At 41.0% G+C, this 57,671-nt stretch carries 50 protein-coding genes and 1 riboswitch (1 of these 51 only partly in view); of the genes, 41 read left to right on the top strand and 9 right to left on the bottom strand.

The features are described 5' to 3' along the window. The 14 genes from ABVF09_RS14565 to ABVF09_RS14500 form a co-directional block, all read left to right on the top strand. Positions 1 to 49 carry the end of a thiazolylpeptide-type bacteriocin gene (locus ABVF09_RS14565; RefSeq protein WP_371069511.1) on the top strand. It extends 116 nt beyond the left edge of the window, so the window shows 49 of its 165 coding nt (coding positions 117-165); its start codon lies off the left edge, out of view; its stop codon occupies positions 47 to 49. Positions 50 to 135: 86 nt separating this feature from the next. Then, positions 136 to 2,565, top strand: coding sequence for a hypothetical protein (locus tag ABVF09_RS14560; protein WP_371069510.1), 2,430 nt, complete (start codon positions 136 to 138; stop codon positions 2,563 to 2,565). 30 nt (positions 2,566 to 2,595) lie between these two features. Further along, on the top strand, positions 2,596 to 3,642 hold the full coding sequence (locus ABVF09_RS14555) for a hypothetical protein (RefSeq protein WP_371069509.1): 1,047 nt from the start codon (positions 2,596 to 2,598) through the stop codon (positions 3,640 to 3,642). A gap of 5 nt (positions 3,643 to 3,647) precedes the next feature. Beyond that, positions 3,648 to 5,504 carry a YcaO-like family protein gene (locus ABVF09_RS14550; RefSeq protein WP_371069508.1) on the top strand — a complete coding sequence of 619 codons (1,857 nt, stop codon included), beginning with the start codon at positions 3,648 to 3,650 and terminating at the stop codon, positions 5,502 to 5,504. A gap of 29 nt (positions 5,505 to 5,533) precedes the next feature. Further along, on the top strand, positions 5,534 to 8,131 hold the full coding sequence (locus ABVF09_RS14545) for a lantibiotic dehydratase (RefSeq protein ID WP_371069507.1): 2,598 nt from the start codon (positions 5,534 to 5,536) through the stop codon (positions 8,129 to 8,131). Next, complete coding sequence (locus tag ABVF09_RS14540) at positions 8,097 to 9,161, top strand: hypothetical protein (protein WP_371069506.1); 1,065 nt, start codon at positions 8,097 to 8,099, stop codon at positions 9,159 to 9,161. Before ABVF09_RS14545 ends, ABVF09_RS14540 begins: the two co-directional genes overlap by 35 nt. Before the next feature lie 10 nt (positions 9,162 to 9,171). Next, positions 9,172 to 10,443 (top strand): hypothetical protein, encoded by a 1,272-nt coding sequence (locus ABVF09_RS14535; RefSeq protein ID WP_371069505.1) that lies wholly within the window; start codon positions 9,172 to 9,174, stop codon positions 10,441 to 10,443. 9 nt (positions 10,444 to 10,452) lie between these two features. Next, positions 10,453 to 12,375 (top strand): TOMM precursor leader peptide-binding protein, encoded by a 1,923-nt coding sequence (locus ABVF09_RS14530; RefSeq protein ID WP_371069504.1) that lies wholly within the window; start codon positions 10,453 to 10,455, stop codon positions 12,373 to 12,375. A gap of 10 nt (positions 12,376 to 12,385) precedes the next feature. Further along, complete coding sequence (locus ABVF09_RS14525; RefSeq protein ID WP_371069503.1) at positions 12,386 to 13,294, top strand: thiopeptide-type bacteriocin biosynthesis protein; 909 nt, start codon at positions 12,386 to 12,388, stop codon at positions 13,292 to 13,294. Then, a complete protein-coding gene (locus tag ABVF09_RS14520) occupies positions 13,275 to 14,129 on the top strand; it encodes a SagB family peptide dehydrogenase (protein ID WP_371069502.1) in 855 nt (284 codons plus the stop codon). Before ABVF09_RS14525 ends, ABVF09_RS14520 begins: the two co-directional genes overlap by 20 nt. Before the next feature lie 18 nt (positions 14,130 to 14,147). Continuing rightward, on the top strand, positions 14,148 to 14,993 hold the full coding sequence (locus tag ABVF09_RS14515; RefSeq protein WP_371069501.1) for a hypothetical protein: 846 nt from the start codon (positions 14,148 to 14,150) through the stop codon (positions 14,991 to 14,993). Continuing rightward, on the top strand, positions 14,974 to 15,816 hold the full coding sequence (locus tag ABVF09_RS14510; protein ID WP_371069500.1) for an ABC transporter ATP-binding protein: 843 nt from the start codon (positions 14,974 to 14,976) through the stop codon (positions 15,814 to 15,816). Before ABVF09_RS14515 ends, ABVF09_RS14510 begins: the two co-directional genes overlap by 20 nt. Positions 15,817 to 15,856: 40 nt before the next feature. Then, a complete protein-coding gene (locus ABVF09_RS14505; RefSeq protein ID WP_371069499.1) occupies positions 15,857 to 16,591 on the top strand; it encodes an ABC transporter permease in 735 nt (244 codons plus the stop codon). Further along, positions 16,592 to 17,737: a M20 metallopeptidase family protein gene (locus ABVF09_RS14500; RefSeq protein WP_371069498.1), complete on the top strand. Its 1,146-nt coding sequence runs from the start codon at positions 16,592 to 16,594 to the stop codon at positions 17,735 to 17,737. Between the two features lie 163 nt (positions 17,738 to 17,900). On the opposite strand, the gene ABVF09_RS14495 is transcribed toward ABVF09_RS14500, so the two are convergent. Both ABVF09_RS14495 and ABVF09_RS14490 read right to left on the bottom strand, forming a co-directional pair. After that, positions 17,901 to 18,635 (bottom strand): ABC transporter permease, encoded by a 735-nt coding sequence (locus ABVF09_RS14495; RefSeq protein ID WP_371069497.1) that lies wholly within the window; start codon positions 18,633 to 18,635, stop codon positions 17,901 to 17,903. A 1-nt stretch (position 18,636) separates the two neighbouring features. Then, entirely contained in the window at positions 18,637 to 19,539 is a 903-nt protein-coding gene (locus tag ABVF09_RS14490) for an ABC transporter ATP-binding protein (RefSeq protein WP_371069496.1), read from the bottom strand. Positions 19,540 to 19,973: 434 nt separating this feature from the next. On the opposite strand from ABVF09_RS14490, the gene ABVF09_RS14485 reads away from it, so the two are divergent. Together ABVF09_RS14485 and ABVF09_RS14480 are read left to right on the top strand one after the other, a co-directional pair. Further along, entirely contained in the window at positions 19,974 to 20,324 is a 351-nt protein-coding gene (locus ABVF09_RS14485) for a PadR family transcriptional regulator (protein ID WP_371069495.1), read from the top strand. Next, on the top strand, positions 20,311 to 21,324 hold the full coding sequence (locus ABVF09_RS14480; protein WP_371069494.1) for an HAAS signaling domain-containing protein: 1,014 nt from the start codon (positions 20,311 to 20,313) through the stop codon (positions 21,322 to 21,324). Before ABVF09_RS14485 ends, ABVF09_RS14480 begins: the two co-directional genes overlap by 14 nt. Before the next feature lie 221 nt (positions 21,325 to 21,545). Here ABVF09_RS14480 and ABVF09_RS14475 read toward each other — a convergent pair whose 3' ends face one another. Next, positions 21,546 to 22,175, bottom strand: coding sequence for a hypothetical protein (locus ABVF09_RS14475; RefSeq protein WP_371069493.1), 630 nt, complete (start codon positions 22,173 to 22,175; stop codon positions 21,546 to 21,548). A 386-nt stretch (positions 22,176 to 22,561) separates the two neighbouring features. Here ABVF09_RS14475 and ppsA point away from each other — a divergent pair, with 386 nt between their 5' ends. The 6 genes from ppsA (at position 22,562) to ABVF09_RS14445 (ending at position 29,279) form a co-directional block, all read left to right on the top strand. Next, a complete protein-coding gene (gene ppsA / locus ABVF09_RS14470; RefSeq protein ID WP_371069492.1) occupies positions 22,562 to 24,916 on the top strand; it encodes a phosphoenolpyruvate synthase in 2,355 nt (784 codons plus the stop codon). Between the two features lie 340 nt (positions 24,917 to 25,256). After that, a riboswitch (TPP riboswitch) is annotated at positions 25,257 to 25,359 on the top strand. Between the two features lie 141 nt (positions 25,360 to 25,500). Continuing rightward, entirely contained in the window at positions 25,501 to 26,121 is a 621-nt protein-coding gene (tenI, locus tag ABVF09_RS14465; protein WP_371069491.1) for a thiazole tautomerase TenI, read from the top strand. Between the two features lie 29 nt (positions 26,122 to 26,150). Beyond that, positions 26,151 to 27,275, top strand: coding sequence for a glycine oxidase ThiO (thiO, locus tag ABVF09_RS14460; protein ID WP_371069490.1), 1,125 nt, complete (start codon positions 26,151 to 26,153; stop codon positions 27,273 to 27,275). 15 nt (positions 27,276 to 27,290) lie between these two features. Next, positions 27,291 to 27,494 (top strand): sulfur carrier protein ThiS, encoded by a 204-nt coding sequence (gene thiS, locus ABVF09_RS14455; protein WP_026569392.1) that lies wholly within the window; start codon positions 27,291 to 27,293, stop codon positions 27,492 to 27,494. Between the two features lie 2 nt (positions 27,495 to 27,496). After that, complete coding sequence (locus tag ABVF09_RS14450) at positions 27,497 to 28,267, top strand: thiazole synthase (RefSeq protein ID WP_371069519.1); 771 nt, start codon at positions 27,497 to 27,499, stop codon at positions 28,265 to 28,267. Beyond that, positions 28,260 to 29,279, top strand: a complete 1,020-nt coding sequence (locus ABVF09_RS14445; protein ID WP_371069489.1) for a thiazole biosynthesis adenylyltransferase ThiF — start codon at positions 28,260 to 28,262, stop codon at positions 29,277 to 29,279. Before ABVF09_RS14450 ends, ABVF09_RS14445 begins: the two co-directional genes overlap by 8 nt. A 315-nt stretch (positions 29,280 to 29,594) precedes the next feature. Here ABVF09_RS14445 and ABVF09_RS14440 read toward each other — a convergent pair whose 3' ends face one another. Both ABVF09_RS14440 and ABVF09_RS14435 read right to left on the bottom strand, forming a co-directional pair. Further along, positions 29,595 to 30,107 carry a PadR family transcriptional regulator gene (locus ABVF09_RS14440; RefSeq protein ID WP_371069488.1) on the bottom strand — a complete coding sequence of 171 codons (513 nt, stop codon included), beginning with the start codon at positions 30,105 to 30,107 and terminating at the stop codon, positions 29,595 to 29,597. 42 nt (positions 30,108 to 30,149) lie between these two features. Continuing rightward, on the bottom strand, positions 30,150 to 30,992 hold the full coding sequence (locus ABVF09_RS14435) for a sialate O-acetylesterase (protein WP_371069487.1): 843 nt from the start codon (positions 30,990 to 30,992) through the stop codon (positions 30,150 to 30,152). Positions 30,993 to 31,253: 261 nt separating this feature from the next. Between ABVF09_RS14435 and ABVF09_RS14430 the strand changes: the two genes are divergently transcribed. The 7 genes from ABVF09_RS14430 to copZ all read left to right on the top strand — a co-directional run bounded on the left by ABVF09_RS14430 (position 31,254) and on the right by copZ (position 40,844). After that, positions 31,254 to 32,864, top strand: a complete 1,611-nt coding sequence (locus ABVF09_RS14430; RefSeq protein WP_371069486.1) for an FMN-binding glutamate synthase family protein — start codon at positions 31,254 to 31,256, stop codon at positions 32,862 to 32,864. 18 nt (positions 32,865 to 32,882) lie between these two features. Continuing rightward, complete coding sequence (locus tag ABVF09_RS14425) at positions 32,883 to 34,514, top strand: acetolactate synthase large subunit (RefSeq protein WP_371069485.1); 1,632 nt, start codon at positions 32,883 to 32,885, stop codon at positions 34,512 to 34,514. A gap of 18 nt (positions 34,515 to 34,532) precedes the next feature. Then, a complete protein-coding gene (locus ABVF09_RS14420) occupies positions 34,533 to 35,975 on the top strand; it encodes an aldehyde dehydrogenase family protein (RefSeq protein ID WP_371069484.1) in 1,443 nt (480 codons plus the stop codon). 142 nt (positions 35,976 to 36,117) lie between these two features. After that, complete coding sequence (locus ABVF09_RS14415; RefSeq protein ID WP_371069483.1) at positions 36,118 to 37,776, top strand: catalase; 1,659 nt, start codon at positions 36,118 to 36,120, stop codon at positions 37,774 to 37,776. 177 nt (positions 37,777 to 37,953) lie between these two features. Continuing rightward, positions 37,954 to 38,205, top strand: coding sequence for a metal-sensing transcriptional repressor (locus ABVF09_RS14410; RefSeq protein ID WP_051382257.1), 252 nt, complete (start codon positions 37,954 to 37,956; stop codon positions 38,203 to 38,205). Positions 38,206 to 38,218: 13 nt separating this feature from the next. Next, a complete protein-coding gene (locus ABVF09_RS14405; RefSeq protein WP_371069482.1) occupies positions 38,219 to 40,603 on the top strand; it encodes a heavy metal translocating P-type ATPase in 2,385 nt (794 codons plus the stop codon). Between the two features lie 34 nt (positions 40,604 to 40,637). Next, positions 40,638 to 40,844 (top strand): copper chaperone CopZ, encoded by a 207-nt coding sequence (gene copZ / locus ABVF09_RS14400; RefSeq protein WP_026569405.1) that lies wholly within the window; start codon positions 40,638 to 40,640, stop codon positions 40,842 to 40,844. A 69-nt stretch (positions 40,845 to 40,913) separates the two neighbouring features. Here the strand turns inward: copZ and ABVF09_RS14395 are convergent, their stop codons facing one another. Further along, the gene (locus tag ABVF09_RS14395; protein WP_153465403.1) at positions 40,914 to 41,675 is read right to left on the bottom strand and encodes an MBL fold metallo-hydrolase; all 762 of its coding nucleotides are present in this window, start codon (positions 41,673 to 41,675) and stop codon (positions 40,914 to 40,916) included. Positions 41,676 to 41,791: 116 nt separating this feature from the next. Here ABVF09_RS14395 and ABVF09_RS14390 point away from each other — a divergent pair, with 116 nt between their 5' ends. Further along, positions 41,792 to 42,202 (top strand): Lrp/AsnC family transcriptional regulator, encoded by a 411-nt coding sequence (locus tag ABVF09_RS14390; RefSeq protein WP_371069481.1) that lies wholly within the window; start codon positions 41,792 to 41,794, stop codon positions 42,200 to 42,202. 182 nt (positions 42,203 to 42,384) lie between these two features. Here ABVF09_RS14390 and ABVF09_RS14385 read toward each other — a convergent pair whose 3' ends face one another. Beyond that, complete coding sequence (locus ABVF09_RS14385; RefSeq protein ID WP_371069480.1) at positions 42,385 to 42,948, bottom strand: TetR/AcrR family transcriptional regulator; 564 nt, start codon at positions 42,946 to 42,948, stop codon at positions 42,385 to 42,387. A gap of 250 nt (positions 42,949 to 43,198) precedes the next feature. On the opposite strand from ABVF09_RS14385, the gene ABVF09_RS14380 reads away from it, so the two are divergent. After that, the gene (locus tag ABVF09_RS14380; protein WP_371069518.1) at positions 43,199 to 45,199 is read left to right on the top strand and encodes an efflux RND transporter permease subunit; all 2,001 of its coding nucleotides are present in this window, start codon (positions 43,199 to 43,201) and stop codon (positions 45,197 to 45,199) included. A gap of 2 nt (positions 45,200 to 45,201) precedes the next feature. Then, positions 45,202 to 47,022 carry a coiled-coil domain-containing protein gene (locus tag ABVF09_RS14375; RefSeq protein WP_371069479.1) on the top strand — a complete coding sequence of 607 codons (1,821 nt, stop codon included), beginning with the start codon at positions 45,202 to 45,204 and terminating at the stop codon, positions 47,020 to 47,022. A gap of 120 nt (positions 47,023 to 47,142) precedes the next feature. Here ABVF09_RS14375 and ABVF09_RS14370 read toward each other — a convergent pair whose 3' ends face one another. Then, positions 47,143 to 48,042, bottom strand: coding sequence for a M23 family metallopeptidase (locus ABVF09_RS14370; protein ID WP_371069478.1), 900 nt, complete (start codon positions 48,040 to 48,042; stop codon positions 47,143 to 47,145). A gap of 202 nt (positions 48,043 to 48,244) precedes the next feature. Between ABVF09_RS14370 and ABVF09_RS14365 the strand changes: the two genes are divergently transcribed. The 5 genes from ABVF09_RS14365 to ABVF09_RS14345 all read left to right on the top strand — a co-directional run bounded on the left by ABVF09_RS14365 (position 48,245) and on the right by ABVF09_RS14345 (position 53,222). Beyond that, on the top strand, positions 48,245 to 48,949 hold the full coding sequence (locus ABVF09_RS14365) for a response regulator transcription factor (protein ID WP_026569417.1): 705 nt from the start codon (positions 48,245 to 48,247) through the stop codon (positions 48,947 to 48,949). Beyond that, a complete protein-coding gene (locus ABVF09_RS14360) occupies positions 48,946 to 49,947 on the top strand; it encodes a sensor histidine kinase (protein ID WP_026569418.1) in 1,002 nt (333 codons plus the stop codon). Before ABVF09_RS14365 ends, ABVF09_RS14360 begins: the two co-directional genes overlap by 4 nt. A gap of 81 nt (positions 49,948 to 50,028) precedes the next feature. Then, entirely contained in the window at positions 50,029 to 50,793 is a 765-nt protein-coding gene (locus ABVF09_RS14355; protein ID WP_026569419.1) for an ABC transporter ATP-binding protein, read from the top strand. Next, complete coding sequence (locus ABVF09_RS14350; protein WP_371069477.1) at positions 50,768 to 52,672, top strand: FtsX-like permease family protein; 1,905 nt, start codon at positions 50,768 to 50,770, stop codon at positions 52,670 to 52,672. The genes ABVF09_RS14355 and ABVF09_RS14350 overlap by 26 nt, the downstream gene beginning before the upstream one ends. A gap of 220 nt (positions 52,673 to 52,892) precedes the next feature. Beyond that, positions 52,893 to 53,222: a hypothetical protein gene (locus ABVF09_RS14345; RefSeq protein ID WP_153465415.1), complete on the top strand. Its 330-nt coding sequence runs from the start codon at positions 52,893 to 52,895 to the stop codon at positions 53,220 to 53,222. An 804-nt stretch (positions 53,223 to 54,026) separates the two neighbouring features. Here the strand turns inward: ABVF09_RS14345 and ABVF09_RS14340 are convergent. Further along, the gene (locus ABVF09_RS14340; RefSeq protein WP_371069476.1) at positions 54,027 to 55,097 is read right to left on the bottom strand and encodes an aldo/keto reductase; all 1,071 of its coding nucleotides are present in this window, start codon (positions 55,095 to 55,097) and stop codon (positions 54,027 to 54,029) included. 210 nt (positions 55,098 to 55,307) lie between these two features. Here ABVF09_RS14340 and ABVF09_RS14335 point away from each other — a divergent pair, with 210 nt between their 5' ends. From ABVF09_RS14335 to ABVF09_RS14320, 4 genes are all read left to right on the top strand, one after another. Continuing rightward, a complete protein-coding gene (locus ABVF09_RS14335; protein WP_371069475.1) occupies positions 55,308 to 55,751 on the top strand; it encodes a hypothetical protein in 444 nt (147 codons plus the stop codon). A 117-nt stretch (positions 55,752 to 55,868) separates the two neighbouring features. After that, positions 55,869 to 56,039, top strand: coding sequence for a hypothetical protein (locus ABVF09_RS14330; protein ID WP_026569422.1), 171 nt, complete (start codon positions 55,869 to 55,871; stop codon positions 56,037 to 56,039). A 140-nt stretch (positions 56,040 to 56,179) separates the two neighbouring features. Continuing rightward, positions 56,180 to 56,803, top strand: a complete 624-nt coding sequence (locus ABVF09_RS14325) for a spore coat protein (protein ID WP_026569423.1) — start codon at positions 56,180 to 56,182, stop codon at positions 56,801 to 56,803. 123 nt (positions 56,804 to 56,926) lie between these two features. Beyond that, entirely contained in the window at positions 56,927 to 57,637 is a 711-nt protein-coding gene (locus ABVF09_RS14320) for a 5-formyltetrahydrofolate cyclo-ligase (RefSeq protein WP_153465419.1), read from the top strand. Positions 57,638 to 57,671 lie beyond the last annotated feature (34 nt).

Genomic DNA, 57,671 nt, shown 5'->3' with positions numbered 1-57,671 from the left:
AACATGTGGATCTTCTTCTTGTTCATCCACATCATCTAGCTGTGCATAATCAGCATTTTGAATAAAAATTGGAAAAATAGGGGTAATCAGTTTGACTATCCCTATTTTTCTCTAACAAGGAGTACAGATGGAAAGGTGAACGGTATGGATGTATCTCCTATCGTAAGAAAGAATCACGTTGCAAGTAATGAAGTAATCCAATTAAAAAGCGAATTTTATCAAGCGTTTGTCCATTATAGAAAAGAGCGACAAAGGTTAAAACAGCAAGAAGAAGAGGCTCATCAAAAACTTTCAAAGTTAATAGATGAGGATGAGCACTTGAGGATAACGTACATCTATTTGAAAAGAATGATTAATAAAACGAAACTGGATCCACGAAAGATTCCTAAATTCGAATTCCTCCCTAATGAGTTGAAAAATTACTTTTTTGACCTTCTTATTACTCGTAAGGAAGTCAAAAAGTATGAAGTACAAATAGAGCACTTGTTTAATCAGGAAATAGAGAATGGTAATAAAATGATGATCAATCTTGTTAAACAGAATCAAACTATTCAAAACGCACTGATGCTGACAAATCATAAAATGCATCAAAAGATAAATTCATCGTCTAATGCAAAAACAATGGATAAAGTGTGGAAGGTGCTAGGTAGATCCTATGCAAAAACTGCTCCTTTATCAACTTTTACTTCTTTATCTTTTATTGATACAAAAGAAGAAAAAAGAAGAATAGAGTTAAATCAATCCATTCTATTAAAACTATTCTACTGTGTCTTAGAACTTGATGAGGTATTGGTTCAAAGTTCTTTTATGGTTGACTTTGAAATCACAAATGATGGCATTTTGGTTGAAAGCTTTTTAGAGGATATCGATAAGAATAGTAGTTTTATTGGAAATCAATCCCGAAAGTTTTTATTGTCATCGAAGTCATTGCTAGAAATAGAACCGGGAAAGGTGCTATCAACAAAGGACTTAATAGTCGAGCTAGGAATTACTAATAACGAATTGACCCTGATTCGAAAGCTCGTACGTTACGGTTATCTTAAACATACTGCCCATGACAAGGATCCTTCTATAGAGGATTTGATCAAATTTTTAGTTCAATGCGATGGAGGGAACTCCGATTGTCTAAAAGAAATCATTTGGATATTAGAAGCTATAAAACAAGATTTGGAATCTTTTATGGATAACCACATGGTGATAAGTGAACGTGAGCAATTATTATTGCGAATAGAAAGTCGAATAAAAAAAGCATTTGAACTGACAGGTCGTAACATTGATTTACATTCGACTTCGCTGGTTTCGGAAAATTATTATGTGCCTGCTGATCCGCACCAGTTTGCATTGCCTGACAGAGTTCAAAAAGATATTGAAACGTACAAAGAAATTCTTGCCATTTTTGATCATCGGCTTTTATTTCAATTATCGATTCGTTATAAGTTGTTTCGAAGTAATAATAGCATCCTTTTTAACGATATAAAGCCGGAACTTGTCAAGTTTGCAAATGCATTTGAGGAACAGGCACTTCTTAAAGATTTTAGCAATAGTATTTTCACTGAGTCTCCATTAGGCAGGGTACTGAATCAATTAAAGCGGGAGTATTACAAGGTTATTTCTGAAACATTGTCTGGAGAAGATGTCACTTTGGATTTGAAACTAATTGATGAAATTGCAAGAGTGTTAAAAGAAAACGGAGTAAAGCGCCGCTGCTATGATACTTTCTTAGTCCAACAGGTAACAAAAGAGAAGTATATAGTTAATCATATAAAATCGAGTTACTTGGGAAATTATTTTCGGCATATCAAAAAGGAAAGCCAGAAGCAACTATATCAAAAATTAAAAAACAGGTTAACAAGAGTCGGAGAAGACATTGCTACATTCTCTCCTTCATACGGCTTTAATCCAAATATCATTCCAATAAAAGGAGATTATGAGCTGGTAGATAAAAAGAGCCTGCTTCCCAACCAAATTAATATCGGAGCATGTAACATTTATTGGAGCCAACAAGAAAATAGATTTATCTTCTACAATGAAAAACATAAGAGATTTATCCCTATATACTTAGGAAGTTTGGCTTCTTATCATCTTTCCGAAGACTTCAAACTAGTTACTTACCTTGGACAGTCTGCATTTTTGTCCGGAATGACGATTGAATATGATGGGATACGTATGGAGAAACCTTTTGTGCAGATTGGAAAAATCGAGTTTGGATCTTTAACGTTGCAAAGGAGAAAGTATATTATACATAGCTGTCTTTTGGAGAGAATTGGTCCAAATTTAAAAGGATTTCAGCAAATGATGGAAGTGATGGAGCGCTATCAGATTCCAAAAGTTTCTTTTGTACGGATATTTCTCATACAACACGAAAAACTCAGCATCATTTATGGAGAAAAGGGGTTACACAAGCCTCTTTTTTTAGACATAACAGAGCCTGTTTTTTTCAATCGGATATTAAAACATATTCAGAAACAAATAAAAAAATATAAAGAGGTCGCCGTAGTTTTCGAAGAGGCACTCCCAAACCCGTATCATCAAGAGTATATGACGGAAATTTCGATTGATGTTTAATATGGAGAACTCCCAATAAGAGGGATGGGGATGAATATGGGCAATTATAAAATAATCAAAGGTGAAAATGGTGTAAAGGTATTGAACGGTAACAAAATGATTGAGTTGAAAAATATTGATTATCAGCATATCAAGTCCCTATGCGAGCAAAAAAATATCCATATACACAATCAATTTTTTGCTAGTTTAAGTCAAAAAATGCATTTAGAAGTGAAGACAGCTCAACTTAAAACAGTATATTCACTTGGCAATCAAACATTATTTGTGTCTAATTACTGTGAGAGGTGTTTAGCTTTACTGTTCCCTATCTCCACATTAGTACATCATAAGTTGCCTTCATATTTAGAAAGCCAACTATTTAGAGAGAATAAACAAGTTATAATGGATAAATTTGGAATAGTTAGTATCAAATCCTTGATGAATATTTCCCATGTTTCCTGTTGTCCGGTCGATAAAAAAGAAGTGGAGGAGATTTTACCAGAAGGAAAAATAAATGAACGGAATTTACGAGATTCTATTCTATCCAATGCTGTTTCAAGGTTAGCCTTCAAACATGATAAAGGAGTTTGGAAAATAGAGGCTAATATCTTTGGAAAAAATCAACTTTTTTTGGGGGTTAGCAAACAATCTGTAGTAGAAAAGTTATATGTGTATATTTTATGTCGTTACTATCATTATAGTGAGTATGGAATTGGGTTTACTCCTAAATCGGCATATTTAAACTTGCGGAGAAAATCTTTATTGAATCATTTCGAAGGGAATGAAAAACAATTAGTGAATATTGGTCATCTGCTTCGGGAAATAGGCATTTCTTATCCGATCAGCAAGGCATCTTTCATCCATATAGATGATAAACGATTACCTTTCTCTGTACTTAAATTAGTAGTAAAGGATCGTTCGTATAATGGGATTGGTTTCAGCTTGGAAGAGTGTTTGGTGGATATAGTGGAACAAGTAGAAAGTGGAAGGGCTGCGATACAGAATAAAGAATTAGACGAGAATCGAAATAAGACCTTGTACCGCTATAGGGATGCCTTAAGTGATAAATATCAATTTATCATATTGGGAGAAGGTTGATAGATGTGAAGGAAAGAAATAGCTTAATAGAAACGATTCGAAATCAGAAGTCTTCCATTCTATATTATTCCCCATCAATTGGGTATATCCATTGTTTTATCACTTATGCTGGCAATAAAGCACGAACATTCAATCCATTAACTAGCACGAAAATATTTGTCTATATTTATGTGGATTATAATAAAGTGACACTAGGGCCGGTCTTTCAACAGGGTCAAGTTGGCTGTCCAAAATGTTTTGAGGAACGAAGAAAGCTCAATCGGCGCTATTATCATATTAATGATGAGGAAAGTATAACCATCATAAATGATGTCGACTTGCTCCCATTAGATGTGATTCCAGAATTATTGGATAACCTATGTAGAAGATATGCGCAGTCTTCATCTCTAGATTATTATGTAATAGAAGAAAATAGAAATACTCGTCTATTAACGTATTGGCCGCTACACCCCTGTGAGCATTGCCTTATTGATGGAGAAGAGAGTTATCGGGATGTAGATAAAATCAAGGAAGCTCTGTCAGAAAATCTTTATTATCCAAATGGCTCAGCCTATCGCCTGGATTATAATGGTGAAGATTTAGATAGAGTATTTGATTATCGCAATACGGATTCTGGGTTTTTCTTGTTTCAAGATTTTGATGGGGAAACGCTTTTTTCCGTTTCTTCCTATTTTCCGATTAATCATTCAGATTCTCTTATAGCTGGAACTGGTACAGGAAATAATTTGAGAGATAGTGTGCGTACTTCTATATTTGAAGGGCTTGAAAGATATGCTGGTATGCAACCCCGCGGAAGAGGACAAGAACGGATATTGAATAGTTTTGAAGCATTAAGAAAACAGAAAAAGACAATCGATCCAACGGTATTTCTAGAGAATGTAATCGGAAAAAATACGGATATTGAACAATACAGCCCATATAAAAAAATATTTTGGGTTCCAGCATTTTCCGTCAAAGATAAAACAACTGTGTACCTTCCCGAATCTTTGGCTTATTACAAATATAGCCCTGGGGATGAAGGACATGCTAATAAGATATATAAAGGAAACTCAAATGGAAATGCAGTTGGTTCCCACTTATTGGACGCAATATATTACTCCTGTCTGGAGTTAATGGAAAGGGATGCGTTTTTAAATCATTGGTATTTGCAGCATACTCCGAAAAGGATAGATATTTCTTCAATTAATGATGTTGAAATCAATAGAATGGTGAAACAATTATTAACTATGCAATATGATGTAGCTATCTTTGATATAACTATGGAACTTGAAATTCCGATAGTATGGGTTTTTTGTAAAGGAAAATCAAGTGAGAAAATAGCAACGTACTCAACCGCCGGAGCCCACCATAATCCTTTGAAGGCAATAACCTCTGCTTTGGTGGAGATGGTGCATGCAATAGAATATTATGACGCTAATTCGAAAATGATTAAAGAAAGCGCCTTCTCGATAAAAGAAAAAGGTGTTCAAGAATTAACGGATCACCCAATACTATATTCATTAGAAACAGAAAGATATTTATTTGATTTTTTAGATGGTGACCAAAAGGGATATTCTCTTACAGAACTTTATTCAATGAACCAACCAAATAGCAATGATTTAATAAATTTCAGTCAAATTGTGCAAGATTTATTAAATCATTTATCCAAGCAATTTGGGGATGTTTATATCGTTCGGCAAACCCCGAAAGGCTATGAACAACTACAACTGGAGATAGTAAAAGTTCTTATCCCAAACATTCAACAGTTATGGTTTGGGGAAGAAAATAGAGAGATTTCAGAGGTAAGAATTAATCAGGTAAGAGAATTTTGGGGTTATTCCACAGAAGCTGAGTTAAACAAAGCTCCACACCCCTTTCCATAGAACTATTATTATGAATGGAGGTATAAATTATGAAAGTTTCTCCATTATATGTTTATAGGGAAACTACTTTTCCGACAAATTTAATGGCTCCATTTTTCACTAATCTTGCCGAACGATGGCTCGAGATAGATGAAAAAGAGAGGAGACTGAGAGGGGAGGTTAAACTTGCGACCCAGCGTTTGGAAAAAGAAATCAAACAAGTTCAGTCTGATAAGACACGGAAATCAATGATTAACTTTAAAAGATCTTTTTTTAACTTGCGAAAAAAGGCTTTTAAGGAATATGAAGCATTGCAATCTATTTTTACAGAAGAAAGGAGAAAGGAAATAGAGTATGTTTTAAGGCAGCACAAAATGCTAGAGTTAGAAAAGCAGCAATTAGAAGATCAATTCGACGAGAACTATCAAAATGAAAGAGAAACTCTTCAGGATATTTATAAATCTGAGCTGGATTTGCGCAATGGGGTTATGTTCATGAATAATGCCATTGAAAAAAAGGTAGAAAAGTATATCTCCACTCCCATCCATGAGCATACAACGAATTTACGTAAATTAGACTATGTATTATTGAATTTCTTAATGCGTGCGACATTAAAAACCAGTCCTTTTGCCAATCTTACACATTCAGGAATCGGGGAATTTAATCAAAAAGAGATTTCATATGATACTAAGGTTTTATATCCTAGAGTGAATGATTATCTAATGTTGAGAGTGTTCGATGAAATATGTAAGGATGAGGCTATTCTTCCCAAACTAAGCTATACAGTAAACAAGACGTTAATCCATAAAGACGGGAAGTTTTACATTACAGTCTTGCAAAACGCAGATAACACCATGTTGTACAAAACGAAGCAGAATTTATTTATCTTAGATGCTAAGCCTATCTTTCAACAAGTATTTGAAAGAATACAAGAAGAAGGTGCGCTTTCATACTTAGAGATAATCTCCTTATTTGAATCTAAAGGGGTCCCCGATTCAGCTGCTGAAAAGGTTGTTAAATCATTTATTCAAAAAGGCGTATTGGAAAGAACGATTCACTTAAATGAACAATCCGAGCAACTATTGCAAGATGTACTTTCGTTCTTAGAAGAACATGGGATTCATCAAGAAAAGCAAATTTTACTGAAGGAAATCCATGAAAAGCTGACCTACCTTGAGAATGGTACCCTTGACTATGCGATTATCCGTAAAGTATATCGGTTAATCAACCAACTATTGGAATCCTATTCTATCGAATTAGAGGATAAGAAGAACTTACTATATCTCGACTATATTAACAAACAGCGGGATTATCAGTCCTTAACCGAGCAAGGCAACTTATTTGCCAATCTACATAGGTATCAATGGTTAGTAATGGCGTTAGATCCAATGGTTAAGATTCAATACGCTATCGCCAACTTTTTTCTTGAAAAATATGGAGATGAATTTATTCCCGAAAATGAAAGGGAAATTTCGCAAGTATTACGGGATATCGCTCAGGTCATCTTTTTCGACAACGATTTAATTATGAGCATGTATGGAAAATTTGATTGGCAAAAGGAATATTCCGATCAAAAAACCCATGGGTTACACGAAACCTCCCAATCATTTGTTGATTATATGTGGAGACATATAGGAGACGAAGTAATAGTCTTAGAAGATTCTGTTCTCGAAAAAGCAACAAATGATATCAGACAAATTACAGGTGAAAAATTAATCTCACACTCCTTCTTTATTCAACATTCAGGTTCCCAACATGTTATCAATCATACTTATAAGGGATATTCAACGTTTTTTGCTCGTTTTCTAAAATACTTTGGAGAACTAGGTGCAGAGTTTGAGCAATATATTAATGAATATTTCAATGAGAACGGCATCACTGATATTCCAAACACGTTTGGTTTTAATGCGAATGTACGTAAACAACTTACCTCTAAGTCGTTTACATTGCCGATAGGTGCAACAGATAGTCCTGGTAAATCAATCGATTGGCAGGAAATAGGTTTTCGTTATAACGAGAATACTCATAATGTCGAACTATTTGACAAGCGAAATAAACAGCAAATTAAACCACAGTATTTAGGGACATTGATATTGGTTGCTGTCCCGTCCTTAGTGTCTGCTTTGGATATGATCTCATCTCATGGAACCATTTATTATGACTTGGGAAACCTGTTGACCTACGAATATCAACGTAAGCGTACACTGGATAGGGGCGTTGTGAGGATACCACGGATTCAATCAGAGGACGGGGAAGTTATTTATTCTCGTGCCAAATGGGTGTTCAGTGGCACGGAAATTCAGTCTTTGTATAAGAAAGACAAACGCTTTGAGTCGTGGAAGAAAGTTCTCGATTACTTCAAAGAGAATGATATTCCCAATCGTTTTTATTGCAAGCCTTTTTTGGAAGATGTAGAGGACATCACTACTGGTACTAAAAACTACAAACCACAATTTATTAATTTATCATCACCTATTTTGTTTCTTTTATTTATCCAAGTCATAGAAAAGAATCCATATATCATGATCGAAGAGGAATTTCCAATTGCTTCTGAAAAAGAAGGTTACGTGAAAGAAGATATTTATGAAATTACTCATAAGGAGCGTGTAAAGGATGACTTATCGAATAATGAGCTGCTTTCTATATGATAAAGATGCCCTTGATCATGTGATGACACAAATCATAAGCTATTTAAATGGTACGGGAATAAAAGAAGTCATCATACAGAAAAGTTGGGTACATGGGTTTCATCTCAAAATATGTTACCCAAAGAAAATCGATATGAGTGGCTTAGAAACGTATGTTAGCAATTTGGTTAGTGAAAACCACACTAGTTTAAAAGAGGAAGATTATCATAGATTATCCAAAATTATTTTATCGGTCAAAGAAATGGAAATGTACGAGGGGGAAGTGTTGCCCTTAAATAAGGAGGGAGAGATCACGTTTTTAGAAAGTGATGTCTTACCTGAAAATAATTCACTTTGTGCAGATGAAGTATATGAAGTGGTAGAAAAGTTAAAGACGAATTTGCTTAGAACGATCAATGAAGAATGGAAGAGGAAAAGTAACGAAGAACAGCTACACGAATTAGCAAAAATGTTTTATATCACCTCAAATCTTAGCCCCGGCGGAATAAGGTTCGGGTACTTATCGCTAAGATCTAATTTTGAGTACTTCAAGCAGCAGTTAAAAGAATTAGGAAATCGTGAAAGAGCAAAGTATATGGAGAATATCATCACCAATAGATCCAAATCAGATAAGGAATTTGTAGAAAAAAGTGTAGGTGAATTTTTGGCCAAGCAATATCAAAATGAAGTGATATTCTCAGCGCTAAAGGTATTTATCATCAAGTTGCAAAAACTTTTTACAGAAGCTTATCAAAATGATCTGTTGAAAATAGATGGAATGTTTTCTGCAGAAGATTTTACAGAACGTCATGATCAAATGAGTGAGTTTCATCAAATGTTTTTTTCTAATCAAGATTTTATAAAGGAATACGGTACAGAGGGATTTATTGTGTATCGATATATTGCTAGTACTTTATATTCGTTAATGCCATTGCTGAAGATTACTCCATTATTGAAACAAAAAGTAACTGGATTAGTAGCGGAAAGTGTTGAAAGTCATTTTGGTGTTACATGGAAAGATACTTATAATCTTATGTTGAGTAAAATTTGAGGTGAAACTAATGTTTAATAATTGGCTTGTAGAAGATAGGAATGAACTTTTTCTATATGATGGGCGGAGTTTACACCAATTAAAAATAACTCCTAGTGCGAAAAAGAATATACTTCAATTATTTTCTCATAAAGGCGAGGCCAGCCCCATTAATGATGAATATGCTTATAAAATGCTTAAAAAGACACTCCCCGAAGCCACAGAGGGAATTCATCTAAACGATATCCAAATTGAAAAGATAGAAGGGAACTTAACAAATTGCGTTCTCCGGCCGGAAATGTGGTATTTGTATAAAATTGGGGATAAAAGAGCTGTTCTTTTTCCCGGCGATAGTAGCCGCATGATAATCCATACACTCCCTATAGTTGAATCGAACGATGATGAATGCGATTGGATACTTGATTTATATGGAAGGAACACGATTGTCAGTCGTCAACGAAATGGGGAGTCCCCTAAAACACTATTGCTGGATCTAGATAGTAAATTTATAACTAGGGAAATTACTTTCTTTTCCGAATATGAAATGAAAATGGTGACGGATTACTCTGAACTATTTCGGAAGAAGACACGAAAGGCTGTTGATAATTTGACAGCATTGGAAGAATTGGAAAAAGAGCAAATGACACCTTTTGTATTCTATCATAATAACTTGCAACAAACACCTTATAAAGTTACTACTTCTGAAAATAACGAATTGTATGTCGGAGAAGATAAGGTGGAACAAATTCTACGGGCCTCTTATCGCAACATAGAATTGTTACTTCAAAAAGAAATCAAGGACGGAACTTGGTTAGTAGTAGAGAATGAAGCACAACTACTTCGTAAAGTATCATGTTTATTGTTTCAGGAAGAAAAAATAAAAACCTCCTTTTTCAGCATTGCAAAACTTGGAATAGAAGATAAAGTAATGGCTATGCTTCAAAGATTCGACCCCAATTTGCATGAACTTGCCCTTCAAATTCAAAAAGACTCCCAATTTAATATCTATCGAATCCGTTGTTTGTGTGAAAGTGCCATTTGTACGGATTGGCTCTATGGCTATGACCCAAGAGAAATGGTGATTGAAATTCTAAAACATTATTTTGCAGTGCAACTTCAAAATAAAATGGAATTTGGAACGTTCCCAAACAAAATCCATATTGAAGAGGATGGATATAACATACCAGAGAAAAATATAGAAAACCTTCTAGAAGTAGTTAAAAAAAATTTTTTGATGTATGTCTTGCATGTACCAAAACTGTTATCGAACAATATCTATCTACTAAATTTACAAAGGAAGTAGGTAATAACTGTGGGAGAGATTAATATTTTAGATAATCAGAACCCATTTCATGATTCTATCATCAATCGGTTAAGGGAGCGGGAAATTGAATACAAAGAGATTGAGAACCCAGCGGGACAAAATGTTGAACAGCCTATTTTCGCTTTTTTTGACCATTTCGATAAGGATTTGATGGGAGAAGCTTATTCGGAAAGTTCCTCTAATACAATTTTTAGCTTTGTGGCATTTTTTAATATGCTTGTTGTTGGTCCCCTGTGGAAATCAAAAGAAAAGGACGGTTGTCCATATTGCTTTGTCCACAGAATGAAAAGTAAAGGAAAACAAAATCTATTTACCGTTACAAGTGATAAAAAGTTACCAACAAGTTTTCATGATTCCCTAGTATCTTTTGTCATTGATTTTCTCCTCCAATCAAAAAATCTCGAAAGCTATGAAGAAAAGGTAGAGACGTTTAACTTCACTTCTGGAATGGTGAAGCAGTACCGATTTATAAAGGACGAATTCTGTCCTGTTTGTAAATCGATATCCAATGATCATCAGCACAGTTTTAATGGGGAATTTAAAGAAAATAAAAAAAAGGAGCGAAGCCAATACCGGGTGAATCCTGATTTCGATATTAAGGAAGCCTTCGCAAAATTATATGATCAAGACGTCGGGGTTTTTAATCACCAATTTCGGGAGGTTCGCTCTAAATATACGGATGCTAAAGGAACAGAAATTCAAGTGACAGATGAATATACAGAGACAGGTTTTGGGAGGGGATATAATCACAAGACTATCGAAAAACTAAGTGTGTTAGAGGCAATTGAAAGATATTGTGGAATGTTTGATCGGAAAGCACCTTCAAAACTATTTAAACCTTATCGAGATGTAAAAGATACGGCAGTTAATCCAAAGAAATTCATTATGCATGAAGAATGGGACAGGATGCACCCAGCCTATGAGCTTGTTGAGTATAGTGAAGATTTGCCTGTTTATTGGAAATATGGATACTCGGTTAAACAACAAGAAAAAGTATTGATTCCAGAACAACTTGTCTTTTTTGCTGATAAATTTTATCGTGAGAAAAATAATCGCTTTATTTATGACAGTTCAAATGGCATGGCACTTGGCGGCACCTATGAAGAAGCGGTTTTTTATGGATTATTGGAATTAATTGAAAGGGATAATTTCCTTTGTGCTTTTTATAACAAGTTAAAACTGAAAGAGATAGATCTGAAAAGTATCAATAATTCAAAGCTAAAGCAATTAGTTTATTTTTCGGAGTTAGACGGGATTAACGTGTATATTTATGATATTTCGATGGAACTAGGCATACCGAGTATCTGGGCGATGGCACACAATGTCAAAGTGGATGCACCTATTGTTTCCTATCATGCGGCAGCGGCACACATCGATCCAGAAAAAGCGATTGAAACGGCTGTGCTTGAAGTGATCACATCTGTGTCCATCTTTGAAGAGGTCATTCCTGAAGACTCTGAGGTTAGTAATCGCGTTCAAGAAATAGCTCATAATCCAGATGCTGTGACAGACTTTGATGACCATATTCTTTATTACGCTTCAGCGGCCAATACCGAGAGACTACTATCGAATATTGAATCACCAGGTAAGTATGCTGTGAAGGATATTTACAGAAGACAATTTTATGAGAGCGATAAATATCAAAACGATGATTTAAAGGATGACTTAGAGGAATTAATTGAAGATGTCCTACAATATTATGAAGATATTTATGTTGTCGATGTTACTCCTGAAAGTATTGCAAGGTTAGGATTACATGCTGCAAAGGTTTTAGTACCTGGAATGTTGCCAATGACATTTGGTCAGCAGCACCGAAGGATAAATAGGGAAAGACTCAAACAAGAATTAACCCATAGAGGATTATCGGAAGAAGATTTTGTGTTGAACATACAACCACATCCCTTTTCCTAGGAGGAATCGCATGGAAAACACATGGAAAGCTCATTATATCTATTTTCATCATAAAGAAAAAGAAGACCGGCTTATTCAAATTCTCGCTAAAAAGATGATGGCATTAAGGGAAAAAGGCGAAATTGAAAAATGGTTTTTTCTTCGATATTGGGAAGGTGGACCGCATATTAGGATGCGTTATTTTTCTTCCAGACGATTCTCAGAAGAATACTTATTTACTGATTTAAGAATGTACATAGCCAATCATCCTTCTCCTTTTACATTAACGAAACAAACCTATTATGAGAATCATAAATTTGATGGGGAACCTATACCGATGGAACAGCTAGAGTGGTATGAGGAAGGGGAAATAATCGAAAAAGACTATTTTCCGGAGTATGAACGATATGGCGGGGAGACTTTAATGCCGTTAACGGAGGAATTGTTCACAGCTTCCAGTGAGTTTGCTGCAACATGTATTCAGGCCTCGTTGGATAAGCATTACTTTTTGCGGTTGATGTTAGTTTTAGCTGTAATGGAGGATATAGCAGTTACCTGTAAGGAGGAGGGACTTTTTGGCGTTCCTGTTTCAGAGTTTTATGAGAATTGTTTTCGTAGTTGGCAACACTTGTATGACCTACATGATTTGGAATATGCAAATGATATAAAAGAAGGGGTAAAGAAGAATGAAGCAAGTTTAAAGGGAATATACAAAAAAATACGAGGTTGGGAACATTATCAGCAATTTAATAAATCCATTCTAAATGGTATGACAAAAGTATTCCAACATACAGAATCCCATCAAAGGCTCAGATCGATATTGTACTCTCATCTTCACATGTTTAACAATCGAGTAGGCATCACACCAGAATATGAATGTGCCATCTATTATAGTCTTTTTAATCTGGGAGGAGTTATCTATGATACACAATCCAATTAAGGACCACTTAGAGTTTTTTGATTTTGAATTGTTTTATGAAAGATTATTAGAAGACGAAAGTAGATCACAGGCATGGAGGTTACATCACCTTAGACAAGAAGATTTTTCAAAACACATCATGCATAGGAAGAAGCTAACAAAGTCTTTTGTTGAAAAAGGGGCCAATGAGACAGAGATACCAGTCAAGTATTCTTTTACTGAAGATGATTTTTTTGAAACGAGTATCCTGGATATCCTTCATAAGAGAAGGTCCATCCCTTTGTATGAGATGAGTAATAATTGGACATATCAGGATTTGGAGAAATTACTTTCCCTTTCTGCCGGGATTAGTCATCAGAAACAAGAATCTCATAAAGAGAATAAATCTGAGGATACTGCCCTAAGAGTATATCCTTCTGGCGGATTAATGTATTCGGTTAATCTGTGTCTCTATAGCAGGAATGTGTCTGGCTTACCGGATGGTATGTATTACTATGATGCAAATCAGAGCAATTTAAAAAAATTAGGAGGTGCAAGGACAGATGCAGAACTAGAGGAAATGTTTCCGATGACAGATTTTAATTTAGAATCAAAAACGAAGGAGATTGAAAATATCTCGGTTATGATGTTCCTTGTGGTGGATTTTGAGCGATCTTTTCAAAAATACGGAAGATTAGCCTATCGCTTAGGTCTGTTAGAAGCTGGTCATATCGCACAAAATATACAATTAATAAGTACAGCCATAAACAGGAACTCACATCCCTATTGTGGATTTTATGCCGATAGAGTTGAAGAAGAGTTAGGCATACGTAAAGATAAATATAAACATTGTTTTTATACCTTGTTTTTGGGATGAAAGGGCATGGTGAATTAAATGTTAAACCCTATATATCAGCTTCATATAGATGGCCAAAACATACATATATATAATAAATACAATTTAGATGATTCTTTATTTATCTTACGTAATAGTAACAATCCGATCAAAATGAGAGAGCTTATTCTCAGTATAAACAAAAATATGGAAGATCATCCTATTATCAATCGGCTATATCAAAAGGGGGTAATTATTGACCACAATCATGCGCAATTAATCAAGAGAATGTGTCATATAATCGATGAATTAGAAAAAAACCCCATCTCTAAATTCCATTTGTCTACGATATTAGTTGAAAAATTATTAGCATCATCTTTTTTCCTTATCAATTTAACAAAGAAGTCTAATGCATTTTTGGAAATGTTGGCAAATCTTCCAAAAAGAACGAATGGTGCATTTCAGCACTATATAGTTCTTTATCAGAACAAAGAGGAATTAAGGAATCTTCAACAACTTTCCTTATCCAGGAATCAAACCATTTTTCTATGTAAATATAAAGGAGAAAAACTCGAAGAATTAGGGCCCGTTTATCAAATTAATCATAGCTTTTGTCTGGATTGTATAGCAGATAATATGGAAAAATATCGATTTATCTGTCAAACAACTATTTCTAAACATCAGGAGGAAATACTCCAATCAGAATATTTGTATAGTTTGATTGATTGTTATCTTCATAATAAGACATGGTTGTCTAGTATTCACGAACGTAAAATTATATTCAATGAGGAGTTATGTAATTATACAACCCCGATTCATCCTATAAGTCCATCATGTATATGTTTAAAAGGTAACGAAAGTAATGATTTTAAAAGGGGGAATGTTTATGCACCTATTAGAATTTGAGCAAGTGAAAAAAAGTTATAAGGATAAAACGGTATTAAAAGACATTTCGTTTCATGTAGAACCGAGTGAAAGTGTTGCTCTAATAGGCTCAAATGGGGCAGGAAAAACCACAATTATTAAATCAATATTAAACTTGATTGATATTGACGAAGGGAACATAATGCGAAATTTCAATGTGAAGCATGATGTTGCAGTTATGTTGCAAAACAACTATTTTCCCGATCATCTTCGAGTAAGAGAAGTAATAGAACTACACAAAAGTTATTATAAATCTGATATTGATGTGGAGCATATACTGAAACAGGTAGAGTTGGTGAAAGAAGCCAAAAGCAATGTGGAGCATTTATCTGGTGGACAACAACGGAGACTTTCTTTTGCCATGGCACTAGCTTCTAATCCTGAAATCCTATTTTTAGATGAGCCAACTGTCGGAATGGATACCGAGTATTGCCTGAAGTTTTGGAAGATTGTAAATGAATTTACGGCCAATCACAAAACGGTATTTGTCACATCCCATAATTTAGATGAACTAAATGATTACTGTAATAGATTTATATTTATCCAAAATGGATCAATCGTGGAAGATGTAACTAAAAGTGAGTTAAACAAGGAAAAGATGCTCGTAGTGGTTGACGAAAACGAAGAAAAGTTAAAATACTTACAAGAAAATTACGGTGGAACAATCATTGAACATAAATTGTTTTTGACTGAAATGGAAAGGCATAAAGAATTAATGGAAGAGCTCGAAAAAGAAGATTTGAATTATGAATATCGTTTTAAAGAGGTTAAAGATTTGTACCGGGAGATTAATATAGTTTCTTAAACTACTCACCACTAATAATAGAAGAAAAGAGGTTAGGGGAATGTTAACGATTCTTAAATTGGAAATAGTGAAAGTCCTTCGAAATAAGCGTTTTATTTTTTTTACCCTAGTGGTGCCACTTGTTTTATATACCGTATTATATAACTTTTCAGGTTCTGATATGGATAAGGAAAATGCTGTTACCGTTCTAGCCATTGTGGCTTCCATATTTGCAACAGTCGGAAGTGGCTTAAACACGTTGAGTAGCAGAGTTACTAGAGAGAAACCTTATATTACGAATATTCTTAATATTACTCCTTATAGCCCATTCAAATTTATTACGATTACATCATTGGTACAGTTCTTTCTTAATATCGTCATCATAACAGTGATCATTGTATACGGCTTTCTCGTATTTGGATTAGAAATTAACTCTCCTTTCATATTAATGGAAACGATAATTTTATTTTCAAGTATCTTTTACATCTTCTTAGGGTTATCCCTTGGTTTTTTACTTGATAGTGTTACCTTAAATACCATTGCATTTCCACTATACTTTTTTGTCATGGCCACACATATTACGGAAGATTTATTTATTGGTTCAATAGACTTTCCAGGTTTCTTTACTGCAATCCAAAAGGTTTTCCCAGGGATATACGCAAATAGTGCGGTAATCAATATATTTAATGACAAAAATTTCGGCTCAGACTTTTTCATTTTAACTGGTTACGTTGCTGCAATGTTTGTTATTTCCATTTTCATTTATCAAGTAAATAAGCGCAAGGCGGCTTCCTAGATGAGTGTAGAAGAACAGTTAATAAAAACGAGAAGAAGTTTGCATCAGATACCAGAAGTGGCAGGTGAAGAGGTAAAGACAAGAGAATTTATTCGGTCTTTTATTTTTCAGGAAACCAATAATATCCAAATTGATTATGATAATGAATTTGGAATAATTGCAAAGTATCATTATCATCGGAAGGCTCCTACAATCGCTTTTCGTGCAGAAATGGACGGTCTTCCTTTGCAAGATAAAAAAGAATGCAGTTATCAAAGTGTACACAAAGGAAATAATCATGCATGTGGCCATGATGCCCATATGGCTATAATATTACATTTATTAAACCATGTGGATCAATCTGATTATTCTATTAATATTCTCTTTATTTTTCAATCATCTGAAGAAGTATTTGCTGGTGCTAAACGATTAATTCAACCGCTGCTTTCTTATTCCATTGATTATTTATTCGCTTTACATGTTACACCGAATTTATATGCCAGATACTTTTCCCTTTCTTCCGATGTGATGTTAGCGGCCAATTATTCATTGGAATTAACATTGAAGTTGACTAGTGGACATGTGGCAGGCAAAGCTGATTTGATGGCTTTGTTGGCAAGCATTTATCGCTTTCAGGAGGGTTATTGTAATGAGAGCCAATCGGTGAAGGTGACTAAGATTGAAACAAATGGTTATTATAATATCAATCCTAGCACGGTGAAATTGTTTGTTAACTTTCGAGGCAAAAATAAAGATATAAATCATGAAGGTTTCGCTGCTTTTTTAGAACATATTATTAGCAAGCATGATCGAGTTATTTCGGTTGAACATCGTACCGTATCCGATTATCCATCCTTAAAAAATGATGAGCGACTCAACCAAATTGCATCAGAAATATTCAAGAAAAAATTTGGTGCTGAGTTTGTTTTGCCATGTCCGTTTATTATGTCAAGTGACGATTTTGCGTTTTATAGTAACGAATTAACTAACGTGAAGTGTTGTTATTACTTTATAGGATCCTATATGGGGGATGATATAGATGTACATACGGAGCGCTTTGATATTGATGAAAACTGCCTTTACTATGGATATGAAAGCTTTAAGGCAATAGTAGAAGTCCTAAGTAAATCGTCAGAGCGGCATTTACAAAGCAGGATTGAAAATTAGACATGTTAATTACAAAAAGGAGAAAGGGGAAGGGAATATATCCGTTATGATTCTCTACAATAAAGGATTGAAAATAAGGAGATTAATTCCATTTATGGACTAATCTCCTTTCCTATTTCGATAATTTGTTGAGCGACACCCGAGACGTAGTGTGTAATCCTTATTATGAAATTTGTTGTTTTTTCCGAATAGTAATTGCGAGTAGCATAAACAGAATCAAGTATGCAATTAGGCTCATTATATTCTGCCAGTCTGGAGAGTTACCGCGGATAATTTCCCATGCGCCATTTCCATAGTGATAAGAAGGTAGCCATTTTCCAATTGATTGTAACAAATCCGGGAATAAATAAAGTGGCATCCACATCCCGCCTAATATGGCTAAGACTAAATAAAAAAAGTTACTTATACCACTAGCTGTTTCCACTTTTCTTATCGTACCAACTATCGAGCCAATTGCTAAAAATGGAATGGATCCTAATATAATCCATAAAGCAGAAAAAATCCATTGGGATAAAGTTAAGGTTACACTGTTAATGATATATCCTGCTAAAAAGATTATGATAATAGAGCAGACATGAACAACGGTTTGAGCAAACATTTTGGAAAAGAAATAAGCCCATGTAGGATAAGGAGTCAATTTTATAAAAGTAGACCAACCTTCTGAATTTTCTTGCACTAAGCGAATTCCGAAAATCATAATACAAGAACCCATTACGCTAAAAGTTGTCATAGACATTAAGTAGTGTGCGGCCCAAACATCTTGATCGGTGGTTTCCGCAGTTACTATGTTTGTAAAGACAAAGTAAAATAGAATGGGCATAAATAGTGTCCAAAATATAAAATATGGGTTTCGAAATACCCGAAAAACCTCCAATTTAAGTTGTGTAAATAACTTCAAATTAAACTACCTCCCTATTGGTATTAGTAAGTAGTTCAAACACATCCTCTAATCGACCTTGTTCCATTTGGATATCTTCAATATCAAAATTTTGCTTATATAACATAGCCATGACAACATCCGTATTCTTGGTTCTTATAAATACACGGTTATCTTCCAAATAGCAATCGATTACATCAGTAATATTTTTGACTTTTTCTATAATATTCGTTTCCTTCGTTTTAAAGGATATTTTTTGTTCTGTTAATCGTGCCTTGATTTCATTTGGCTTACCATCTGCTATGATTTCGCCTTCATTGAAAAGAAGGATCCGTTCGGAAAAATCATCCGCTTCCTGTAAATAGTGGGTCGTGAAAATAATCGTCTTTCCTTTGCTTTTGAGTTTATCTATTCTTTCCCAAAATGATTTTCTTGCAGAGATGTCGAGTCCAACTGTAGGTTCATCGAGGAATATGAGGTCGGGGTTTCCAGCGAGGGCAAGAGCATATCCGATTCTTCTTTTTTGTCCACCTGATAATTTATTTGCCCATTTGTTTAATTCTTTCTTTTCTAAGCCAGTTATTTCAATCAATTCTTTCATAGGTAGGGGAAATCGATAGTAGGTTCTATATAGTTCTAATATTTCCCGAACCTTTAGTTTATCAACTAAGCTAACTTCCTGTAACATGGCTCCAATTTTTTCTCTGACTTCTCGGGACTTAGGATTGCTATCAAAGATTTCTATAGAACCCTTTGATGGTTCTAATAATCCAAGCATCATGAATATGGTTGTTGTTTTCCCAGCACCATTTGGTCCTAAAATAGCTACTGTCGAACTTTTCTCAATGGACAGGGAAACGTTATTTACAGCAGTGGTTTCTCCAAATTTTTTCGTTACATTATTGATACTTACCACATTGGTCATATAATCCCTCCGTTATGTAATTTTAACTTCTCATGCTTAATAATTAAATCGATGATGACCCTCCTTTTTGCATTTTTTGTAATAAATATATAATTTTGATAATTTAAAATTATATATTTATCATGATATTATATTTTTTGTCCATCTAAAATAGTAGATTAGTTGCATTTTTTTAGTTTGAAAGGGGTGTATTCAAATATTCGGAAAAAGTACGATTGAAATGGACTGGGTCACAATACCTATTTATGTGGATTAGAAGAGATGTGAAATTTTTTGTGTGGTTTATAAAATAGATTATATTGTTGGGTGTCTGCTCGGGTCATATAAAAAATTCCCATCCAATGAAAGGTATATGGTTTAATCACGCAGAATAGTGTATAGTATATTATATAAACATAATGTATGACGTACAGTATTAGAAAAGAGGACAAAAAATGGAGTTATCAATTCACTCATTCCTGACAGAGTTAAAAAGAGGGAACTTAACGCTGGCGGTTTTAAGTCAGTTAAGAACACCGCAGTACGGGTACTCACTTGTTCAGCTGCTTGAGAACCTGGGGATAGGCATTGAACAAAGCACGCTATACCCCTTGCTAAGGAGGCTGGAAAAACAAGAGCTTCTTAACAGCTTTTGGGATACTTCTGAAAAAAGGCCTCGAAAATATTATGAATTGAGTGAGTATGGGGAAAAGGTTTTTCAGCAATTGAGGGAGGAATGGATGAAAAATACCAGAAGGCTGTTTGATGTCCTTAACGAGGAGGATAAGGAAAATGAATCTAATTGAGGTGTACGTTCAAGAAGTGACCCGATGGTTGCCAAAGAAGAAAAAGGAGGATATTGCTTTAGAGTTAGAATCGACCATCCATGATATGTTGCCCGATGATTATGATGAAAAGGATGTGTACCTGGCTCTTGAGGAGTTGGGAGATCCTAAAGTTTTGGCGAATAAGTACAGTGAAAAACAAACCCATTTAATCGGCCCCAAATATTACGATTTGCACCTTTCCATTCTAAAATGGATCATTCCTTTTGCAGTTATTTATTCACTTTTCACCCTACTGGGGGTAAAGCTTTTAAATCTGATCAATCTAGGAGAGAGATTCGACGTATCAATCTCCAATATGGAAGAGGTGTTGATAAATGCAATCACCTGGTCGATTACAGCATATGTTTTTGTGACAGTGATTTTTGCCATTATGGAACAAGTGGATGGTAAAAATGAAGATTTGCCTAAATGGATGGGGTTTACTTCGTGGGATCCTAAAAAATTATGGAAAGAATATAGTGTTCCAAAGAAAAAATCGATTCCACTTTCTGAGATTAACGCAGGCTTAATATGGACAGTGGTTTGGGGAGTAGGTTATTTTTATGCCGACCGTTTCCTTGGAATATATGAAAGTGGGCAGGATGGGCTTAGAATGGTAACTCCGGCGTTTAATCAGGAAGTACTATTATCATTCTGGCCGATAGTCCTTTTGCTACTTGGAGCAGAAATTGCCTTAGCTATCTATAAATTAATCAAAAGGAAATGGTCAAGAAACATGGCTGCGTTTTTTATGATTTATAAAATAGTCTCGGTTGCTGCATTTGTGGTTATTTTAACGCAACCGAAGCTTTTCGCCGCAGATTTCCTCACGATGTTAAGTACCTGGTTTGGCGCTGCTCCTGCTATTATGAAGGATTACATGGTGTGGGGAACGTTAACGTTAATGGTGGTTTTTGGAGCTATCGCGATTTACGAGGCTTTTAAGAAAGCTAATATGAATAACAGATCCGTGCTGTGAGAGAGCAGTTATAAATGGCTGCGGATTTTTCGGCTCATGCAGTAACAGATAAAGTAGAATCCCCAGATGTGCATGAGTCTTCCTCTTGTTTTTTTCCGTGTTACACCCCATAAGTCGGTTTTTCTCGTATCTTAAAGAAATATCAGCTACTGTCCCAATAATTCCTCGAGGAGTAGCGGATTTAGCAATCCGCCACCTTTTGCCAACGAAAGAGGCCGGGTTCAGTCCATCAATTCATTCAAGAAATCGGGGTTGGCAGTGATATCGACGACTTCCTCGCTAGAAAGATCTACTGCATATCGTCCGTTGGTAGAAGAATGCCCCGACACTAAGGTGGAATATCTTACGATGATGTATCCCTTTATCTCCCCATCATATAGAAGAAAGTCGTTTTCACTTTCTGTCCATTCATTTCTGTCCTGCAAAAAGTCGGTGACGATAGAAATCGCCTTTTCTTGATCCTTTTCATCGGTGTCTGTTTGAATTTGGTTGTTCTCGTTGTCGTTTTGAGTGTCAGTGTCTTCTACTTCCATTTGTGCGTCTCTTTCATCCAACTCGGTTTCTTTCCCGGAATTTTCTTTTTCCCCCTCCTGTTGCGCACCACTTTGCTCGGAACTATCACTATCGGTAGACATATTGCTATCGTTTTGAGTGTTTTCTGAAGAAGTGTCTTCTGCCTCTTCCTGAGTGGATGGCTTTTCATCTCCGTTAGAGTCTGTACCAGAAACGGATTGATCCTCTGATGTGTTTGTATCTACTTCTTTACTTTTATCCTCTGCACAGCCAACCAGCAAAAGAACGAGCGAAAGCAAGGCGACAGTGCAGTAAAGCAGCTTGATTGGTTTCTTCATTCTATCTTCCCCTCCCCTTTCCACTCCACCAAGTACGTGTTATGAAAAAAACACAATAAATTCATTATAAGCCATGTTATTCCTATATAAAAGGTGGAAATCGAAAAGCCCAAAGGTTTTCATTTTATGGAGAAGAAAAAAGTCGGACACCGGATTACAGCGCGTCTTTAAATAATGAATCCAGGTCGCCTCTCTCTCGTTTTTGTAAACCCTAGCTCAGCTGCATCTCTACAAAAATCCTCTGACTTTTGAAATAACAAATGCAACACCAGCAATATCCTATTGATTAATTGTGAAACATAATCACCAAAAAAACTTAAATTAGTATAACATAATTTAAATATTATGATATACTAATTTTAAAAACGAAGCTGGAGGAGATGTAGATGGCAGAGAAGCGGTACATTCGCTGGTTCAACGAGATCCGTAAAGGAGATATTCCCCTGGTGGGCGGGAAAGGGGCTAACTTAGGTGAACTCACCAATGGAGGAATCAGGGTGCCTCCTGGTTTTTGTGTAACCGCGGAAGCATATAGCGATTTTGTTAAGGAACGTAACCTGGATAAACAAATACTCGAAGAGATAAAACAGCTGGATATGGAGAATAACGCCCAGCTTCAGAGCGCAAGTGCTCTGATCCGGGAATTGATTCTTCAAACCGATATCTTGAAAGCGATTGAAGAAGAAATTCGTGAAGCGTACGCAACATTTCAGTCAAGCCTTCAAGTGGATGACTTGTTTGTAGCGGTTAGAAGTTCCGCAACAGCGGAGGACTTGCCTGAAGCATCCTTTGCAGGACAACAGGATACGTACTTAGAAATTAAAGGGATTTCGGAAGTGATCCGGCACGTTAAAAAGTGTTGGGCATCCCTTTGGACGGCACGTGCCATTTATTATCGCGAGAAACAGCATTTCGACCACTTCGATGTGTCTCTTTGCGCTGTGGTCCAGAAAATGGTGAACAGTAAAAAAGCCGGTGTGCTCTTTACCTCCAATCCTGTGACAGAAAACCATAACCAGATGATGATCAATGCCAGCTGGGGGCTGGGTGAATCCGTCGTTTCCGGGATGGTCTCTCCTGACGAATATATCGTTGATAAAAAGAATAATAGGGTTGTGGAAAAGCATATTGCCACGAAAAACTTCCTTGTTGTCAAAAACGAGAAAGCAGTCGGAACGTCAAAAGTCGCCGTCAAAGAATTCCTGGGGGAAGACCTGGTAACGCAACAATGCCTGACAGCAACAGAAATCAGTCGACTCTCTGCTGATGCACTGCGAATCGAAAAAATGTATCACTCTCCACAGGATATCGAGTGGGCGATCGATGGTGACACCAATGAATTATATATTTTACAGGCTCGACCGATTACCACGTTAAAAAAGGAGGAAACGGGTGTGAAGGAACAAGTGGAAATAAAACGAGTGGCGCTTTTGCGGGGGCTTGCTGCATCTCCGGGCAGGGGAAGTGGGAAGGTAAGGAAAATCAAAGATATCACCGAAATTTCGAAGGTGGAAGAAGGGGATATCCTGGTAACCATCATGACCAATCCGGACATGATGCCGGCCATGAAAAAAGCTGCAGCCGTTGTGACCAACGAAGGCGGCCGGACTTGTCACGCTGCCATTGTTTCCAGAGAGTTCGGCATTCCCTGTATTGTCGGGTCCAACAATGCAACCGAAGTATTGAAAGAAGGAATGGAAGTCACTGTGGATGCCACACGAGGTGTCGTTTATCAAGGCATATTAGAGGAAAAGGAGGAAAAAGATAAAGAAAGAAACCAGACACCATCCGTTATCGACCAAATGAATCTTCATCAGCTGGCTCCGATTACCGGGACGAAGGTTTACATGAATCTTGGTGAGCCGGATTTGATCGGAAAATACAAAGACCTGCCGTTCGATGGAATAGGACTGATGCGTACAGAATTCATTTTCACCCACCTTGTCGGCGCCCATCCTATGTATCTATTGCGAAATGGCGAAGAAAAGCAATTTATCGATAAAATGGCCGAGGGCATCACCAAGGTAGCGCAAGACGTTTACCCTAAGCCTGTTGTAGTAAGGTTGAGCGACTTCCGTTCCAACGAATTCAGAGGATTAAAAGGCGGGGAAGAAGTAGAACCGATTGAAGCCAATCCGATGATCGGGTGGAGAGGGGTTTCCCGTTATATATCTCCGGAATACGAGGAAGGTTTCAGGCTGGAATGCCGCGCCATAAAAAAAGTAAGGGAAGACTATGGACTGATAAATGTGTGGACCATGCTTCCTTTCGTCAGGACTACTTGGGAAGTAAAGAGAGTCAAAGAAATCATGGCAGAGGAAGGTCTCATACAAGATCAACAATTCAAAATTTGGATTATGGCCGAAGTGCCATCCGTCATATTCGAAGCGGAAGAATTCGCGAAAATGGTTGACGGGTTTAGTATCGGGAGTAATGATCTGACCCAGTTGGTACTTGGCTCCGATCGGGATTCGGGAATTCTGAACACCATGGGTTACTTTGATGAACGCAATCCTGCTGTGAAGAAGGCAATCAAAATGTTGATACAAGGGGCACATAAACATCATAAGAGCGTTTCTATCTGTGGGCAGGGACCCTCCTTGTATCCCGAATTTACAGAATTCCTTATCCAGGAAGGAATCGACAGTGTGAGCGTGAACCCGGATACGGTAGCCGACACAAGGAGATTGGTTGCATCCGTCGAGCAGCGGATGATTATGAACAAAATTAGAGAATTATAAATCTCTTTAGCATAGTAACCAATGAGGTGCTTCATCCGAGCTTCATTGGTTTTTTATGGATTTCATTTAATGGTGATGTGTTACCTAGTATGGCATCTCGCGGCACTTCACGCATTTACAAAGAGAGACTCAACTAAATAGACGTGATAAAATCAATCAGTCCCTTTTGTGACGCGGGAAATGGGAAACATATTCTATGTTACTGTCGTTTCTTGAATGAATAGAGGGTTATGCGACCAGTGGTGAGTGGTTTGTTGAATCCGAAAGAGCTTTTCCTGTATTTACACTTATATCCTAGTCTTGAAAAAAGAGCTATGTTATACTTAATGAAAATCACATATGTTTACACTAGGGGTGCCGTATAAGGCTGAGACAGATAGTATTCTGGACCCTTTGAACCTGATCTGGGAAATACCAGCGTAGGGAAGTGGGATTGAAACTTTTATATTATGACTGTTTATAATATATTGACTAAAAGGCCACCCCTATATCCGGGTGGCCTTTTTGCGTCCCGCGAATCGATGGAAAATATGACGAAGGAGCTGCAGTTCATTAAAGACAGCGCTAGCCAAGGGGGGAGGGTTATGGGGAATGGAGAGCTGCATATCGTTTCTACCGGAAATCAACGACCAGAAAAATTAGCCAAAATCGCAGGGGACATACATCCATACATAACCGCTATTCATATCCGTGAGAAGCATAAAACGGCTATGGAAATCTATCAACTGATTAAATTGTTACTAGACAATCAAGTTCCCATTTCTAAAATCATCGTAAATGACCGGTTAGACGTTGCCCATGTGATGAAGGTCTACGGTGTTCATTTAGCGTATCATTCTTTACCGATCGGCCCAGTGAAGGGAAATTTCCCTGAATTCCGCGTTGGTTGTTCGGTTCACTCCCTTGAAGAAGCAACGTTGGCTCAAAAGCAAGGTGCTGATTATGCATTCTTTGGCCATGTTTTTTCCACCCAGTCCAAACCAGAATCAGCACCACGAGGAGTGGAACAATTACGGTCAGTTTCATCGTCTGTCTCTATGCCGGTGATAGCGATAGGAGGAATCAAACCTGGCAATGTAAACGAGGTGATGGAAGCTGGTGCGAAAGGGGTAGCTGTGATGTCGGGTGTTTTGGAGGCGAACCAGCCTCTGGGGAAAGTGAAAGAATATGTTTCCCGACTTTCTATCTCAAACAAGTTTAGATAGGAAGTGCTAAGCGGAAAGGAGGACTTTTAATGCCTGATAAGTACGATTGTATTGTGATTGGCGGAGGGGTCAATGGGGGGTCTGTCGCGTATAACCTGGCCAAAAGAGGGAAAAAAGTTCTTTTGCTGGAAAAGGACCGCCTGGCAAGCAAAGCTTCTGGAGCGGCTGCGGGGATGCTGGCGGCACAGGCTGAACTGGAGGAAGATGGTCCCTTGTTCCACTTGGCAAAGAAAAGCAGGTCGATGTTTCCTGCTCTTGCAAAGGAAATAAAAAAATTAACCGGAATGGATATCGAATTAGTAAACAAAGGAATGTACAAAGTGGCTTTGACAGATGAGGAAGAAAACCGTTTTAAGCATGTTATTGAACTCCAAAACCGGACAGGTGAACAAGCAAAATGGATAAGTCGGGAAGAAGTACGAAGGAGAGAGCCTGCCCTATCCTCAGCAATCCGGGGCGCGATGTATATTGAAAAAGATGGGCAGGTAGCAGCGCCGCAAATAACGCTTGGTTTTTTGAAAGCAGCTGCAGTGCTGGGGGTGGAAATAAGGGAGTTTACGGAAGTTTTCGCTTTTCTTTTTGACAACGGAAAAATAGCAGGAGTAAGGACAAGTGGAGGGAGCTTCGAGAGTGACAAGGTGATTTTGACGGGAGGGGCATGGAGTGAATCCCTGTTGCCTGATTCGGAAATTCCCTTCAACACTTATCCCGTAAAAGGAGAGTGCTTTTCCGTGGTCGCCCATCGACCATTACTGACTGGAACGATTTTTTCTCATAGCTGTTATCTGGTACCCAAAAAAGGCGGTCGCCTTCTGGTAGGGGCCACGGTCCGACCAAATACCTTTGATCAAACCGTGACAGTGGGTGGGATTTCTTATCTGATGGAGCAGGCGAAAAAACTAGTTCCTGAAATCATACATGCAGAATGGGAAAAAGCCTGGGCTGGTATTCGGCCGCAAACTTCAGATGGTCTTCCTTATTTAGGGGAGCATCCAGCGTACGAAGGGTTGTATGTGGCAACAGGGCATTTCCGGAACGGCATTTTGCTTTCTCCTATTACTGGCGAACTGATCGCTGGATTAGTAGATCGAGAACCGCTGTCAGCGGACTTACGTGCCTTCCGGATAGATCGCCACCTTGAGAAAACGCTTTAACGAGGAGGAATAGGGATGGAGTTAGTTATCAACGGCGATATGGTAGAAGTTCCGGATACCATTGCCACTGTTTCATCATTATTAGAGTACTTCGGAATTGGGGATAAGGTTGTGATTGTGGAACTGAATCAGAACATATTAGAAAAGCATGCACATGCAGATACGAGGCTCTCAGACCGGGACAAAATCGAAATTGTAAACTTTGTAGGAGGCGGATGATGATGCTCAAAATAGGTGATTACGAATTTTCTTCAAGACTTTTGCTAGGGACAGGTAAATACCCGGACTTTGATGTGCAAAAGAAAGCAATAGAAGTTTCAGACACAGATATCCTGACTTTTTCCGTCCGCAGAATGAATATTTTTGATGCTGGTCAGCCCGATTTTCTTGAAAAAATCGATGTGGAAAATTATACGCTGCTCCCGAATACCGCAGGGGCCAAGACAGCGGAGGAGGCCGTCCGTACGGCGAAACTGGCAAAGGCTTCTGGATTATGTGACATGATTAAAGTAGAAGTGATAGGGGATCAAAAAACACTCCTGCCGGATCCGATAGAGACGCTAAAAGCAGCGGAAATGTTGTTGGAAGAAGGCTTTATTGTACTTCCGTATACGTCGGATGATGTTCTGTTAGCGAAACGGTTAGAGGAATTAGGCTGTCATGCGATTATGCCTGGGGCATCTCCGATCGGGTCCGGGCAAGGTATTGTCAATCCATTGAATCTCCGGTTTATCATCGAACAATCGAATGTACCTGTCATCGTGGATGCTGGCATTGGGACACCTTCAGATGCTGCGATTGCAATGGAGATGGGAGCGGATGGAGTACTGTTGAATACTGCTGTTTCTGGTGCCGGCGATCCTGTGAAAATGGCAGAGGCAATGAAAATGGCGATTGAAGCTGGAAGATTGGGGTATGAAGCGGGACGCATTCCGAAAAAACGCTACGCAACAGCAAGCAGTCCAATGGAAGGATTGAGTGTACTTGAGTGAGCGTTATTCTCGCCAGGAATTGTTCGCACCCATCGGGAAAGAAGGACAGGATAAAATTAGCAGCAAGCATGTGTTGATAATCGGTGCAGGAGCCCTGGGTACTGGAGTCGCCGAAGCCCTTGTCCGAGCAGGAGTGGGAAAGCTGACGATTGCTGACCGGGATTACGTGGAATGGAGCAATCTCCAGAGACAGCAGTTGTATGCAGAAGAAGATGCTCAAAAACGCTTGCCAAAAGCCGTGGCAGCAGAAAAACGTCTTCAATCGATTAATTCCGAGGTCATCATTGAAGCCATAGTAATGGATGTGTCAGTAGAGGAAATAGAGCAATTGATGGATAAGGTGGATTTAATCATCGATGCCACCGATAATTTTGACATTCGCCTGATTATAAACGACATAGCTCAAAAATATCGTATTCCGTGGATATATGGAGCATGTGTAGGAAGCTATGGAATTAGCTATACGATTTTGCCGGGAGAGACTCCTTGTTTGCATTGTCTGCTTGAAACTGTGCCGATGGGAGGGATAACCTGCGATACGGCAGGAATCATCAGTCCGGCTGTCCAAATGGTGGTCGCGTATCAAACGGCAGAAGCGTTAAAGATATTAGTTGAAGACAAGAAATCGTTGCGGAAAAAACTTGTCTCCTTTGATTTATGGAAAAATCAGCATACGGCCATTCAAGTCGATAAGCTGAGGAAGGAAGATTGTCCATCTTGCGGTCAAGCCCCTTCCTATCCTTTTCTGTCGTATTACAACCAGGCAAAAACAGCAGTTTTGTGCGGGCGGGATACAGTGCAAATTCGTCCCGCAAAGCAGAGGAGCAGAAACTTGCAAGAGCTGGCGGAGCGATTATCAAAACAAGGCGGCAAGGTTTCGCAAAATCCTTATTTGCTTTCTTTTTCAATTGGAGATTTCCGCCTTGTCATCTTTCAGGATGGACGGGTGCTGGTCCATGGTACACAGGATATATCAGAAGCAAAGACGTTGTATCACCGATACGTGGGATAGGATCATTTAGGAGCTCTATTTCTATAAAAATTTGTAATCGAAACAATAATCTCGCTATTTCCATTATAATAAAGGAAAAATAATATAGGATGGTGATACCTGATGAAGTTTATATTAATTTTGTTTATGGTGTTACCTTTCATGATGATAGTAGGATGCCAAGAGGGGAAGAATGATGCTAACATGAATCTAAGAGAGCATGTTGATAAGGAAGGAAAAATGATTTACAAAGCTGACTGATGGAAAGTGCCTGGCACTCTTGTATGTCGAATGTGACATATGCAAGGAGTGGCAGGCGCTTTTTTAATGGTTGCCTTATTTTTTTATATCCATTAATAGTTCTTCAAACCATTTAACATTCACGATATGATGGGAACGTGAATTCTCCAGTAACTTCTTGAAATGGTTCTTTTCATCAAAAGTGGTTAGCGATTGCTCTATCAAGGAGATTTTCTTTTTCGTTTGCTCGATTTGTATTTTAATAAGTTTTGCCAGTTCGTTGCTATCATACTCATCTGCAAACAACATGGCGGCATAAAATGATAAATTTATATAATCTGTCTTTGATCCATACTTGACCATCAATCTATCAAATTCTTTATCCCCTAGTTCCGTGATGATGTAATTGCGTTTCTCTCGCGTGTTGTCTAATTGATCGACTTTTTCAATATAATGTTTTTCTTCCAGCTGTTGAAGATTATAGTAGAAGGAACCCTTCGTGAAATTCACAACATATTGATAGTGTCTCTCTTTCATCAAGGCAAGCAATTCGTATCCGTATGAACCGGGATTTTGTTTCAATAAACCTAAAATCAGTAACGGTATCAAAAAAATACCTCCTTTAAATTCCTCAAGACAATCACCATGGAATCAACGATTGTTGATTTGCGCTAAGGAGGACTCGAATTCCTCATAGGATATTTTTCCTTGTGCCAAATCCATACTTTTTATATAGATCTTTTCCGTTTTTGTGTAGGCTCCAGGCATACGATTGATTAATCCGTTCTCATTATTTAATGGCTTTAAGACATGTTGTTTATTGCTAAAGGCTTCAAAATAACGCAGACCAAATTTTCTTTGTGAAACTGCATCAAGATGAATACCATCGGGATTGGAAGTTAAACCGGAAGCTGTGACAAAGTAACAATTAGCTTGTTCAAAAGCAAATCGTTGCAGCTCTTCGTTGACGAGGTGATACTCCGTACAGTGCTTTCCGAATCCTTTTTTGCCTAAGAAATCTCCTAAGCCACCAATGATAAAGGGAATTTCCGGAGCATCCAGCTCTTTTCTAAGCGTCTCGACAATCAAAAGCAAATTATCGTAGTAGACCTTATAGTTGCCGTTTATACTATCACTTTCTCCTTGATGCCACAGAATGCCGGTTAATTCACTAGTCTCCATGGCAAATTTAGCTTCGCTTAGTGCGTGTCTGAATAGAGTTTTATCCACAGCCCATTCATCCAGTGAGCTTCCTCCCTCGGCACAAGGTATTAAGCCAATGGTGTCCTCTTGATTATGCTGGCACCAGGCTTCTGCAAATGAACCCGCCAGACTTATGCCGGATACAGGCCGGTCATAATTGATTGGTTCGGTCATCATCTGCCACCTTCCATTACGCAGCATACTTATTCTTTCATTATAAATGGGAGTTGTATCATGAATGAATCCCCGACCAGCCATATTGGACTGGCCTAGCATTAAAAATGATTTCATTGTTTTCAACCTTTCTTACGGTAATTAAGATGAAATGGTTCCGCTTTTCGCTAACTGTCTACTTTTTAGCCCTTACATGTATGGATGTGGCAAAGAAATATTCGGGCGATGGAAAGAGTCTAATTAGACTATGGGTGCTTCTTCATTATAGTCTAATTAGACTCTTTGTCAAATAGATTCGTTAGTTCCTCAACACATCCAAACATAATATACGACCAAACGTTCATACTACCAATAGTGACTTTGCAGGAGGAATGGCATGTGAACATTGCAAACATTTTTACGGTCATCGGATTTATCGCCTGTACGTTGTTTATTATTGTGCTCCTGGTTCTTGGAATCTTTTTATACAGAGTGGATAAGAGGCAAAAACAACATCCTATTCTTCGTAACTATCCATTAATCGGGAGAGTCCGATATTTTTTGGAAAGCATTGGCCCCGAGCTGCGGCAATATTTATTCAACAATAACCGGGAGGGGAAGCCATTTTCGCGCAACGATTATCAGAATATCGTGAAAAAGGCGAAGTACAAGCGGGATGTCATTGGATTTGGCTCGCAGCGCGATTTTGATGAGCCTGGATATTATATCAGGAATTCGATGTTCCCTCACTTAACGGAAGAATTAAAGATGGATAGGGAGACGAAAGTCACGACCGATCGCTATCTATTGATTAATGAACCTTTGTTTGCTCAGAGGGAAGAACGGTTGGAAAAGGACGAATCACCTGTTTATTTGCTGGAAGATGAAGATGCAATCGTGATCGGGGAAAACACGAGGCATCCATTCAAGGTGAAAGGCCAGATTGGTATGTCGGCGATGAGTTATGGTTCTTTAGGCGAGCGGGCCATTACCGCCCTGTCGGAAGGATTGGGAATCGCGAAAGGAACCTGGATGAACACAGGTGAAGGCGGAATCTCCGATTACCATCTGAAAGGCGGCGTGGATATCATCATGCAAATCGGTCCCGGACTATTCGGAGTCAGGGATAAGGAAGGGAACTTCAGCTGGGATGCATTGCTGGAAAAAAGCGAAATTCCGGAAGTGAAGGCGTTTGAGATGAAACTGGCTCAAGGCGCAAAAACAAGAGGCGGACACATTGACGGGGAGAAAGTGACAGAAGAAATTGCCAGGATAAGAATGGTAGAACCCTTCAAGTCGATCGACAGTCCGAATCGATTTCGGGAATTCAGTGATTTTCCTTCCTTATTTGCATTTATGGAAAAGGTTCGCGAACATACCGGAAAGCCTATCGGCATGAAAGTCGTAATCGGGAGCCGGGAGGAGGCTGATGACCTTGCCAAAGCAATCAAGGAAACTGGTATGGGGCCGGACTTCATCACAGTGGATGGCGGGGAAGGCGGTACAGGAGCATCGTACCAGGAATTAGCGGACAGTGTGGGGTTGCCGATCCGATCGGCGCTGCCGTTGGTCGATCATGCGCTTCGAAAATACGGGGTCCGGGGCAAGGTGAAAATCATTGCCTCGGGAAAAATGTTTTCGCCTGACAGAGTGGCCATCGCACTTGCAATGGGGGCGGATCTTGTCAATATTGCCAGAGCTTTCATGATCACTGTGGGATGTATTCAGGCGCTGCAATGTCAATCCAATTCCTGTCCGGTCGGGGTGGCGACGACGGATCCGGATTTGCAGCAAGGGCTCGTAATCGAAGAGAAAAAGTGGCGGACGGCAAACTATGTCATCACCATGCGCAAAGGTCTTTTCCGGGTGGCAGCGGCAGCTGGCTTGGATTCACCGACAAAGTTCACGAGAGAGCACATTGTATATCGGGATGAACAAGGCAGCACATGGTCGTTGGAGGACATTTATCAATCGGCGGTGCAACTGAAAAAGACGAATGATATTTCTTAGCGGAAGAAGGGGCGGTAAATGAAAGCTGCGGAACTTTTGATAAGGTGTTTGGAAAATGAAGGTGTCGAATATATTTTCGGTGTACCTGGAGAAGAAAACATCGATGTTATGGATGCACTCCATGATTCAACGATTCAATTTATCCTGACAAGGCATGAAACGAGTGCGGCTTTTATGGCAGGGGCCTACGGACGGCTTACAGGGAAACCGGGCGTATGTTTGGCAACACTTGGACCAGGGGCAACCAATTTGTTGACGGGTGTCGCCAATGCCAACATGGATTTATGCCCAATCGTGGCCATCACCGGGCAGGCAGGGCTTAGCCGCCAGCACAAGGTTTCCCACCAATACTACGACATGGTTTCGGTATATGAGAAAGTAACGAAATGGAATGCACAGATAAAAACGCCCGAGATTGTTCCGGAGGTTGTGCGGAAGGCCTTTCACGTTGCTACAAAGGAAAAGACGGGTGCGACGCATATCGAACTTCCGGAGGATATTGCGGGAATGGAAGTGGACAGTTCCCCGCTGCATGTGGTTCCGCATCACCTAGCAGAAGCGGATGGCCCGGTGATCAACCAGGCGGCCGAAATGTTGGAAAAAGCGAAGCATCCACTGATTTTAGCCGGAAACGGGGTGACACGGGGAAATGCAGCTGAAGCGTTGAGAGATCTTGTAACAATCGCAAATCTGCCGGTCGTACATACATTCATGGGGAAGGGTGCAGTGCCATGGACCGATGAGCACAGCTTGCTGACCGCTGGAATCGGCGGGGATGACTATATCACCTGTGGATTGGATGAAGCAGATTTGATTATAGCTGTCGGCTTTGACATGGCGGAGTATTCGCCAAAAAGCTGGAATCCCGAGGGACAGACCCCTGTCCTGCACATTGACACCCGGGAAGCAGAAATCGATGCCTGCTATCCCGTTCGATTACAGGTAGTCGGCAATTTGCAAGAAAACATCACCAATATTAAGGAAGCACTTTCGGAAAAAGCAGGAGATCGAACGTGGATCTCCCATGTTCGAAGCAAAGCATTCAGCGAACTGGAATCATACCAAAACGACGAAGCGTATCCCGTCAAACCCCAAAAAATAATTGCTGATTTACGCTCGGTTTTAGCTGAAGACAGTATTGTCATCTCGGATGTAGGTGCGCACAAAATGTGGATGGCCAGGATGTATCATAGCTATCAACCGAATACGTGTTTGATTTCGAATGGCCTGGCATCGATGGGGGTAGCGGTTCCTAGTGCCATTGCTGCGAAGCTTGTTCACCCGGAACGTCAGGTGGTGGCTGTCTGCGGCGATGGTTCGTTTCAAATGACCAGTGTAGAGTTGGAGACTGCCAAACGCTTGAACGTCCCGATTGTGATCCTTTTATGGCGGGATGAAGGATACGGTTTGATTGAATGGCACCAAATGAAAGCTTTTAACCGTTCTTCACATATTAAATTCGGCAATCCGGATTTCGAGCAGCTTGCCAAGTCATATGGCTTCGAGGCTTTGAAGATAGAAAAGACAAAAGAACTGAAGCCAATCATAGAAAAAGCGCTAGCGATGAATAAGCCCGTACTGATTGATTGCCCGGTTGATTATCGGGAAAATATGAAGCTTACAGAAAAACTGGGAAATATCATTTGCTGAACGGAGGACTCCTTTAAGATGAAAATTGGATCGATTATCAATGGGCGAGAAAGAATAGAAGATAACCGGCAGACAATGACGGTGTACAATCCTTTTGACAATGAAAAAGTTGCGGAGTTAAAGCTTGCCGCGAATAAAGACCTTGATGACGCGGTAACCAGCAGCTTCGAAACGTTTCATTCTATGATGAAGGCTATGCCGGCGCATGAACGTGCGGATATCTTACGGAAAACGGCCGATTTGTTAGAGGGAAAAACGGAGGAATTTGCAACCACGATCAGCAAGGAAGCAGGTAAGCCGATTAAGTATAGCCGCGGGGAAGTTGCGCGTTCTATCCAGGTTCTCCGTTTTGCTTCTGAATTGGCCAAAAATATTACGGGAGAAGTGTTGCCGATGGACGCCGCAATCGGCGGCCGGCATCGAATCGGGCTGGTAAAGCGAGAGCCGTTGGGAGTGGTGGGTGCTATCACACCGTTTAACTTTCCCTTGAATCTTTCGCTTCATAAACTGGCTCCGGCTCTGGCTGCAGGCAACACCGTTGTTTTCAAACCGGCGGAAAAAACGCCGGTTTCAGCCTACAAGCTTGTAAAGCTGTTTCAAGAAGCGGGACTGCCTGATGGAGTAATCAACTTGGTCATCGGCACTGGTGAGGAAGTCGGTGCGCCACTGGTAACACATGACCATGTCCATAAAATCAGCTTTACAGGCAGTCTGGCAGTAGGCAAGAACATCAGGGAAACAGCCGGGTTCAAAAAGGTCACGTTAGAGCTGGGTTCCAATTCCCCGAACATCCTGTTTGAGGACGCCGACATCGAAGACGCTGCCACAGAGCTGGTAAAAGGAGCTTTCGCCTTTTCCGGCCAGGTGTGCATTTCCGCCCAGCGTATTTACGTGCATCAAGACATTTATGATGCTTTCCTTGGATCGTACATCCAAAAAATTAATGCATTGCGCATTGGCGATCCGCTCGAGGAACATACGGACATCGGTCCGATGATCAATGAAGAAGAGGCGAAACGGGCAAAGCAGTGGATTGACGACGCGGTAGAAAAAGGAGCGAAAATCGAGGTCGGAGGTGAACGAAACGGTGCTGTTTTGACCCCTACACTCATGACCAACGTGGATGAAAACATGAAAATCATCGCCCAGGAAGTATTTGCTCCGATAGTTTCAGTCATCCCGTTCAAAACGGAAGAGGAAGTAATCCGCTATTCCAATGATTCCATTTATGGACTGCAAGCCGGCGTTTTTACAAACGATATCAACCGGGCGATGCGGGTTGCCGACCGTTTGGAAATGGGCGGTGTCTGGATTAATGAAATTTCCACCTACAGGCAGGATAATCATCCGTATGGCGGAGTGAAGCAAAGCGGTGTGGGAAGAGAAGGTGTGAAATATGCCATCGAAGACATGACCGAAATGAAATTCATCGGGATGAAGATCAGGCAAAACGATCAATAGGGAAGATTGCTGAGCTTTACTTGAAATGTAATGGATGGGCTCTCAAATGCGCATATCAAAGGACAAAGACAATATTTCATAAGGAATAAACTCCCCTGTTAAGAGGCAAAGTAAGCGTGACTATACCTGAGGAGGTCTCATTATGGAAGAAAATAAAGATAAGAAAACGTCGCAGGGGAAAGACGTGGAACGCGATACGCTAACGACACGGCAGGGCCGTCCTGTGGTTGATAATCAAAATATCCGTACAATCGGCAACCGCGGTCCCGCCACGCTTGAAAATTACCATTTCATCGAGAAGATTTCCCACTTTGACAGGGAAGAAGTACCAGAGCGGATTGTCCACGCAAGAGGATCAGGTGCATTCGGTTATTTCGAAACCTATGGAAAAGTAGGGGATGAGCCGGTGGAGAAGTATACACGGGCGAAAGTGTTCTCGGGAGCGGGCAAGAAAACCCCGTTGATGGTCCGTTTCTCCACGGTGGCTGGGGCGAAAGATGCTCCGGAAACCGATCGCGACCCCCGTGGTTTTGCGGTGAAGATGTACACGGAAGATGGCAACTGGGATTTGGTAGGAAACAATTTAAAAATCTTTTTCATCCGCGACGCCATGAAATTTCCGGATATGATTCACGCGTTTAAAGCAGACCCGGCATCCAATATAAAAAGTCCTGAACGGATGTTTGACTTCGTTTCCCGTACTCCGGAAGCAACCCATATGATTACTTTCCTTTTCTCTCCTTGGGGTATTCCTGCTACATACCGCCATATGCAGGGATCCGGGGTCAACACGTATAAATGGGTGAACGATAAAGGAGAAGCGGTGCTGGTAAAGTACCACTGGGAACCAAAACAAGGGATAAGAAATTTGACACAAGAAGAAGCGAATGAGATTCAGTCGAGAAACGTCGGGCATGCGACCCAGGATTTATATGAAGCGATTGAGCGTGGAGAATATCCGGAATGGGAACTGTTTGTCCAAATCATGGAAGATGGGTACCACCCTGAGCTCGACTTCGATCCGCTTGACGATACGAAGCTTTGGCCGGAGGATAAATTTCCGTGGCTGCCGGTGGGGCGGATGGTGCTTGACCGCAATCCAGAGGATTTCCACGCGGAGATTGAACAAGCAGCCTTCGGTACAGGTGTACTAGTCGATGGGATGGATTTTTCCGATGATAAAATGCTTCAGGGACGCACTTTCTCCTACTCTGATACCCAGCGCTATCGCGTAGGGGCAAACTATTTGAAGCTGCCTGTCAATGCTCCTAAGACTGGGATCCGGACGAACCAGCAGCGCGGCCAAATGGATACCCGTGATCCGCGAGAGTCGGGGGACAACCCGCATATTAACTATGAGCCTTCCATGGTAGGTGGCTTCCAGGAAGCGGACGGGTCAAAAACCCCGCCACATGAACCCGAGTATCATGATGCGGCAATGAGCGCACCGATCGACCGCACCAATAACTACGGCCAGGCCGGCCATACCTATCGCAGCTTTGAGGATTGGGAGCGCGATGAGTTGATAAAAAATCTCTCAGACGCCCTCGCGATATGCGACAAACGAATTCAGGATGCCATGATCGAACACTTTACGCAAGCCGATGAAGACTATGGACGCCGGGTAAAAGAAGGCATTGAAGCAAAAATGACAGAGATGAAGAAAATGGAGAACATGCAGGGAGAAAGCATGGTTCCAGGCCGTGAATCAGGAGAATCCAAGTATGGCCGGGGGTCTATCGCCCAGCATGAAGCAACGGAAGATGCCGTGAAGAAAAGCCACGAAGCAGACCCTTACTAACTCCTTTAAAAGAACGCAAAAGGCTGTACAGAACAGGTGAAACGGTTCTGGCAGTCTTTTTATTTGACTAAATATACTATACGGGGGTATAGTATATATAACAAATAAAAGGAAGTGATTTTTGTGGAAGAGAAATTCTTGCATGATCACCCAAGTACTCCGAGAACGAAAGAGGAAATGGATAAAACGATCAATCGTTTAAAACGGATAGAAGGACAGGTACGTGGTGTCCAGAAAATGGTGGAAGAGGATCGCTATTGCATGGATATTCTTGTACAAATCAGTGCGATTCAGTCTGCATTGAAGAATGTCGGTTTTTCGGTGACAGAACGGCATATCAACCATTGTGTCAGCGATGCCATTAAGAAAGGGGAAGGACAGGAATCAATTGAAGAGCTGATGAGTGTCCTGAAGCAATTTTCCAAGTAGAGGAGGGTGGAAGATGAGTGAGGAAAAGCATGCCACAATTGGCGTCACAGGGATGACGTGTGCAGCCTGTTCGAATCGGATCGAGAAAGTGTTGAACAAAATGGACGGGGTAGAAGCAAAAGTCAATTTGACGACGGAAAAAGCGACGCTGGATTATGATCCCGAGAAAACGACAATGGAAGACATTATCGAAAAGATAGAAACGATCGGTTACGGGGTCCGGATGGAAAAAGCGGATTTGGATGTTTTCGGAATGACCTGTGCAGCGTGTTCCAACAGAATTGAAAAAGTACTGAATAAGCAGGATGGGGTTTCACAGGCCGCTGTCAATTTGACAACAGAAAGCGCAACGGTCGAATACAATCCTGTGTTGACAGATCCACAAGCCTTGATCGAAAAAATACGCAAAATCGGATACGACGCAAAACCGAAGGCAGAATCCGAGGAAAAACAAACATATAAAGAAAAGGAACTGCATCAGAAAAAGATTAAGTTGATCATTTCTGCAATCTTGGCGGCTCCGTTATTGGTGACGATGCTCGTTCATTTGTTGAACATGAACATCCCGGCTATCCTGATGAATCCATGGTTTCAATTCGCATTGGCGACGCCTGTACAGTTTGTCATTGGCTGGCAGTTTTATGTGGGTGCCTACAAAAACCTGAAAAACGGCGGGGCCAACATGGATGTGTTAGTCGCACTGGGAACGAGTGCCGCTTATTTTTACAGCTTGTTCGAAGCAGTCAGGACGATCGGCAATCCTGCGTATATGCCGCATCTATATTTTGAAACGAGCGCCATTTTAATCACCCTGATTTTGTTTGGGAAGTACTTGGAAACAAGAGCCAAGAGCCAGACAACGAATGCTATTTCCGAATTGCTCAACTTACAGGCAAAAGAAGCCCGCGTCATTCGCGATGGCAGCGAGACGATGATACCAGTGGAAGAAGTGGTCACGGGCGATCGTTTGGTTGTCAAACCGGGGGAAAAGATACCCGTAGACGGTATGGTTGTGAAAGGAAGGACTTCCGTCGATGAGTCGATGCTTACCGGTGAATCGATTCCGATTGAGAAGGGTTCAGGAGCAAAAGTGATTGGCTCGACCATCAATAAAAATGGCTCTATCGAGATGAAAGCAACGAAAGTCGGGAAGGACACGGCGCTTGCATCGATTATTAAAGTAGTGGAAGAAGCACAAGGTTCGAAAGCGCCGATACAACGGCTGGCCGATGTTATTTCCGGCTATTTTGTGCCGATTGTAGTCGGGATTGCACTGGTTACCTTTGTGATCTGGATTGCATTTGTAACACCCGGCCAATTGGAACCGGCCTTGGTGGCAGCAATTGCTGTCCTGGTCATCGCTTGCCCGTGTGCCCTCGGTTTGGCGACTCCGACTTCGATCATGGTCGGAACAGGAAAAGCGGCTGAAAGCGGAATATTGTTCAAGGGCGGGGAACATCTGGAAGGAACGCACCAGTTACAAGCAATCGTCCTGGACAAAACCGGAACCATCACCAAAGGAAAACCGGAGGTGACCGATTTTTCCGGCGACAGAGAAACATTGCAGCTGCTGGCAAGTACAGAGAAAGGATCAGAACATCCGCTGGCGGAAGCAATCGTGTCCTATGCAGCAGAAAGAGAAGTGGATGTTGTCGAGACGGAAGAATTCACGGCCATACCGGGCCATGGTATCGAGGCGACCATTTCCGGGAAAAGCGTCGTGGTGGGGAACCGCAAGCTGATGGAACAACACAGAATTGTCACAGAAGGTGCTGAAGACACCTTGGTTGAATACGAGAATAGCGGGAAAACAGCCATGCTAATCGCCATCGATGGCCAGTATCGAGGAACCGTCGCGGTAGCTGACACGATGAAAGAAACAGCTCCTGCAGCGATCGAGCAGTTAAAAGCGTTGGGAATTGACGTCATCATGTTGACAGGGGATAACGAAAGGACCGCCCAGGCGATTGCGAAACAGGCGGGAATCGAGCAGGTGATCGCCCAAGTATTGCCGGAAGAGAAAGCGGATAAAGTAAAAGAAATTCAACTGCAAGGCAAAAAGGTCGCGATGGTCGGTGATGGAGTCAATGACGCACCCGCACTCGTCACGGCCGACATCGGCATCGCGATTGGAACTGGTGCGGAAGTGGCGATTGAAGCCGCAGACGTGACCATTCTCGGCGGGGAGCTGCTGCTGCTGCCGAAAGCAATCAACATCAGCAATGCGACGATTCGCAATATCCGGCAAAACCTTTTCTGGGCGTTCGGTTACAATACAGCGGGAATTCCGATTGCAGCAATCGGACTGCTTGCCCCATGGGTTGCCGGCGCGGCAATGGCGTTGAGTTCGGTAAGTGTTGTTTCGAATTCCCTCCGTTTAAAACGGACGAAACTATAGAAAGTAAAGTTTTCCTTTAAAGGAGGTGAGAATCATGGAAAAAACATTGAACGTTCAAGGCATGTCTTGCGGCCATTGCAAAATGGCAGTAGAAGGTGCCCTGAAGAACCTGGATGGCGTTTCAGCAGCTGAAGTGGATTTAGAAGCAGGCAAAGTCGATGTAACCTATGATGATGCCAAAGTTTCTTATGAAGCGATGAAAGAAGCAGTTGAAGAACAAGGCTATGATGTCGAGGCTTAATGAGGCATATCCTACTATAATAGAAAAAGCAGGCAGAAATGTTATAGCATTTCTGCCTGCTTTTTTCTATTAAAAGGTGTATGATTCTCCGTCTTCTGGAATCAGAAGATGAGAGGAGAACCCCTTTTCTTTAGCAAAGCTTCTTAATTCTTTTCTTGACAATGTCCAATGATTGACTGCTTCCATATGGCTCGCGATAATGCTTGCGTGAGGAGCAGCCTTGTAGACTTCATAGACATCTTCTTTCCCCATTACCAAAGAACCGCCTTGATTGAATTGGTTGTCTCCGGCATTCACAACAATTACTTCGGGTTTATTTGTTTCGATTACTTCTTGAACCGCATCGTACCAAACCGTATCACCGGCAACATACAAAGTTTTTTCCGATGAGTGTTTGAAGACGATACCACATACCAGACCGGTAACTTTGAGGATTTCCCCTCTTCCATGCTCTCCTTTAGTTTTGACCAACTGAATTCCTTCGAATACCGTGTCTTCTTTTAAAACTTCTACATTTTGAAAGCCCACTTTTTGGATTTCCGCCACATCATCTTCATTTTGGGAAAAGAGACGGATTTCTTTTGGCAAGGCATTCTTGGCAGCGTCATCCCAATGGTCAAGATGCAGATGCGTGACGATCACCGCATCGATATCCTTTATAATCTCGTCGATGGATATCGGCAGGTTTCCCAAGGGGTTAAAATGGTCTTGTCTTGGCGCGTCAGGGAAAGGAGGATAAGAACCTTTCTCAGCTAAAAATGGATCTATTAAGAATTTCTTGCCCGCATATTCAACAACCAGCGTTGCGTTGCGAATTTGTTTTACATTCATGGGATAACTCCTTTGCTTTTTATTTATCTCCATTTTATATTATTATCTAATGAGAAATACATGGCTTAATTCAAGTCTTTTGGCTATTTGACTTAATTAATGAAAGGATTTTAACGATGTTGGATAAAACGGACATGCGGATATTAGAGGAGTTAACGAACAACAGCCGCATCACCATGAAAGAATTGGGTGAAAAGGTTCACTTAACAGGACAAGCTGCTTCAGAAAGAGTTGTCAAGCTAGAGAATAGTGGAGTAATTGAGGGTTATACCATAGATCTGAATCAAACCAAACTAGGGTATGCTATCTATGCTTTTATCACCATTTTCACCCAGAGTGCCAATCATCAACCATATTTATCATTCATTAAGTCGCAAGAACCATACATCATCCATAACTATAAAATCAGTGGGGAAGGTTGTTACCTTTTGGAATGCAGATTTCCTTCCAATGAAGGGTTGAATGACTTTTTGATAGCCTTGAATGAGCATGCAAACTATAAGTTATCGATCGTGATTGATAAATAAGTTCCGGTAAGGAAAAGGATTTCTCACCATAGTGCTTCAGTAGAACAAACATGTAGTTTCATAATAGAAGAGGGGAGTGATATTTAAAATAAAAGGGAAAAACCGGATGAGAATTGAAACCGGAGCAGAGTTCAACTATCGAAAACTTTCCTCTGAACATATCTCCTTGTCCGGTACAACTCTTACTTAAAAAGCCCGCCATTAATAAGCCTATTGATGATTCCAGCCATTTCTTTAGGCGACTTATCCATGTCATTGTTCAGCCAGCTTTTTATCACATGAATGCTTCCGCTGATGATGAAGGTGCTTAAATATTCCGAAGCGTCTTCTTCAAAATTTTTGCTGGTTGTCCAATGGTTCATAAACACGCCATGCGCGAACACCATCACTTTCTTTTGGAAGGTTGTATCGACTTTTTCGTTGAAAAGCGTTTTACATACATCCTGTTTGGATGCGAAGTATTCAATCAGCTTTTCGATCATCGGAAGGGATTCCTCTTCTTTTTCAAAATTATACTGGCTTAAATACCCCTTCATGTCTTCAATAATTTCATCTTCTATTTTATCCAGCAGGTCATATTGATCAAAGTAATGGGAGTAAAAGGTGGAGCGGTTGATGTCGGCAAGTCCGCAAAGCTCTTTCACGGTAATCGCCGAAATTTGTTTCTGCTTTAACAGCTGCATCAGGCTGTCTTTTAAGACCATCCGCGTGTATTTTTTTCTTCTATCCATTTTTGAAGCAGTCATGATTGATCCCCTCTCTTTTTCTTGCCATCTGACTCCCCAAGATATCCGGTGTAAGATTTTTTGCTGATATCCAACATATTCATTGATAGTGTTGCCAAAGTAACAAATGATAATAAACTGTTTGTTGAATAGCCAACACGGTGTCCATATAATGATAAAGTGTGCGTTGGAAAATGGCAAGAGAGGGTGAAAGAGAATAAATATTGCAGCAAAAATAATCAAACATAAAAAAGTCGTTGCCATGACATTCATGGTTCTTACCATCCTCTGTATCCTGGCACAGTTCACCGTATCGGTGAACTACGACATGAAGGATTACTTGCCGGAGGATGCACCATCGACAACGGCAATGGATATCATGGATGAAGAATTTGATGGAAATGTTCCGACAAACAGGGTCATGATGCGGGACATGACCATACAGGAAGCCCTTGCTTTCAAAGAAGAACTGGAAGCAATCGATGGCGTCTCAGAGGTCACCTGGCTGGATGATGCCGTCGATATCAAACAGCCGCTCGAAATGGCCGATCAGGAGACGGTTGATTCTTACTATAAAGATGGAAAGGCGCTTTTCTCCTTCAGTATACATGAGGGGGAAGAAGTGGTCACGACCGATGCCATTTATGAGTTGATCGGCGAAGACAATGCGATGGCCGGGGAAGACTTGAATACAGCGACCCAGCAAAAGATGGCCGGAAAAGAATCCATGTATGCAGGTGCCTTGTTGGTTCCGATCATCATCCTTATTTTGGTGCTGGCCACGAGCTCCTGGGTCGAACCGCTATTGTTCTTGACGGCGATCGGCGTTTCGGTACTTATCAACATGGGGACCAATATTTTTCTAGGTGAGGTTTCCTTTGTTACACAGTCCGTCGCACCGATTTTACAGCTGGCCGTATCGTTGGATTACGCAATTTTTCTCCTGCACAGTTTTTCCGATTACCGGAGGAAAACTGCTGATCCGCAGGAAGCGATGCAGCTTGCGATGAAGAAATCCTTTTCCGCGATTGCGGCAAGTGCCTCGACGACCTTCTTCGGGTTTATCGCCTTGACGTTTATGGATTTTGAAATCGGGGCAGATTTAGGCATCAATTTGGTGAAAGGGATTGTCTTGAGCTTTATCAGTGTGATGGTATTTTTACCTGCACTTACCCTGTTGTGTTATAAATGGATTGATAAAACCCAGCATAAACCGTTCCTGCCTAGCATCAGGAACAAAGGAAATTTCGTGTTGAAAATGAGGATTCCGGTTTTGATTCTTGTGTTTGTTTTGATCGTGCCGGCGTTTCTCGCGCAAAGTCAAACCAGTTTTATTTATGGAATCGGCGACCAGCCGGAGAATACCAGGGCCGGAAGCGATGCAGCGACAATCAAAGATGAATTTGGCGAAAGCACTCCGATGGTCGTGCTTGTCCCGCGGGGAGACACGGCCAAAGAGGAAGCACTGGTCGAAGACTTAGAGAAGGTTGACAAGGTGTCCAGTGTGCTTGCTTATGTGAACACCGTGAGCGCAGCGGTGCCTCCGGAATATGTAGGTACCGAAGTGACGGAACAATTCTACTCGGATAACTACAGTCGGATCATTTTGCAAACCGATACGAAAACCGAAGGGGACGAGGCGTTCCATTTAATCGAACAAGTGCAGGAAACAGCGGAAGATCATTATGATGAGGACGTGTATATGGCTGGCGAAAGCGTGACCTTGTACGATATTAAAAATGTCGTCCAAAAGGATAATAAACTGGTCAATATGCTGACCATCGCCACGGTCGCTTTTGTTTTGCTGGTGACCTTTAAGTCGATCTCGATTCCGATAGTCCTGCTGTTTACCATTCAGTCGGCAGTATGGATGAATTTATCTGTTCCATACTTTACGGACTCTTCGTTGGTCTATGTCGGTTACCTGCTGATCAGCATTATCCAGCTTGCTGCCACTGTAGATTATGCCATCCTGCTGATGGATGCCTATAAAGAGGACAGGAAGGAAATGTCCGCCCGTGAGGCAATAAAGAAAACGATGGACGAAAAAATCTTTGCAATCGGTATATCCGCTTCGATTCTGTCCAGTGTCGGGTTTATCTTATGGATTACTTCGTCCAACCCGATCGTGTCCTCCATCGGGATGCTGCTGGGCCGCGGCGCATTGCTATCCTTTATCATGGTCGTATTCTTCCTGCCTGCGATGCTGTTGGTATTTGATAAATGGATTGCCAAAACAACCTGGAAAGCAAACTTTAAAAAGGAGAAATGACGATGAGGAGAATAAAGAAGCTTCTGCTTGTCTTTACGATCATCCTGTTGGCGATGCCGTCGCTGCTTGTTTCGGCTGCAAGTGACAGCAAGTCAGGGGAAGATACAACCCGTGAAAAAGGGGAAGTCTCCTCCAAGGATGAAGTTGTCTATGGCAAGCTGAATGCTGCTGGGGAAAGACAAGAGCTTTACGTGGTCAACACGTTGGATGTTGAAAAAGCGGGAAAAGTCGTGGACCACGGAACGTACACTGACCTGAAAAACCTGACAGATTTATCGCCGCTGGAACAGAAGGACGGGGAAGTGACCGTCGATGCTCCAGAAGGAAAGTTTTATTACCAGGGGAACATGGAGGGTCAGTCCCTCCCATGGGATGTTACGATCACCTATCTGTTGGATGGGAAAGAAATCGAGCCGGCAGAGCTGGCCGGGAAAGACGGTCATGTCGAAATAAAAATAGCTACATCGGCCAATGAAAAAGTCGATCCTGTATTTTTTGAAAACTATTTATTGCAAATCTCTCTTTCTCTCAATCTGGATAACTACCGGAACATCGAAGCTCCGGATGGAACACTTGCCAATGCGGGTAAAAACAAACAAGTGAGCTTTACCGTGATGCCTGAAAAAGAAGAAGAACTTGTTGTGGAAGCGGATGTGTCAGACTTTGAACTGGATGGCATCGATATCTCTGCCGTTCCATCCTCTATGCCGATAGAATCTCCGGATATAGATGAGATGACCGGAGAGATGGACACGCTGACGGACGCTATCGCGGAAGTGAATGGCGGAGTCGCGGACCTGGAAGACGGAATCGCACAATTAAATGATGGCGCCGGGGAACTACGTGACGGTTCCATGCAATACAAAGATGGAATATCGTCCCTGGCTGGTTCTTCTTCGGAGCTCGTAAACGGTTCTGGCAGCCTGAAGCAGGCACTGGAACAAATGAGCGCTTCCCTGGAAAGCGGCTCAGAAGATATGGGCCTCGGCGATTTGAAACAGCTGGAAGACGGACTTTACCAAATGGCCGATGGAATCAATCGGTCGGCAGATGGGCTGGTTACGTTAAAAGACAATTATGCCAAAGCCTACAGCACGTTGGATGAAAAAATGGCAGCCATTCCGGACTACGAACTTTCAGAAGAGGAGTTCAAGCAGCTTTATAAAAGCGGCGCCGATCCGGAAGTTCTTGATAAATTAAAAGAAACATACACCGTTGCGCGTACGGCCAAAGGCACTTATTCTGCTGTCAAAGAGGGATTTGATGCGGTCGGCGGAACGTTGGAGCAAGTCAGTGGTTCGCTTGCTGACTTGGCGAATAACCTGGAAGAGATGGCCGACCAGCTTGCCTCTTCCCGGGAAAACATGGACAGTGCCGATTCCTTTGCGCAGTTGCAGGATGGAATCCGTGAAATAGCCTCCCAGTATGCTTCCTTCCATTCTGGATTGGTGGAATATACGGACGGAGTGAACCAGTTATCCAGCTCTTATGGAGAACTCGACAACGGTATTTCGGGCCTTGCGGAAGGACTGGGAGAGACCGAAAGCGGCGTCGGTTCGCTGCATGACGGAACGGCTGAATTGCAGGAAGCTACGAGTGATTTGCCTGACGAGATGAAAAAAGAGGTAAACGAAATGATGGATGAGTATGATAAATCGGATTTCGAACCGGTATCTTTCGTTTCACCGGAAAATGAAAAGGTCAATTCCGTCCAATTCGTCTTGAAAACCGCAAGCATCAAGCAAAAAGAACAAGAAGAGACAGAAGAACCTGTGGAAGAAGAAAAGGGGTTCTGGGCCCGGCTGATGGATTTGTTTAAGTAATTATCGTGACCAACACAAAAACCGAACGGTTCCAATTCGTTCGGTTTTTGCTTTGTTGGTTATGCTTTTGACTTAGTCCCGGCATTGTGAACGAAGTGGAATCAGTACAACGTAAGCCGTCTATCTTACCAAACTATTCCTGATTAAAAATTCACCATCAAATTGAATCGGAATTCCGCCCCCATCTTTTTCGGCGTGAATATGTAAGTGAGGCTCACTGGTGTTTCCGGAGTTCCCAACCAGACCAAGAGGCTCCAACTCTTTGACCCTGTCTCCTTTTACCACTTTTATACTGTCTTGTTGCATATGTGCTATATAAACGATGGAATCTTCGTTATCACAAGATAGAGCAACATAATTTCCTTCAGGGTGTTCGGTATCTGACTCGGGAGGGATCAAGTCGGATAGATGGCTCCTGACCTCTAGCACTTTTCCGTCGCATGGACTATGAAGGGTGTCTCCGTATATGGCATATTGATCCAATTCTTTCGGGTAGAAACCTGTGGCTCTAATGCCGAGTTTATTAAGCTTTACAATATCCAGGGCAAATTGTTGAGACTCATAAGCATGATGGTAATTCAGTTGTGTGTCGCCTCCGCCTTGACCAACATAGTAAGTCCCATTCTTTAATGGGAAAGCCAGTTCCATTGCTTGTTGTTGTGTAGAATAACCAGTAAAAGCACTGACATTGTAGAAACCAAAAACGAAAACAAGCAAAGTGTGGATGCCCAGGGTTATTTTTTGTGTTCGAGTAAGCTTGGAACGAAGGGGTAATGGTTTGGTTCTTTTCCAAGAAAAGAAAAGGCTGATCAACAACAGGAGAATGAATAGGTATCGTATGTAATAACTCACCCAATCCCATCGCCCCGTCAGAAATACCCAAAGAACGATCATTACAGTGGCTAACATTTTAGCTATCCATTCTAATTTACTTCTATCCTTTTCCATCCATAGCATGAGGATAAAAATAAGCGGGAGAAGCATTTGGATCACAACAATTTGTAGCAGAGCAGAAAGCAATAATCATCTCTCCTTTTCGCAATAGGTGGCTTATGAACGCAGAACATCGTTGTTCATAAATTCAAACTGTTTATTCTTTTTCATTTTATCAGATAAGTCCCATTCACCGGATGCCAACTTTACAATATTGAAACCGTAAGCTGATGACAGCCTTCCTATGTTATAGTAAGCGTAAAATAAAAACGAAGCTAGGAGTACGAATATGGAAAAAATCATGATGGTGGAAGACGACTTGAAAATAGCTGATTATTTGTCTTCTTACATTGAGAAATATGGTTATGAAGTTATTATTGCCAGGGATTTTGAGAAGATATTGGACACTTTTCGTGATGTGCAGCCTGAACTTTTGTTGCTGGATATCAATCTGCCGAGTTATGACGGCTTTTATTGGTGCAGGCAGATTAGAAAAGAATCGATTTGTCCTGTGATTTTTATTTCCGCCCGGACAGGGGAGATGGATCAAGTCATGGCTTTAGAAAATGGCGGTGATGATTTCATTACGAAGCCATTTCACCCGGATATTGTCATGGCGAAAATCAGAAGTCAATTACGCCGTGCTTATGGGGAATATGCAGCAAGGCTGGAGGAAAGGGTACTTGGCCATGAGGGATTGCGTTTATATCCGGAACGTTTAGAGCTTTGCTTTAAGAATCAAACCGCACAATTGACAAAAAAGGAAACGGATATTATCGAAAGTCTCCTGGAACGTTATCCGCGTGTTGCCGGACGGCAGGATTTGCTGGAGAAAATATGGGATGATCACCTGTTTGTCGATGAAAATACGTTAAATGTCAACATGGCCCGGGTACGGAAAAAATTCGAAGAGTTAGGAATCCATGATGCCGTGGAGACGGTTAGGGGTGCGGGTTACCGGTTCCGCATTACCTGGAAAGAGGCAGAAGCATGAAATTGTTTCTTCGTGATCATCTGCTGCTTATCGTGGTGCAAATCTTTCAATCTGTCATGATTTCGGGGTTGTTTTTCTTGGATGGTTACCGAGGGATTGGTGTAAGTATCTATGCAATCTTTCTATCCTTTGTGTTATTGACCGGATTTCTTCTTTATCGATATTTGAGCCGGAAAAATTTTTACCAAAGGCTTGAGCATCCAATGGCAACACTGGATGGTTCTCTGGAGACTACAGGACAAGCAGCTATTTCAGAAGCGCTCGATCAGCTGCTTGTCAGACAGTACCGTTTATATCAAGAAGCATTGCATAAAGCGGAAGAGAGGCAGGATGAACACTTGTTATTTATGGATCGCTGGGTCCATCAAATGAAGACACCTCTTTCTGTGATTGAGTTAACGGCACAATCAATGGACGAGCCGGAATCCTCCAGCATCCGGGAGGAGACAGAACGGATGCGGAATGGGCTGAACATGGTACTTTATATGGCCAGACTCCGTACCATTGAAGAAGACTTTCAGATAAAACCAGTCGTCCTTTCCAAACTCATACAGGAAGTAAATCACGAAAACAAACGCTTTTACATCCGTAATGAGGTGTATCCGCAATTAAAAGAAGAAAAGCCGGGGATAACAGTGGAGACAGATGAAAAATGGCTTCTGTTTTTATTGTCGCAGCTTGTCCAAAATGCTGTTAAGTATTCTGCTGGCCGGGCAAAGTATATTGTCCTGTCTCTTTATGAAGAATCGGCAGAAGCGGTACTGGAAGTGAAGGACTTTGGAATAGGAATTCCTGTATCGGATCAAAAGCGTGTGTTCAACAAATTTTATACCGGAGAAAATGGACGGAAATTCCGGGAGTCGACAGGTATGGGACTTTATTTGGTGAAAGAGGTTGCAGAAAGACTGGAGCACCGTCTTGAATTGGAATCGGTGGAAGGAGAAGGGACATCCATCCGGATCATATTTTCTAAAACACAAAACCTTACATCCGTGTAAGATTCGTGAAAGCATAATCGATAGTTTATAGATAAGGGGATAGTCTATACTTTTTTTAGAAGTATTGAAGGGAGTATCATTATGCTTAAACTTAGGAATGTAAGTAAGGTGTACGAGGGGAAAGTAGCTTACCGTGCTCTTACTGATATTAATTTAGAGGTGGACAAAGGTGAGTTTGTATCGATCATGGGTCCTTCCGGTAGTGGCAAGACTACGTTGTTGAATATTATTTCCACAAACGATGCACCGACTACCGGAACAGTCGAAATCGACGGGGAGAATCCACATAAACTGAAGAAAAATGAATTGGCCAAATTCCGGAGAAATCAGTTAGGTTTTATATTCCAGGATTTTAACCTTTTGCATACGTTGACTGTCGAAGAAAATATCGTATTGCCTCTCACGTTAGATGGTAGCAGGGTAAAAGAAATGAAGGAAAAAGCTTATGAGATTGCTGGGAATCTGGGAATTGAATCGATCATGCATAAGCGGATATCCGAAATATCCGGGGGACAGACACAACGGGCGGCAATTGCCAGGGCGCTCATTCATGAACCTATGTTGCTGTTGGCCGACGAGCCGACGGGAAATTTGGATTCAAAAGCCTCTAAAGATGTGATGAAAATGCTTGTTTCAATCAACGAACGGGAAAAAGCAAGCTTGTTAATGGTCACGCACGACCCCCAAGCGGCTAGTTATTCCGACCGGGTTGTCTTTATCCGTGATGGGAAGCTTCATTCTGAAATACATGCTGGGGAGAACAGACAGGCATTTTTTCAAAAAATAATCGACATGCTTTCCTTGATGGGGGGAGAGGGCAATGACTTTTCGTCAGTTCGCGTTTAATAATGTATTGCGCAACAAACGGATGTATATTGCCTACTTCCTCAGCAGCATGTTCACCGTGATGGTATTTTTCACTTTTGCCATCTTTGCTTTCCATCCAGCTTTTTCAGGCGGTTCGATCAACAAAAATGTGCTGGTCGGCATGGCGGTGGCGGGTGGAATCATTTATGTATTTTCTTTCTTTTTTGTCTTGTACTCCATGAGTTCTTTCCTACAATCAAGGAAAAAAGAGTTTGGTCTGTTGATCATGTTGGGGGCTTCCAATCGCCAAATTCGGCTGATGGTATTCCTGGAGAATATTCTAATCGGATTTTTTGCGACAGTAAGCGGTATTCTGTCCGGATTAATATTTGCGAAAGTAATTCTCTTGATTGCAGAAAATGTATTGATCATTAGTGAATCACTTGATTTTTATTTTCCTGCACTTGCGATTGCTGTGACGTTCGTTAGCTTCATCTTTCTATTTTTCTGTATTTCCGTTTTTGTATCCTTTGTACTCCGCACCAATAAACTGATTCATTTAATCAAAGGGGATATACAGTCCAAAGGAGAGCCGAAAGCTTCCGTGATGCTCTCTATCTTCGCAGCATTGTTGCTTACTGCCGGCTATGGAACTGCTCTCCTTGTGAAAGGTGTATTTGTAGTATATGCGATGATTCCAGTAGTTTTAGTAGTCATCCTTGGAACATATCTCTTGTTTACACAATTGAGTGTTTATATGATCCGCCTGTTAAAGAGAAATAAACGGATCTTCTGGCGGAAAACAAATATGCTTCTGTTCTCTGACCTCTCGTTTCGGATGAAGGATAACGCCAGGACATTTTTTATGGTAGCGATCATATCGACCGTGGCTTTTAGTGCGATAGGCTCTTTATATGGATTTCACTCTTACCTTACAAAAGGAGTAAAGGAGATGAATCCCTACACATTTACGTATAGTCCGTTCCTGGATGACAGTGAAGCGACCATCGAGGAAGATATTAGCAGAATCAATGCTATCTTACAGGACGAAACAATCGATGCCGGGATGGAAACAATGGAGTTGAACTATTACGATGTGTCGGAGCAAAATGATCATGCGTTAATTGTCAGAGCTTCCGACTACAACCGTTTTGCGAATTTGATTAAAGAAAAGGAACTTCATCCAGCGGAAAATGAGGCAATTATAGTGGAACAGAGTGGCGCATTTATAACGCAAGGGGAAAAAGCCAGTGTAAGGCTGATGCAATCCAGTATCCAATTGCGAGATGGAGAAGAAATCCAGCCTGTCAGAGTGGTGGAAACAGAAATCTTAACAGAAATGAATGGCTATTATGTCGTGCAAGATAGCGCTTATGAACGCCTTGGATCGCCAGTGAGCAGTGACTTTAGTGCGGTATGGAAAGCGAAAGACGGGCAAACGGAACAAGTGATTGAGGCGGGAAGAAGAATCAATGATTCAAATGATGAATTGCAGCACAAAGCCTTTTCCGCTGATTATTCATTGTTCGAAATCAATAGAGCATATGGAACGATATTATTTATTGGGTTATTTATTGGCATAGTGTTTTTTGTTTCTGCAGGAAGCTTTCTTTATTTCCGTTTATTTACCGATTTGGAGGAAGAGAAGCGGAAGTTCAGTTCCATTGCTAAAATAGGGCTGAAAGAATCGGAATTGAAGAAAATAGTCAACAGACAAATTGCAATTTTGTTCTTCTCTCCGATTGTCGTGGCTCTGGTGCATGGTGCAGTGGCCCTTACGGCTTTATCCCATTTGTTTGATTATGATTTAACAGTAGAATCTTCGCTTGTATTAGGAAGCTTTGCTGTCATCCAAGTCATTTATTTCTTCATCGTACGGTATTTCTATGTGAAACAAGTGAAAAGAATGATTTTTTAAGCCTTGATGAATAGTCTATAGGAATGTGAATGGGTGGGTGTTAGATCTCCCCTGTTAAGGAAAAAGACTTTAATCTATCTATTGAAATCTTTTACTGTCTTTTTGCCTGTTTTCCCTCTTTTGTTGTATATCCAGGTTTATTCTACTATGTTAGAATGGACGCAATTCTTATTACGATTAATGACCCTAAAATCAATTAGGATAGATGGGAAGTAAGATAATGACAACAAGGAAAACATTCATTTCAGCAGGGATACTATTGGTTCTATTCATTGTTTCTATAGTAATAAATGGAGCAAGTGAAGAGAAGGAAAATGAAACATATGAACATGCTGCTTCAGAGGTTATCGTTAAAGAAAAATACAACAGGGATGGTGAACACTTTATTGAGTTTTACAATCCTAACGCTACGGACAAAGAAAAGTTTACTGCTGAGGTGCCACAAGAAGTATTTGTTTTGCTGGAAACCGACAAGGAATACCTGGGGACATACACAATAATGCCGGACAAGGGAGTTCGGATGGATGACATACGGTTGCTCAACAAATAAACCGCTACTACAGTATTCTTGGAAATACAGAGATCAAACAAAAAGACAGTGGCCGGGACAAAAGCATGGCCACCAAATCAAAAACCAAATGAATTATAAAATTATAACTACCAACCAAATTCTTTCGATTTTTAGTTGCGTATTCTTGTTATATCCTGTTGTTTGATGAGTGCTTCGAATCGCTACGGCAAGATACTACGCGTTCCACGGGCACGGCTTCAACTTCCTCAGAAAGCACCTACCGCTTTCTTGCGGGATTTTCAGCTCGTGCTGTTCCCGTAGGAGTCTCCGTATCTTGCCTTCGCTATGTTTTCGTGGCCTGATTTCTACTTTACCAAGACAAGATGAACAGAACTGTATTCTTCTATTGGCTGATAGGTATCTAAACAGAGAAGAAGACCAAAATAAGCCCGGAGATTCCTTTATTCTATGAAAATGGGAAAATAGCATAATAAGGATAAAGAAGTATTCCTTGTCTCCATTCGCTTCTATCCGTAATGGAATGAGGCAAAACAGAAAACACACCAGAAGAAGGAATCTCCATCCAACGGAGGCAAGGTACATAGACTCCTGCGGGAGGAGCGCGAGCTGAAGATCCACTTGGCAAAGGGCTTTTCTTTGCCAAGTTAGCTGAAGCCGTGCCCGCGGAAAGCGAAGTACCTTGCCGGAGTGGAAAGTTGCACTTTTCATAGCATCGAACGTTTTGATTGCTCATCAAAAAAACCGAACGAATGATGGTTCGTTCGGTTTTCATTTTGGTCACGATGCTTTTGTCTCAGGCTCTGTCTTGATCAATGGTAAGAATCAGTCTTCCAATCCCATCGATTGTTTATATCCTTTTAAATACGGTATTTCTGATGGACTACCCTTTTCCAGGGAATTCATGGCGCGGTGCCAGTTCGGATAGAGAGGTGCCGGACGTGCGACCGATTCGATGCGGTCATGCTCCTCCTGTGTCAGCTGAATGTCAAAGGAAGCGATGTCTTCCTTCAGCTGCTGTTCATTGCGAGCGGCTATGACAATCGGGCCGACGTTCGGACGGTCTTTGACCCAGGTGTAGGCGATTTGCGGTACGCTGGCATCGTGATTGGCTGCGACTTCTTCCAGTGCGTCGATCACTTGATAAAGACGTTCTTGATCCTGCACCCAGGGTTCTGGCCAGCCTCCTCCCTGTCGGGTGTCTTCAGGAGCGGTTTTGTTGCGGCCGATTTTTCCATTGAGAAGTCCTTCGCCGAGCGGACTCCAAATCATCGAGCCGATGCCAAGCTCTTTTCCTGCCGGCAGCAGTTCGTATTCCGCTTCCCGTGCCTCAGGTGTATAGTAAATCTGTTGGGTGATTGGCGGAATGTAGCCAGGCTTCTCAGCAATGGAGAAAGTTCGTGCAAGCGCCCATCCGCTGTAGTTGGAAACACCCCAGTAGCGGATTTTTCCGGATTTCACGAGATTGGTCATCGTTTCTACCGTTTCTTCAATTGGCGTTTGCCCATCCCATAGATGAACGAAATACACGTCAAGGTAATCTGTGCCCAGCCGCTCCAGTGAACGGTCGATAGAAGTTTCGATATTGATGCGGGAAGCTCCGCCATCGTTCGGTTTTTCGCCCAACTGGAATCCGGTTTTCGACGTAAGCAGCACTTCGTCCCGTCGACCTTTGATGGCGGCTCCGAGTACGCGTTCCGCATCTCCTTTCGAATACAGGTTCGCGGTATCGAACATGTTGATTCCGGTATCCAAGGCAATATCGACCATTTTGCGTGCTTCGTCTTCTTTAATATTGCCGGTCGCTTCAAAACCATTTGTTCCACTGAACGGGATGGTTCCGAGTATATATTTAGGAACTCGCAGACCGGAATTCCCCAGGTTGATGTATTCCATGATATCCCTCCTAAAAATGCAGTACTATTTAAATACCCGAAAAAATTTATGGATAAAACAGTTCACCATTTTTTCAATATCCAAACCATTTCTGAAAGATAGAAATTTAACAAAAACATGCTAAAATTTATAGAGTAGTAAATAGTTTTTTTTAAAAGACGAATTTTGCCTTAAAAAGCCAATTTCAATATATTAAAGAGGAGTGACAATATGGGGATACATACTGGTAAATCAAAACAATATTACTTTAATTTATTTAAAACAGATAAAGCTAAGAAACTTGCAAAAGAAATAGATGAATACCTTTATAATGAAAGTACTTATAGAACCGAAGTGGAAGATTATCATGATAGATGTAAAGATGGTATTCGGACAGATTGCATTGGCTATATAAGTAAAAAAGGATCGTATAAATTTGCAACCTTAACCTCCACAAGAAAGGTGTGTTTTGTCCTTCATTTAGGGAAAAAACTTCATGAGGAAACAGCGAAGAAGATGCAAAAGGAGATAAATCAGTTACTTGGACGTAAATATGAAAAATCTGATCGAATAAGGCTCACCCCTGGAGAGGTTTATATTAGATTGGAATGGGTTCATGATATAGAACAAATAAAACCATTTATAGATAAGGCGTATCAACTTAGATTGCTTTAAGTTAGGAGTTTTTCTGTCACTATTTTCATTTCTTAAAATAGTGACAAATCTCACATAGTCACGAAAACGCCCCTGCTATAATGAAACCATATCAGCAGGGAAGGGTGTTGAATGACGATGAATAAACGATATATGAAAGTGTTGGGACTATACACATTATCTACTTTGATACCAGCGGTGATTTTTTCTGAAGAAGAGAGCGCCGCGAACTGGGCTGCAAAGACGGCGGCTGGATATGGGATATTTGCTTATGGGTTAAAGGTGATGACCAAAAGAAAAAACGCTTAATATTCACAGGGCTGGATGGAGAAAATCGTTTCATGTTTTTTCACCATCACAGCCTTTTGTTTTAGAACTTACACATAAATACATAAATAAATCCTCCATGGAAAATATAAGCACGAATCCATAAAGCAGGAGGTCATCGTATGGCGAAAAATCAAAATCAAATGCAAGGCGGTACGCAAATGCCGCAAAACATGGCAAACCAGGCCATGAACCATGGCGCACACGAAATGCTGGACTCTCATGAATTGATCGGCTGTTTGATCGGTGTGCTCGAGCAATACAAATTGTACGACCAACATATCCAGGATCAGGAGCTGAAGGGAATCCTGCAGCGTCAATCTGCCTTCTTGACGCAAACCTATAACACAGTCGTAGATAGCTTTCAAACGGGACAGGATCCGAACGTGCCGACGCAGCAGTATAAAATGGAGCAAAGCAACGAAATTACTTATGGGTTGAATGCAGGGCAGCCGAAAAAACCGAAACAGTCTGTGGGGGAGCTTACGGACGAATGTTATTCTTCCTTTATGCTGAGCCAGACCAAAGCAGCAGCCTCTACGTTTACCATGGCCGCGGCGGAAATGAACAATCCCGTTCTGCGCCGTATCGTGGCAGACAGTGTGCCGAACCTGATCGAGATGGGCTATGAGCTATTCCTTTATCAAAACAAGCATGGTTACTATCAGGTTCCCCAGTTGAAAGAACAGGATATGACTACGATGTTGCAAGCTTATACAAAAACTCCGCCACAAGGCATGCATTAAACAATGAATGCAGGAAAAGAGTTCTCCTCTTATTCCTGCATTTTTACTTGCCACTATAAAAAGGGAGACCTGATAAGGTAAAATGAATTCATAGATAGCAAAATGGATGGCAGGTGTGACTAGGTGGTAACAAAACAAGACATACGAGAGGAAAAATGGAACTATTTAATGGAACAAAAACTGGGCAGGTTCCCCTTTCCTTTACAAAACCGCATTCCCAATTTCAAAGGAGCCGAGCAGGCGGCTGAATTCGTTACAACGATACCTGCATACAAAGACGCGAAGGTTGTGAAAGTAAATCCGGATGCTCCACAATTGCCGATCCGGGCGCAAGTATTACGAGACAAAAAGGTGTTGCTTGTGCCCACTCCCAGACTTCGGGCTGGTTTCATCAAGGTGAAGCCGGAGTGGGTGCCGGAAGGTGAAGAAAGAAGGGCGGCGAGCCTGTCCCATATAAAATCCTATGGAAAAGAAATTCCGCTTGATGAGATTCCGGTTATTGATTTGTTTTTCGTCGGTTCTGTAGCGTTGCATCGGGACGGCAGAAGAGTGGGCAAAGGTGCAGGCTATGCGGACAGGGAATATGCCATCATCCGGGAGCTTGGCAACCCTGATGTGCCAATCATCGGTACGGTTCACAGTGTACAGTTGACTGGGGAAGACATCCCCCGAGATCCGTTCGATTTGACAGTTGACTGGATTGCAACGGAAAAAGAGCTGATCAAGACAAATTCCGGTTATGAGAAGCCGAGCGGAATACAGTGGGAGCTTGTGACGGAGGAAGAATTGGAGGAAATGCCAGTGCTGAAGGAACTGCATGAACAAAAAAAGTAAAGGGATGTTCTCAAGAATAGGTGAGTGCAGTTTA

The sequence above is a fragment of the Sediminibacillus sp. JSM 1682029 genome, from assembly GCF_041366435.1.
Classification (GTDB): Bacteria; Bacillota; Bacilli; order Bacillales; family Amphibacillaceae; genus Sediminibacillus; species Sediminibacillus terrae.
The sequence above is the reverse complement of the archived record's forward strand: the minus strand, read 5'-3'. Positions and strand labels throughout refer to the sequence as shown.

What these genes read in the sequence shown, in the direction of transcription:
- ABVF09_RS14425 (WP_371069485.1), top strand. Translation starts at nt 32,883, where the DNA reads ATGAAAGCTGCGGAACTTTTGATAAGGTGTTTGGAAAATGAAGGTGTC.
- ABVF09_RS14510 (WP_371069500.1), top strand. Translation starts at nt 14,974, where the DNA reads ATGCACCTATTAGAATTTGAGCAAGTGAAAAAAAGTTATAAGGATAAA.
- ABVF09_RS14435 (WP_371069487.1), bottom strand. Translation starts at nt 30,992, where the DNA reads ATGAAATCATTTTTAATGCTAGGCCAGTCCAATATGGCTGGTCGGGGA.
- ABVF09_RS14390 (WP_371069481.1), top strand. Translation starts at nt 41,792, where the DNA reads ATGTTGGATAAAACGGACATGCGGATATTAGAGGAGTTAACGAACAAC.
- copZ (WP_026569405.1), top strand. Translation starts at nt 40,638, where the DNA reads ATGGAAAAAACATTGAACGTTCAAGGCATGTCTTGCGGCCATTGCAAA.
- ABVF09_RS14415 (WP_371069483.1), top strand. Translation starts at nt 36,118, where the DNA reads ATGGAAGAAAATAAAGATAAGAAAACGTCGCAGGGGAAAGACGTGGAA.
- ABVF09_RS14525 (WP_371069503.1), top strand. Translation starts at nt 12,386, where the DNA reads ATGGAAAACACATGGAAAGCTCATTATATCTATTTTCATCATAAAGAA.
- thiO (WP_371069490.1), top strand. Translation starts at nt 26,151, where the DNA reads ATGCCTGATAAGTACGATTGTATTGTGATTGGCGGAGGGGTCAATGGG.
- ABVF09_RS14330 (WP_026569422.1), top strand. Translation starts at nt 55,869, where the DNA reads ATGAATAAACGATATATGAAAGTGTTGGGACTATACACATTATCTACT.
- ABVF09_RS14420 (WP_371069484.1), top strand. Translation starts at nt 34,533, where the DNA reads ATGAAAATTGGATCGATTATCAATGGGCGAGAAAGAATAGAAGATAAC.
- ABVF09_RS14500 (WP_371069498.1), top strand. Translation starts at nt 16,592, where the DNA reads ATGAGTGTAGAAGAACAGTTAATAAAAACGAGAAGAAGTTTGCATCAG.
- ppsA (WP_371069492.1), top strand. Translation starts at nt 22,562, where the DNA reads ATGGCAGAGAAGCGGTACATTCGCTGGTTCAACGAGATCCGTAAAGGA.
- ABVF09_RS14520 (WP_371069502.1), top strand. Translation starts at nt 13,275, where the DNA reads ATGATACACAATCCAATTAAGGACCACTTAGAGTTTTTTGATTTTGAA.
- ABVF09_RS14480 (WP_371069494.1), top strand. Translation starts at nt 20,311, where the DNA reads ATGAATCTAATTGAGGTGTACGTTCAAGAAGTGACCCGATGGTTGCCA.
- ABVF09_RS14345 (WP_153465415.1), top strand. Translation starts at nt 52,893, where the DNA reads ATGACAACAAGGAAAACATTCATTTCAGCAGGGATACTATTGGTTCTA.
- ABVF09_RS14535 (WP_371069505.1), top strand. Translation starts at nt 9,172, where the DNA reads ATGTTTAATAATTGGCTTGTAGAAGATAGGAATGAACTTTTTCTATAT.
- ABVF09_RS14555 (WP_371069509.1), top strand. Translation starts at nt 2,596, where the DNA reads ATGAATATGGGCAATTATAAAATAATCAAAGGTGAAAATGGTGTAAAG.
- ABVF09_RS14410 (WP_051382257.1), top strand. Translation starts at nt 37,954, where the DNA reads ATGGATAAAACGATCAATCGTTTAAAACGGATAGAAGGACAGGTACGT.
- ABVF09_RS14475 (WP_371069493.1), bottom strand. Translation starts at nt 22,175, where the DNA reads ATGAAGAAACCAATCAAGCTGCTTTACTGCACTGTCGCCTTGCTTTCG.
- ABVF09_RS14375 (WP_371069479.1), top strand. Translation starts at nt 45,202, where the DNA reads ATGAGGAGAATAAAGAAGCTTCTGCTTGTCTTTACGATCATCCTGTTG.
- ABVF09_RS14385 (WP_371069480.1), bottom strand. Translation starts at nt 42,948, where the DNA reads ATGACTGCTTCAAAAATGGATAGAAGAAAAAAATACACGCGGATGGTC.
- ABVF09_RS14505 (WP_371069499.1), top strand. Translation starts at nt 15,857, where the DNA reads ATGTTAACGATTCTTAAATTGGAAATAGTGAAAGTCCTTCGAAATAAG.
- ABVF09_RS14450 (WP_371069519.1), top strand. Translation starts at nt 27,497, where the DNA reads ATGCTCAAAATAGGTGATTACGAATTTTCTTCAAGACTTTTGCTAGGG.
- ABVF09_RS14405 (WP_371069482.1), top strand. Translation starts at nt 38,219, where the DNA reads ATGAGTGAGGAAAAGCATGCCACAATTGGCGTCACAGGGATGACGTGT.
- ABVF09_RS14325 (WP_026569423.1), top strand. Translation starts at nt 56,180, where the DNA reads ATGGCGAAAAATCAAAATCAAATGCAAGGCGGTACGCAAATGCCGCAA.
- ABVF09_RS14490 (WP_371069496.1), bottom strand. Translation starts at nt 19,539, where the DNA reads ATGACCAATGTGGTAAGTATCAATAATGTAACGAAAAAATTTGGAGAA.
- ABVF09_RS14355 (WP_026569419.1), top strand. Translation starts at nt 50,029, where the DNA reads ATGCTTAAACTTAGGAATGTAAGTAAGGTGTACGAGGGGAAAGTAGCT.
- ABVF09_RS14540 (WP_371069506.1), top strand. Translation starts at nt 8,097, where the DNA reads ATGACTTATCGAATAATGAGCTGCTTTCTATATGATAAAGATGCCCTT.
- ABVF09_RS14335 (WP_371069475.1), top strand. Translation starts at nt 55,308, where the DNA reads ATGGGGATACATACTGGTAAATCAAAACAATATTACTTTAATTTATTT.
- ABVF09_RS14360 (WP_026569418.1), top strand. Translation starts at nt 48,946, where the DNA reads ATGAAATTGTTTCTTCGTGATCATCTGCTGCTTATCGTGGTGCAAATC.
- ABVF09_RS14380 (WP_371069518.1), top strand. Translation starts at nt 43,199, where the DNA reads ATGGTTCTTACCATCCTCTGTATCCTGGCACAGTTCACCGTATCGGTG.
- tenI (WP_371069491.1), top strand. Translation starts at nt 25,501, where the DNA reads ATGGGGAATGGAGAGCTGCATATCGTTTCTACCGGAAATCAACGACCA.
- thiS (WP_026569392.1), top strand. Translation starts at nt 27,291, where the DNA reads ATGGAGTTAGTTATCAACGGCGATATGGTAGAAGTTCCGGATACCATT.
- ABVF09_RS14545 (WP_371069507.1), top strand. Translation starts at nt 5,534, where the DNA reads ATGAAAGTTTCTCCATTATATGTTTATAGGGAAACTACTTTTCCGACA.
- ABVF09_RS14365 (WP_026569417.1), top strand. Translation starts at nt 48,245, where the DNA reads ATGGAAAAAATCATGATGGTGGAAGACGACTTGAAAATAGCTGATTAT.
- ABVF09_RS14395 (WP_153465403.1), bottom strand. Translation starts at nt 41,675, where the DNA reads ATGAATGTAAAACAAATTCGCAACGCAACGCTGGTTGTTGAATATGCG.
- ABVF09_RS14485 (WP_371069495.1), top strand. Translation starts at nt 19,974, where the DNA reads ATGGAGTTATCAATTCACTCATTCCTGACAGAGTTAAAAAGAGGGAAC.
- ABVF09_RS14515 (WP_371069501.1), top strand. Translation starts at nt 14,148, where the DNA reads ATGTTAAACCCTATATATCAGCTTCATATAGATGGCCAAAACATACAT.
- ABVF09_RS14340 (WP_371069476.1), bottom strand. Translation starts at nt 55,097, where the DNA reads ATGGAATACATCAACCTGGGGAATTCCGGTCTGCGAGTTCCTAAATAT.
- ABVF09_RS14350 (WP_371069477.1), top strand. Translation starts at nt 50,768, where the DNA reads ATGACTTTTCGTCAGTTCGCGTTTAATAATGTATTGCGCAACAAACGG.